56 protein-coding genes, 2 pseudogenes and 1 riboswitch are annotated in these 55,053 nt (G+C 65.9%); of the genes and pseudogenes, 23 read left to right on the forward strand and 35 right to left on the reverse strand.

The genetic code is table 11. From position 1 onward, the window contains the following. The first annotated feature begins 39 nt into the window (after nucleotides 1-39). Complete coding sequence (locus AC5Y42_RS03605; RefSeq protein ID WP_499895871.1) at nucleotides 40-996, forward strand: Rv1157c family protein; 957 nt, start codon at nucleotides 40-42, stop codon at nucleotides 994-996. A gap of 13 nt (nucleotides 997-1,009) precedes the next feature. Here AC5Y42_RS03605 and AC5Y42_RS03610 read toward each other — a convergent pair whose 3' ends face one another. The 4 genes from AC5Y42_RS03610 to AC5Y42_RS03625 all read right to left on the reverse strand — a co-directional run bounded on the left by AC5Y42_RS03610 (nucleotide 1,010) and on the right by AC5Y42_RS03625 (nucleotide 2,524). Next, the gene (locus tag AC5Y42_RS03610; RefSeq protein WP_007169078.1) at nucleotides 1,010-1,156 is read right to left on the reverse strand and encodes a hypothetical protein; all 147 of its coding nucleotides are present in this window, start codon (nucleotides 1,154-1,156) and stop codon (nucleotides 1,010-1,012) included. Beyond that, nucleotides 1,153-1,722 (reverse strand): HhH-GPD-type base excision DNA repair protein, encoded by a 570-nt coding sequence (locus AC5Y42_RS03615; RefSeq protein ID WP_499895873.1) that lies wholly within the window; start codon nucleotides 1,720-1,722, stop codon nucleotides 1,153-1,155. Before AC5Y42_RS03615 ends, AC5Y42_RS03610 begins: the two co-directional genes overlap by 4 nt. A 99-nt stretch (nucleotides 1,723-1,821) precedes the next feature. Beyond that, nucleotides 1,822-2,010, reverse strand: a complete 189-nt coding sequence (locus AC5Y42_RS03620) for a DUF5302 domain-containing protein (RefSeq protein ID WP_499895874.1) — start codon at nucleotides 2,008-2,010, stop codon at nucleotides 1,822-1,824. Between the two features lie 70 nt (nucleotides 2,011-2,080). Continuing rightward, the gene (locus AC5Y42_RS03625; protein WP_499895875.1) at nucleotides 2,081-2,524 is read right to left on the reverse strand and encodes a PPOX class F420-dependent oxidoreductase; all 444 of its coding nucleotides are present in this window, start codon (nucleotides 2,522-2,524) and stop codon (nucleotides 2,081-2,083) included. Between the two features lie 77 nt (nucleotides 2,525-2,601). Here AC5Y42_RS03625 and AC5Y42_RS03630 point away from each other — a divergent pair, with 77 nt between their 5' ends. Next, nucleotides 2,602-3,117, forward strand: coding sequence for a DUF1697 domain-containing protein (locus tag AC5Y42_RS03630; RefSeq protein WP_499895877.1), 516 nt, complete (start codon nucleotides 2,602-2,604; stop codon nucleotides 3,115-3,117). A 24-nt stretch (nucleotides 3,118-3,141) separates the two neighbouring features. Then, nucleotides 3,142-3,966: a class I SAM-dependent methyltransferase gene (locus tag AC5Y42_RS03635; RefSeq protein ID WP_499895879.1), complete on the forward strand. Its 825-nt coding sequence runs from the start codon at nucleotides 3,142-3,144 to the stop codon at nucleotides 3,964-3,966. Here the strand turns inward: AC5Y42_RS03635 and AC5Y42_RS03640 are convergent. Beyond that, nucleotides 3,963-4,328: an Rv1152 family transcriptional regulator gene (locus AC5Y42_RS03640; protein WP_499895881.1), complete on the reverse strand. Its 366-nt coding sequence runs from the start codon at nucleotides 4,326-4,328 to the stop codon at nucleotides 3,963-3,965. The genes AC5Y42_RS03635 and AC5Y42_RS03640 overlap by 4 nt on opposite strands. Nucleotides 4,329-4,364: 36 nt before the next feature. Between AC5Y42_RS03640 and AC5Y42_RS03645 the strand changes: the two genes are divergently transcribed. Next, the gene (locus AC5Y42_RS03645; RefSeq protein WP_499895883.1) at nucleotides 4,365-5,078 is read left to right on the forward strand and encodes an NAD-dependent deacylase; all 714 of its coding nucleotides are present in this window, start codon (nucleotides 4,365-4,367) and stop codon (nucleotides 5,076-5,078) included. A gap of 29 nt (nucleotides 5,079-5,107) precedes the next feature. On the opposite strand, the gene AC5Y42_RS03650 is transcribed toward AC5Y42_RS03645, so the two are convergent. The 3 genes from AC5Y42_RS03650 to AC5Y42_RS03660 are packed head-to-tail and all read right to left on the reverse strand — an operon-like array spanning nucleotide 5,108 to nucleotide 8,782. Beyond that, nucleotides 5,108-5,746 (reverse strand): class I SAM-dependent methyltransferase, encoded by a 639-nt coding sequence (locus tag AC5Y42_RS03650; protein ID WP_499895885.1) that lies wholly within the window; start codon nucleotides 5,744-5,746, stop codon nucleotides 5,108-5,110. Beyond that, a complete protein-coding gene (locus tag AC5Y42_RS03655; protein ID WP_499895886.1) occupies nucleotides 5,743-6,441 on the reverse strand; it encodes a TetR/AcrR family transcriptional regulator in 699 nt (232 codons plus the stop codon). The genes AC5Y42_RS03650 and AC5Y42_RS03655 overlap by 4 nt, the downstream gene beginning before the upstream one ends. Before the next feature lies 1 nt (nucleotide 6,442). Next, nucleotides 6,443-8,782 carry an MMPL family transporter gene (locus AC5Y42_RS03660; RefSeq protein ID WP_499895888.1) on the reverse strand — a complete coding sequence of 780 codons (2,340 nt, stop codon included), beginning with the start codon at nucleotides 8,780-8,782 and terminating at the stop codon, nucleotides 6,443-6,445. A gap of 338 nt (nucleotides 8,783-9,120) precedes the next feature. Here AC5Y42_RS03660 and AC5Y42_RS03665 point away from each other — a divergent pair, with 338 nt between their 5' ends. Next, nucleotides 9,121-9,252: a hypothetical protein gene (locus AC5Y42_RS03665; RefSeq protein WP_499895890.1), complete on the forward strand. Its 132-nt coding sequence runs from the start codon at nucleotides 9,121-9,123 to the stop codon at nucleotides 9,250-9,252. Nucleotides 9,253-9,400: 148 nt separating this feature from the next. Here the strand turns inward: AC5Y42_RS03665 and AC5Y42_RS03670 are convergent, their stop codons facing one another. Genes AC5Y42_RS03670 through AC5Y42_RS03680 form a run of 3 tightly spaced genes read right to left on the reverse strand, consistent with a single transcriptional unit; the run spans nucleotide 9,401 to nucleotide 12,305 of the window. Next, nucleotides 9,401-10,399: an NAD(P)H-dependent flavin oxidoreductase gene (locus tag AC5Y42_RS03670; RefSeq protein ID WP_499895892.1), complete on the reverse strand. Its 999-nt coding sequence runs from the start codon at nucleotides 10,397-10,399 to the stop codon at nucleotides 9,401-9,403. A 16-nt stretch (nucleotides 10,400-10,415) separates the two neighbouring features. After that, nucleotides 10,416-11,168: a 3-hydroxyacyl-CoA dehydrogenase gene (locus AC5Y42_RS03675; protein WP_499895894.1), complete on the reverse strand. Its 753-nt coding sequence runs from the start codon at nucleotides 11,166-11,168 to the stop codon at nucleotides 10,416-10,418. A gap of 54 nt (nucleotides 11,169-11,222) precedes the next feature. Further along, the gene (locus tag AC5Y42_RS03680) at nucleotides 11,223-12,305 is read right to left on the reverse strand and encodes a CaiB/BaiF CoA transferase family protein (protein WP_499895896.1); all 1,083 of its coding nucleotides are present in this window, start codon (nucleotides 12,303-12,305) and stop codon (nucleotides 11,223-11,225) included. 111 nt (nucleotides 12,306-12,416) lie between these two features. Here AC5Y42_RS03680 and AC5Y42_RS03685 point away from each other — a divergent pair, with 111 nt between their 5' ends. Continuing rightward, nucleotides 12,417-13,217 carry an enoyl-CoA hydratase gene (locus tag AC5Y42_RS03685; protein ID WP_499895898.1) on the forward strand — a complete coding sequence of 267 codons (801 nt, stop codon included), beginning with the start codon at nucleotides 12,417-12,419 and terminating at the stop codon, nucleotides 13,215-13,217. 29 nt (nucleotides 13,218-13,246) lie between these two features. Here the strand turns inward: AC5Y42_RS03685 and AC5Y42_RS03690 are convergent, their stop codons facing one another. Further along, nucleotides 13,247-13,969, reverse strand: a complete 723-nt coding sequence (locus AC5Y42_RS03690) for a CPBP family intramembrane glutamic endopeptidase (protein WP_499895900.1) — start codon at nucleotides 13,967-13,969, stop codon at nucleotides 13,247-13,249. Continuing rightward, nucleotides 13,966-15,105, reverse strand: a complete 1,140-nt coding sequence (locus AC5Y42_RS03695; RefSeq protein WP_499895902.1) for an NAD(P)H-binding protein — start codon at nucleotides 15,103-15,105, stop codon at nucleotides 13,966-13,968. Before AC5Y42_RS03695 ends, AC5Y42_RS03690 begins: the two co-directional genes overlap by 4 nt. 224 nt (nucleotides 15,106-15,329) lie before the next feature. Here AC5Y42_RS03695 and AC5Y42_RS03700 point away from each other — a divergent pair, with 224 nt between their 5' ends. Genes AC5Y42_RS03700 through AC5Y42_RS03710 form a run of 3 tightly spaced genes read left to right on the forward strand, consistent with a single transcriptional unit; the run spans nucleotide 15,330 to nucleotide 17,985 of the window. Beyond that, on the forward strand, nucleotides 15,330-16,415 hold the full coding sequence (locus tag AC5Y42_RS03700) for a type III polyketide synthase (RefSeq protein ID WP_499895904.1): 1,086 nt from the start codon (nucleotides 15,330-15,332) through the stop codon (nucleotides 16,413-16,415). A gap of 3 nt (nucleotides 16,416-16,418) precedes the next feature. Beyond that, nucleotides 16,419-16,922, forward strand: coding sequence for an isoprenylcysteine carboxyl methyltransferase family protein (locus AC5Y42_RS03705; RefSeq protein WP_499895906.1), 504 nt, complete (start codon nucleotides 16,419-16,421; stop codon nucleotides 16,920-16,922). Between the two features lie 49 nt (nucleotides 16,923-16,971). Further along, nucleotides 16,972-17,985, forward strand: coding sequence for an NAD(P)/FAD-dependent oxidoreductase (locus AC5Y42_RS03710; protein ID WP_499895908.1), 1,014 nt, complete (start codon nucleotides 16,972-16,974; stop codon nucleotides 17,983-17,985). An 11-nt stretch (nucleotides 17,986-17,996) separates the two neighbouring features. On the opposite strand, the gene AC5Y42_RS03715 is transcribed toward AC5Y42_RS03710, so the two are convergent. Further along, the gene (locus AC5Y42_RS03715; protein WP_499895910.1) at nucleotides 17,997-18,785 is read right to left on the reverse strand and encodes an enoyl-CoA hydratase-related protein; all 789 of its coding nucleotides are present in this window, start codon (nucleotides 18,783-18,785) and stop codon (nucleotides 17,997-17,999) included. Next, nucleotides 18,782-19,930 carry a thiolase family protein gene (locus AC5Y42_RS03720; protein ID WP_499895912.1) on the reverse strand — a complete coding sequence of 383 codons (1,149 nt, stop codon included), beginning with the start codon at nucleotides 19,928-19,930 and terminating at the stop codon, nucleotides 18,782-18,784. Before AC5Y42_RS03720 ends, AC5Y42_RS03715 begins: the two co-directional genes overlap by 4 nt. 86 nt (nucleotides 19,931-20,016) lie before the next feature. On the opposite strand from AC5Y42_RS03720, the gene AC5Y42_RS03725 reads away from it, so the two are divergent. Together AC5Y42_RS03725 and metE are read left to right on the forward strand one after the other, a co-directional pair. Then, nucleotides 20,017-20,721 carry an SDR family oxidoreductase gene (locus tag AC5Y42_RS03725; RefSeq protein WP_499895914.1) on the forward strand — a complete coding sequence of 235 codons (705 nt, stop codon included), beginning with the start codon at nucleotides 20,017-20,019 and terminating at the stop codon, nucleotides 20,719-20,721. Nucleotides 20,722-20,739: 18 nt separating this feature from the next. After that, nucleotides 20,740-20,967, forward strand: a riboswitch (cobalamin riboswitch). A gap of 130 nt (nucleotides 20,968-21,097) precedes the next feature. Then, nucleotides 21,098-23,377 carry a 5-methyltetrahydropteroyltriglutamate--homocysteine S-methyltransferase gene (gene metE, locus AC5Y42_RS03730; protein WP_499895916.1) on the forward strand — a complete coding sequence of 760 codons (2,280 nt, stop codon included), beginning with the start codon at nucleotides 21,098-21,100 and terminating at the stop codon, nucleotides 23,375-23,377. A gap of 53 nt (nucleotides 23,378-23,430) precedes the next feature. On the opposite strand, the gene AC5Y42_RS03735 is transcribed toward metE, so the two are convergent. Further along, nucleotides 23,431-25,173, reverse strand: a complete 1,743-nt coding sequence (locus AC5Y42_RS03735; RefSeq protein ID WP_499895918.1) for a DUF3556 domain-containing protein — start codon at nucleotides 25,171-25,173, stop codon at nucleotides 23,431-23,433. A 103-nt stretch (nucleotides 25,174-25,276) separates the two neighbouring features. Between AC5Y42_RS03735 and AC5Y42_RS03740 the strand changes: the two genes are divergently transcribed. Together AC5Y42_RS03740 and AC5Y42_RS03745 are read left to right on the forward strand one after the other, a co-directional pair. Then, nucleotides 25,277-25,723 carry a hypothetical protein gene (locus AC5Y42_RS03740; protein ID WP_499895920.1) on the forward strand — a complete coding sequence of 149 codons (447 nt, stop codon included), beginning with the start codon at nucleotides 25,277-25,279 and terminating at the stop codon, nucleotides 25,721-25,723. Next, entirely contained in the window at nucleotides 25,695-26,072 is a 378-nt protein-coding gene (locus tag AC5Y42_RS03745) for a thiol-disulfide oxidoreductase DCC family protein (RefSeq protein ID WP_499895921.1), read from the forward strand. Before AC5Y42_RS03740 ends, AC5Y42_RS03745 begins: the two co-directional genes overlap by 29 nt. Before the next feature lie 5 nt (nucleotides 26,073-26,077). Here the strand turns inward: AC5Y42_RS03745 and AC5Y42_RS03750 are convergent, their stop codons facing one another. The 4 genes from AC5Y42_RS03750 to prpD are packed head-to-tail and all read right to left on the reverse strand — an operon-like array spanning nucleotide 26,078 to nucleotide 33,009. Continuing rightward, complete coding sequence (locus tag AC5Y42_RS03750; protein ID WP_499895923.1) at nucleotides 26,078-29,461, reverse strand: pyruvate carboxylase; 3,384 nt, start codon at nucleotides 29,459-29,461, stop codon at nucleotides 26,078-26,080. Between the two features lie 4 nt (nucleotides 29,462-29,465). Beyond that, nucleotides 29,466-30,593 (reverse strand): bifunctional 2-methylcitrate synthase/citrate synthase, encoded by a 1,128-nt coding sequence (locus tag AC5Y42_RS03755; protein ID WP_499895925.1) that lies wholly within the window; start codon nucleotides 30,591-30,593, stop codon nucleotides 29,466-29,468. Continuing rightward, nucleotides 30,590-31,507 (reverse strand): methylisocitrate lyase, encoded by a 918-nt coding sequence (gene prpB, locus AC5Y42_RS03760; protein ID WP_499895927.1) that lies wholly within the window; start codon nucleotides 31,505-31,507, stop codon nucleotides 30,590-30,592. The genes AC5Y42_RS03755 and prpB overlap by 4 nt, the downstream gene beginning before the upstream one ends. Beyond that, the gene (gene prpD / locus AC5Y42_RS03765; protein WP_499895928.1) at nucleotides 31,504-33,009 is read right to left on the reverse strand and encodes a 2-methylcitrate dehydratase PrpD; all 1,506 of its coding nucleotides are present in this window, start codon (nucleotides 33,007-33,009) and stop codon (nucleotides 31,504-31,506) included. Before prpD ends, prpB begins: the two co-directional genes overlap by 4 nt. A gap of 127 nt (nucleotides 33,010-33,136) precedes the next feature. On the opposite strand from prpD, the gene AC5Y42_RS03770 reads away from it, so the two are divergent. Further along, nucleotides 33,137-34,540 (forward strand): short-chain fatty acyl-CoA regulator family protein, encoded by a 1,404-nt coding sequence (locus AC5Y42_RS03770; RefSeq protein WP_499896734.1) that lies wholly within the window; start codon nucleotides 33,137-33,139, stop codon nucleotides 34,538-34,540. Between the two features lies 1 nt (nucleotide 34,541). Further along, nucleotides 34,542-34,817: pseudogene (locus AC5Y42_RS03775) on the forward strand (FAD-dependent oxidoreductase); the annotation flags it as partial. Here AC5Y42_RS03775 and AC5Y42_RS03780 read toward each other — a convergent pair. Then, nucleotides 34,801-35,307 (reverse strand): DoxX family protein, encoded by a 507-nt coding sequence (locus tag AC5Y42_RS03780; protein WP_499895930.1) that lies wholly within the window; start codon nucleotides 35,305-35,307, stop codon nucleotides 34,801-34,803. The pseudogene AC5Y42_RS03775 and the gene AC5Y42_RS03780 sit on opposite strands and share 17 nt — an antisense overlap. 80 nt (nucleotides 35,308-35,387) lie before the next feature. Between AC5Y42_RS03780 and AC5Y42_RS03785 the strand changes: the two genes are divergently transcribed. From AC5Y42_RS03785 to AC5Y42_RS03795, 3 genes are read left to right on the forward strand one after another with little or no spacing between them, the layout of a single operon-like run. Beyond that, nucleotides 35,388-35,990, forward strand: a complete 603-nt coding sequence (locus AC5Y42_RS03785; RefSeq protein ID WP_499896735.1) for an NADPH-dependent F420 reductase — start codon at nucleotides 35,388-35,390, stop codon at nucleotides 35,988-35,990. Nucleotides 35,991-35,992: 2 nt separating this feature from the next. Then, a complete protein-coding gene (locus tag AC5Y42_RS03790; protein ID WP_499895932.1) occupies nucleotides 35,993-37,498 on the forward strand; it encodes a pyruvate, phosphate dikinase in 1,506 nt (501 codons plus the stop codon). Continuing rightward, complete coding sequence (locus AC5Y42_RS03795) at nucleotides 37,495-38,100, forward strand: MarR family transcriptional regulator (RefSeq protein ID WP_499895934.1); 606 nt, start codon at nucleotides 37,495-37,497, stop codon at nucleotides 38,098-38,100. Before AC5Y42_RS03790 ends, AC5Y42_RS03795 begins: the two co-directional genes overlap by 4 nt. Before the next feature lies 1 nt (nucleotide 38,101). Here the strand turns inward: AC5Y42_RS03795 and AC5Y42_RS03800 are convergent, their stop codons facing one another. Continuing rightward, on the reverse strand, nucleotides 38,102-39,340 hold the full coding sequence (locus AC5Y42_RS03800; protein ID WP_499895935.1) for a WS/DGAT/MGAT family O-acyltransferase: 1,239 nt from the start codon (nucleotides 39,338-39,340) through the stop codon (nucleotides 38,102-38,104). Between the two features lie 260 nt (nucleotides 39,341-39,600). Here AC5Y42_RS03800 and AC5Y42_RS03805 point away from each other — a divergent pair. Then, a pseudogene (locus tag AC5Y42_RS03805) lies at nucleotides 39,601-40,848 on the forward strand (HNH endonuclease signature motif containing protein); the annotation flags it as partial. A gap of 192 nt (nucleotides 40,849-41,040) precedes the next feature. On the opposite strand, the gene AC5Y42_RS03810 reads toward AC5Y42_RS03805, so the two are convergent. From AC5Y42_RS03810 to AC5Y42_RS03825, 4 genes are all read right to left on the reverse strand, one after another. Continuing rightward, complete coding sequence (locus tag AC5Y42_RS03810; RefSeq protein WP_499895936.1) at nucleotides 41,041-41,943, reverse strand: alpha/beta fold hydrolase; 903 nt, start codon at nucleotides 41,941-41,943, stop codon at nucleotides 41,041-41,043. A 92-nt stretch (nucleotides 41,944-42,035) separates the two neighbouring features. Beyond that, the gene (locus AC5Y42_RS03815) at nucleotides 42,036-42,566 is read right to left on the reverse strand and encodes a hypothetical protein (RefSeq protein WP_499895937.1); all 531 of its coding nucleotides are present in this window, start codon (nucleotides 42,564-42,566) and stop codon (nucleotides 42,036-42,038) included. Then, entirely contained in the window at nucleotides 42,563-43,129 is a 567-nt protein-coding gene (locus AC5Y42_RS03820; protein ID WP_499895938.1) for an Rv1363c family protein, read from the reverse strand. The genes AC5Y42_RS03815 and AC5Y42_RS03820 overlap by 4 nt, the downstream gene beginning before the upstream one ends. Before the next feature lie 54 nt (nucleotides 43,130-43,183). Continuing rightward, on the reverse strand, nucleotides 43,184-43,657 hold the full coding sequence (locus AC5Y42_RS03825) for a VOC family protein (protein ID WP_499895939.1): 474 nt from the start codon (nucleotides 43,655-43,657) through the stop codon (nucleotides 43,184-43,186). Between the two features lie 71 nt (nucleotides 43,658-43,728). On the opposite strand from AC5Y42_RS03825, the gene AC5Y42_RS03830 reads away from it, so the two are divergent. Next, nucleotides 43,729-44,595, forward strand: a complete 867-nt coding sequence (locus AC5Y42_RS03830; RefSeq protein ID WP_499896736.1) for an alpha/beta fold hydrolase — start codon at nucleotides 43,729-43,731, stop codon at nucleotides 44,593-44,595. Here the strand turns inward: AC5Y42_RS03830 and gnd are convergent. After that, nucleotides 44,592-45,620, reverse strand: a complete 1,029-nt coding sequence (gene gnd / locus AC5Y42_RS03835) for a phosphogluconate dehydrogenase (NAD(+)-dependent, decarboxylating) (RefSeq protein WP_499895941.1) — start codon at nucleotides 45,618-45,620, stop codon at nucleotides 44,592-44,594. The genes AC5Y42_RS03830 and gnd overlap by 4 nt on opposite strands. A gap of 15 nt (nucleotides 45,621-45,635) precedes the next feature. Beyond that, nucleotides 45,636-47,045: a glucose-6-phosphate dehydrogenase gene (locus tag AC5Y42_RS03840; RefSeq protein ID WP_499896737.1), complete on the reverse strand. Its 1,410-nt coding sequence runs from the start codon at nucleotides 47,043-47,045 to the stop codon at nucleotides 45,636-45,638. A gap of 195 nt (nucleotides 47,046-47,240) precedes the next feature. Here AC5Y42_RS03840 and AC5Y42_RS03845 point away from each other — a divergent pair, with 195 nt between their 5' ends. After that, nucleotides 47,241-48,029, forward strand: a complete 789-nt coding sequence (locus tag AC5Y42_RS03845) for an adenylate/guanylate cyclase domain-containing protein (protein WP_499895942.1) — start codon at nucleotides 47,241-47,243, stop codon at nucleotides 48,027-48,029. On the opposite strand, the gene AC5Y42_RS03850 is transcribed toward AC5Y42_RS03845, so the two are convergent. After that, nucleotides 48,026-48,184, reverse strand: a complete 159-nt coding sequence (locus tag AC5Y42_RS03850; RefSeq protein ID WP_156657709.1) for a hypothetical protein — start codon at nucleotides 48,182-48,184, stop codon at nucleotides 48,026-48,028. The two genes, AC5Y42_RS03845 and AC5Y42_RS03850, sit on opposite strands and share 4 nt — an antisense overlap. 26 nt (nucleotides 48,185-48,210) lie before the next feature. Between AC5Y42_RS03850 and AC5Y42_RS03855 the strand changes: the two genes are divergently transcribed. Next, complete coding sequence (locus AC5Y42_RS03855; protein ID WP_499895943.1) at nucleotides 48,211-48,909, forward strand: guanylate cyclase; 699 nt, start codon at nucleotides 48,211-48,213, stop codon at nucleotides 48,907-48,909. Between the two features lie 14 nt (nucleotides 48,910-48,923). Here the strand turns inward: AC5Y42_RS03855 and AC5Y42_RS03860 are convergent, their stop codons facing one another. Beyond that, on the reverse strand, nucleotides 48,924-49,436 hold the full coding sequence (locus AC5Y42_RS03860; protein ID WP_499895944.1) for an OsmC family protein: 513 nt from the start codon (nucleotides 49,434-49,436) through the stop codon (nucleotides 48,924-48,926). Between the two features lie 13 nt (nucleotides 49,437-49,449). Continuing rightward, the gene (locus tag AC5Y42_RS03865) at nucleotides 49,450-50,739 is read right to left on the reverse strand and encodes an MFS transporter (RefSeq protein ID WP_499895946.1); all 1,290 of its coding nucleotides are present in this window, start codon (nucleotides 50,737-50,739) and stop codon (nucleotides 49,450-49,452) included. A 74-nt stretch (nucleotides 50,740-50,813) separates the two neighbouring features. Here AC5Y42_RS03865 and AC5Y42_RS03870 point away from each other — a divergent pair, with 74 nt between their 5' ends. Then, nucleotides 50,814-51,695 carry a LysR family transcriptional regulator gene (locus tag AC5Y42_RS03870; protein WP_499895947.1) on the forward strand — a complete coding sequence of 294 codons (882 nt, stop codon included), beginning with the start codon at nucleotides 50,814-50,816 and terminating at the stop codon, nucleotides 51,693-51,695. Between the two features lie 868 nt (nucleotides 51,696-52,563). Here AC5Y42_RS03870 and AC5Y42_RS03875 read toward each other — a convergent pair. From AC5Y42_RS03875 to AC5Y42_RS03890, 4 genes are all read right to left on the reverse strand, one after another. Further along, nucleotides 52,564-53,115, reverse strand: a complete 552-nt coding sequence (locus tag AC5Y42_RS03875) for a VOC family protein (RefSeq protein ID WP_499895948.1) — start codon at nucleotides 53,113-53,115, stop codon at nucleotides 52,564-52,566. 44 nt (nucleotides 53,116-53,159) lie between these two features. Then, nucleotides 53,160-53,588, reverse strand: a complete 429-nt coding sequence (arr, locus tag AC5Y42_RS03880; protein WP_499895950.1) for an NAD(+)--rifampin ADP-ribosyltransferase — start codon at nucleotides 53,586-53,588, stop codon at nucleotides 53,160-53,162. A gap of 123 nt (nucleotides 53,589-53,711) precedes the next feature. Beyond that, nucleotides 53,712-54,110: a VOC family protein gene (locus AC5Y42_RS03885; protein ID WP_499895951.1), complete on the reverse strand. Its 399-nt coding sequence runs from the start codon at nucleotides 54,108-54,110 to the stop codon at nucleotides 53,712-53,714. 152 nt (nucleotides 54,111-54,262) lie between these two features. Next, complete coding sequence (locus AC5Y42_RS03890) at nucleotides 54,263-54,907, reverse strand: class I SAM-dependent methyltransferase (RefSeq protein WP_499895953.1); 645 nt, start codon at nucleotides 54,905-54,907, stop codon at nucleotides 54,263-54,265. Nucleotides 54,908-55,053: the final 146 nt, after the last annotated feature.

Consider the following 55,053-nt stretch of genomic DNA (forward strand, 5'->3'; position numbering starts at 1 on the left):
TTGGCCGGCTAACCCACAACCGAGGATCGGGAGAACACCGTGGTACGCACTTCGAATCTGACCATTGGTTTGGCCGCCGCGGCCATCGCCTCAACCACGGCATTCGGGCTCTGCCCGAACGCCGCTGCGGACCCGGCGCCGGCGCCACCGGCGCCGTCTCAGCAGTTGCCCGGCCTGCCGGCGCTCGACCAGTTGAGCCCGATCATCCAGCAGGCTGCCAGCGACCCGCAGCAGGCGTCGCAGCTGCTGATGGCTGCCGCGTCGGCGTTTTCGCGCAATCCCACGGTGCCGGCCGAATCGAAAAACGTTGCATCGTCGGTGAATCAGTTCGTGCAGGATCCAGCGGCCCACATTCCGGCGGTCGGTGTGGAACCGGGTTTCCAAGCACATCTGCCCACCGGTATCGACCCTGCCCACGCCGCTGGCCCGGGCCCCGTTGCCGCGACGGCACCGGCCCCGGCTATCGCGCCCGTCGCCGCGCCGGTGCCCGCTCCGGCACCGTCCGCCGGTGCACCAGCGCCATCGGCAGGGGCGCCGGCGCCTGCCGACACAGCGGCACCAGCCGCCGCCCCGGCCTACAACCCCGACGCTCCGCCCACGCAGGACTTCATGTATCCGTCGATCGGCACCAACTGCCTGGCCGACGGAGGCAACGCCATTGCGACCGCCTTATCGGTCGCGGGGCCGGCCAAGATCCCGACACCGGGCCCCAGACCCGGCCAGACCGCCTACGTATTCACCGCGGTTGGCACACCTGGACCCGGCGAGGTGCAGAAGCTGCCGTTGAACGTCACCTGGGTCAACCTGACCACCGGCAAGTCGGGCAGCGCCACGCTCAAGCCGCAAGCAGACATCAACCCCGAGGGGCCCACGACGTTGACCGCGATCGCCGACACCGGGTCGGGCAGCATCATGTCGACGATCTTCGGACAGGTCACCACCAAGGACAAGCAGTGCCAGTTCATGCCCACCATCGGTTCGACGGTGGTGCCGTAACGCGGCTCAGCCGTCAGTAGGCCATGAACAGGATCGCATCGCGGTCATACTCGAGGCCGGGATGAACGCTGGCAAGGTGCGCCTGGGTCAGTTCGACCAATTCGTCTTCGTCCTTGCCGACGATGGCCTCTCCGCACGGACACGTCAGATGTGTCTTCACGTTGCCGCCTTTCCCTTCATCCGCTTCTTGTAGGACCGCACCTGGTCGAGTGACCGGGCGTCGACGATGTCGGCAACCGACATGTGCGTACCTGCCTTGCCGTACTCGCCGGCGGCCGCCCGCCAGCCGGACGGGGTGACGCCGTATTGCTTGCCGAGCAGCGCCAGAAAGATTCGTGCCTTCTGCTCGCCGAAACCTGGTAGGCCCTTGAGCCGGCGCAGCAACTCCGCCCCGTCCGGGTCGCCGGCCGTCCACAGCGCGGTGGCGTCACCCTGGTAGCGATCCACGACGATCTGCGCCAGGGCCTGGATCCGCTTGGCCATCGATCCTGGAAAGCGGTGGATTGCAGGTCTTTCCGAGCACAGGGCAGCGAACTTGTCCGGGTCGTAATCGGCGATCTCGGAGGCGTCGAGTCCACCGATCCGGTCGGCGATCTTCTTGGGGCCCGCGAACGCGGTTTCCATCGGCACCTGTTGGTCGAGCAGCATGCCGACGAGCAGAGCGAACGGGTTGGCCGCCAGCAACGCGTCGGCGGCCGGGTCTTGGGCAAGCTGCAGGTTGGGCACTTGCACAGTTTAAAGCCGGCCGCCAGCACCGCGTCGCGGGCATCGACAGTGCCGGCAAATAGCGACCGCGCAGCAGCGAAAAGCCTTGTAGTGCAGTAATTATCCGCTCTTGCGGCGGAATTCACGGCGGTTCTCCACCGGACCGTGTGTTCGCGACTGTTTGGCGCCGTTGTCCTTGTGCGCCGACCCGCCGGATGACTTAGCCTTCTTGCGGTCCAGGGCTTCGCGGAACTTGCGCTTGGTTTCGTCCTCCGAGGTGGAATCCGGTTCGGAGTTGGATGCTGCCATGACGGCAGCCTAGCGCGGTGACGATGCGGGCGGGTACCGCCCGATAAGCATGCGCGCCAAGCCTGCGCGGCTACCGCCTTCCGGGCGGCATGCCGTACACGTGGGCGATCGGCATCGTCAGCACCACACGCCGGTCGGTGACCATCGCCTGGCGATACTCTTCCCAGTCCGGGTGTTCGCCGGCGATGTTGCGGTACAAGGCGATCAACGCCGCCACGGTGTCGTCGTCGGGGGCGCCGGCCGGCGGGGTCAAATCCGCGGGGCCCTCGGCCACCGCATACGACCAGCCGTCGTCGGAGCTGACGAGAAGCGAAGCCCGCGGGTCACGCCGCAGGTTGCGCGTTTTTGCCCGTGGCTCGGTGATCGACACCTGAATGGCGTTGCGGCGGGCGTCGAAGTAGTACTGCACGTTGGACAGCTGCGGACGCCCGTCGCGCTTGATGGTGGCCAGCACGCCGAGGGAGTTGTCGGCGATCACCGCCAGCAACTTGTCGTCGAACACTTGGCGTCCCATGCGGGAAGCTTACTCGGTTACCATCACGACATGGTGGCCGTTCATCCTTGGGATCGCGGGCTTTTCGAGGCGGCCGGATGACCAGATATGCGGCATTCCTTCGCGGCGTGAACGTCGGTGGCGTCAACCTGAAGATGGCCGAGGTGGCCACTGCGCTGACCGACGCCGGATTGCACAATGTGCGCACCATCCTGGCCAGCGGCAACGTGCTGTTGGACTCAACCGCCGACGCCGACACCGTTCGGGCGACGGCCGAGCGCGTGCTGCGAAAGAGATTCGGCTACGACGCCTGGGTGCTGCTCTACGATGTCGACACCGTGCGCCACATCGTCGAGGCTTATCCGTTCGAGCCCGAATTGGAGGGATACCACTCCTACGTCACCTTCGTCACCGACGCCGCGGTGCTCGACGAACTCAGCGCGCTGGAACCCGGGCCCGACGACAAAGTCGCTCGCGGCGACGGCGTCGTCTATTGGCAGGTGCCCAAGGGCGAGACTCTGGGCAGCACTATCGGCAAGACGATGGGCAAGAAGCGCTACAAACCATCGACCACCACCCGCAACCTCCGCACCCTGGGCAAAGTACTGCGCTGAGCAGCGGCCGGTAGGGTTTCCCCGATGAGTCCCGACCGACAAACGGCCACCCTCACCGGGGTTTCCGAAACGGCCCTGCTAACGTTGCGGGCCCGCGCCCGGGAGGCCAGCCGCCCTGACGCGGTCATCGACGACCCGTTGGCGATCAATCTCGTTGACTCGATCGATTTCGATTTCGCAAAGTTCGGCGCGACTCGCCAGGACATGGCGCTGCGGGCGCTGGCGTTCGACAACCAGACCCGCCACTACCTGGCTCGCCACCCGTCGGCGACGGTGGTGGCGTTGGCCGAGGGTTTGCAGACCAGTTTCTGGCGTCTCGACGCCTCTCTGCCTAACGGTCAATTCCGTTGGCTGACAGTTGATCTCCCGCCCGTCGTCGATCTACGCCAACGATTGCTGCCGGGATCACCGCGGGTGTCGGCATGCGCGCAGTCCGCGCTGGATTACAGCTGGACCGAACGCGTCGAGCCCTCGCACGGAGTGTTCGTCACCGCCGAGGGCCTGTTGATGTATCTGCAACCTGAGGAGGCGCTCGGGCTGATCGCCGAGTGCGCCAAGCGGTTTCCCGGTGGGCAGATGCTCTTTGACCTGCCGCCGGCCTCGCTGGCCCGGTATACCCGGGGCGGGCATCGGATCTCACGGCGCTATAAATTCCCGCCGATGCCGTTCACCATGTCGGTGACCGAAGCTGCGGATCTGGTGCACACCGTGCCGGGTGTCCGCGCCGTGAGCGATGTACGGCTGCCGCCGGGCCGCGGCCTGGTGCTCAACTCCCTGCTGTCGGCCGTTAACCGGTTCCGTGCGCTGGACTCGCTGCGTCCGACGTTGACGCTGCTGGAATTCGGCTAGTCACCGAAGGCGTCGTCGAGGTAGCGCAACGCCTCCGCCTTGCCGATTCCCAACGCGCGCGCCGCGTCGGCGTATGCCAGGGCCGCGTCCGCCATCGCGCGATCCGACGGGTCGGCCCTGGCGACGAATGTGCCGAAGCGACCCCGCGTTTCGACGACACCGGCTGCCTCTAACTCCCGATATGCGCGGGCAACGGTATTGACTGCCATGCCGAGTTCACCCGCCAGTTCCCGGACAGTGGGCAGCCGGGCGCCGGGCGCGAGCGTGCCGGCGCGAATCGCGTCGATGATCTGCGTCCTGAGTTGGTCGAACAGCGGGCGACCCGCTTGGTCCTCGATACAAAGCCACTCCCCCAGTTGCACATGCCCAGTATCGCGCAGTCCAGCTACATTAGTAGGGTGCGTGTAACGGTGCTCAGTGGCGCGGGTATCTCCGCCGAGAGCGGCGTGCCGACGTTTCGCGACGACAAGAACGGGTTGTGGGCAAAGTTCGACCCCTATGAGTTGTCCAGCACGCAAGGGTGGCTGCAAAACCCCGAACGGGTATGGGGTTGGTATTTATGGCGGCACTACCTGGTGAGCCGCGTCGAGCCCAACGACGGCCATCGCGCAGTCGCGGCCTGGCAGCACCACGCCGAGGTCACCGTCGTCACCCAGAACGTCGACGATCTGCATGAGCGTGCCGGCAGTGCCCCGGTGCACCACTTACATGGCAGCCTATTCGAATTCCGTTGCGCCGCTTGTGAGGAACGCTTCGTCGGTGAACTGCCCGAGATGACCGAACCGGCGCTGGAAGTCGAGCCGCCGATCTGCGCCTGCGGCGGATTGATCCGGCCCGACATCGTCTGGTTCGGGGAACCGCTACCGGAGAAGACGTGGCAAAGCGCGGTCGAGGCCACCGCGGCGGCAGATGTGCTGGTCGTCGTCGGCACCTCCGGCATCGTCTACCCGGCCGCCGGCCTGCCCGATGTGGCGTTGGCCCGCGGCGCGGCGGTCATCGAGGTAAACCCCGAGCCGACGCCGCTGTCGGCCAGTGCCACGCTCACCGTCCGGGAAAGCGCCAGCAAGGCTCTCCCGTCACTGCTGCAACAACTGCCCGCCCTGCTCAACTAGGCGCGCTCACCGCAGTGTCGGCGCAAGAATCAAAGCGCGCGACGCGCGCGGCCCAATGCGAACTCCGAGACCGGTAACGGCACCCACACCGGCATCGTCGACTCCCGTCGAGCGTCCTCGACTTCGAAACCGGCGCCGACGATTGTTCGCTCGGTGTCCCGGTGGGTGTGGCAGTTACCCAACAGCCTCGGCCAGATCGTCGCGTCCGCCAGGCGCTGCAGCCGGCCCCGGAATCCGCCGCTGGCCACATGCTCGAGATACCGCAGCTCTCCGCCCGGCCGAAGCCGCGAATGCAGTTGGCGGAGCACGTTATCGGGGTCGCCCACCGAGCACAGCACGAGCGAGCACACCACAGCGTCAAACGGCTCATCGCTGGCGAAGTCTTCGACAGCGTCGTCCGTTACCCGGACCGGAACGGGGGCATCTGCTGCGGCCGCGCGGGCCCGCTCCGACAGCCGCCGCTCCGGCTCCACCGCCACCACCTGGTCGACGGAGTTGGGGTAGAAGGCAAAGTTGGTGCCGACACCGGCGCCGACTTCCAGGACCCGGCCGGATAGCCCGGACAAATTCTCCCGGCGCAGCGCGCGGATCTGCTCGGTTTCGTGTGCTGCGATAGTGGGCCAGATCCGGGCGAAGAACGGGTTGTCGACAGTGGATGCCGGTGTCATACGCGCGAGCCTTTCGACGATTGGTGCAATAGCAACCATTCCATCGTCTGCTCGGGCGTGGCATCCGCCCCGGCTAGTCCCGCCACGATATGTCCAAACGACACCGCGCACAGCACCTGGTCAGCGAATTCTTCTACATCACCAAACGGCAGGTGCGGCTTGGCGATCAGCATCGACGCTACGCCGTGCGCAGCGCTCCAAAGGTGCAGGGCGACCCCGGTCGGGTCACCAAGCGGGTAGATGCCCTCGTCCATGAGTGTCTGCACGGTGTCACACAAGTGCTTGAACGCCGAGCTGGCCAACGCGGCGTCGACATCGCTTCCCGAGCGCCATTCCCCCATGGTGGCGATCCGGTACAGCTCGGGAGACTGCGTCGCGAACCGCACGTAGGCCACGCCCTGAGCCCGTAGCACCTCCGCGGTCGATGACAGACCCACGGCTACCCGCTGCATTTCCTGGTCAAGCTTCTCTAAATAGCGTGCGGATACCGCGTCCAGCAGCGTTTCTTTGTCCTCGAAATGCAGGTAGATCGACGGCGGCGTCACACCGACGCGTTGGGCCACCGACCGGATCGAAACCGCCTTGGCCTGGCCGACTTCCAGTAGCAGCTCAGTGGCGGCGTCCAAGATCTCGTCGCGAAGCAGATCGCCCGACCCGCGGGGTGCCCGCCGACGACGACAATTCTCCGCTGGCACCCTATCGACCGTCCGTGATCGACGCGGCGGCCTGTTCCGCGTGGTGGTCGTGCTCGCCCCGGGTAGGCAGTGCCACGGGTGCGCGTGCGGCCGGCGTCGCGGCGCTGCCCTCGCTGATGCCGAACCGCGCGTGCAGCCACGTCAACGGTGTGGGCGCCCACCAGTTCCACCGACCCAGCACGTGCATGAACGCGGGCACCAGCACCATGCGCACCAGGGTGGCATCCACCAGCACGGCGAGGGTCAAGCCGATGCCCAACATCCGCATGAACGACACGTGCGCGGGGATCAGTGCGGCGAACGTGATCGACATGATCAGCGCCGCCGCGGTGATGACCCTGCCGGTCCGCGCCAGGCCGAGCGCCACACTGTCGTCGTTGGCGGCACGCGCCTGGGCCGCGGTCGGTCGCGCAGGCCGGGCGGCTCCGGACGCCAGCCAGTACTCCCGGATCCGCGACACCAGGAACACTTCGTAATCCATCGACAACCCGAACGCGATGCAGAACAGCAGCACCGGCATGTTGGCCTCCAACGTTCCGCTCGGAGTGGTGCCCAGCGCGCCGAGATGGCCATCCTGGAAGATCCACACCAGCGCGCCGAACGCCGCCGTCAGCGACAACACGTTGAGCACCAGCGCTTTGAGCGGCAACACCACACTGCCGGTGAGCAGGAACAGCAGCACGAACGTGATGACGGCGATCAACCCCAGCACGAGCGGCAGCCGCGTCACGATCGCGTGCACACTGTCGCGGTTGATTTGCGCCAACCCCGCCATTTCCACGTCGCGGCCGGCCGGGCCGGACACGTCATTTAACCGGTCGAGTTGGGTGCCGGAGGCTTGGGAGAACAGCGGCGCGGTACTGGCGACGGTCAGAAACGCGCTGCCGTCGGACCAACCGGTGGCCGCGGCCGGTGGACCCACCCGATTACCCGCCACGAAGGTGCCGCTCGGGGCGGTGACCGCCGACACGTCGGGCACCCGCGACAAGTCGGCGGCGTAGCGCTCGAGGTCTCCCGGGCTCAGGCCGCGGACGTCGGGGACGACGACGGACACCGCCGTCGTCGAATCATCGGTGAAGTCGTTACGCAGCTGGTCACCGACCTGATGCGGCGATGCTGACGGCGGTAGCACCCGATCATCGGGGAACCCCCACCGCACTGAGAGGAACGGAGCCCCGAGCAGCAGCAGCAAGGCGACGACCGCCAATCCGACCGGCACGGCCCGGCGCGTCACGAACTTCGTTGAGCGATACCAGAACAGCTGCTCCACCGGCTTACGCAGCGGATCCGAACGCCGCAGCACCCGACGCGCAAGCCGCCGCACGTCCAGCGAGTCCAGCCGCGACCCCAGCAGCACGATCGCCGCCGGGGTCACGACGACGGCTGCGATCGCCACGAACGCCACGGTGGCCACGCCGGCGTAGGCGAACGACTTCAAGAAATACATCGGGAACAGCACCATGACTGCCATCGACAACGCAACCGTGGTCGCTGAGAACAGCACGGTGCGCCCTGCAGTGGCCATGGTCCGGATCAGCGCCTCGTCGCGCGGTGTGCCGTCAGCCAGCTCGTCGCGGTAGCGGCTGATAATCAGCAGCGTGTAATCGATGGCCAACGCCAGCCCCAACGCAGTGCTCAGATTGAGCGCGAAGATCGACACCTCGGTACTGAAGCTGACGAACCGCAATACCGACATCGTGCCCACGATGGCCAGCCCACCCAGCATCATCGGCAACGCCGCCGCCAGCAGACCGCCGAAAACCCATACCAGCACCACGAAACTCAGCGGAATCGCGATCGACTCCATCAGCAGCAGATCACGCTCATTCTGATCAGTGATCTGGGCATAGACCATCGCCACTCCGCCGGCCTTGACCGTGACCCCGTCGCGGTCGTGGCCCACCTCGTCCGACAGCGTCCGGGCGTACTTCTGCGCGTTGTTCTCGCCGCCCTTGAGGTTGGCCACGATCAACCCGGACTTGCCGTCCGTACTCACCAACTCGCTGGCCTGCGGCGAGGTCCACGCCGAGGAGACGTTGAAGACCATCGGAGACTGCTGCAGGTGCGCGACGATGCCGGTGCCGACTTCGCGGGCCTGCTGGCTAGCGACGCCGGCCGGCGCCGTGACCACGACCAGCATCTTCTGATCGCTCTCGCCGAATTTGTCGGTCAACAACTGGATGGCCCGCGCCGACTCCGACGTCGGATCCTGGAATCCGCCCGCGGACAGGCTTTTGGCCACAGGTATGCCGAAGACGACGGCCGCCACCAGCACCGCGACGGCCGCCGCGATGATCTTCCCGGGCGCGACCAGCGCCAGTCCAGCGATTCGCTGCAGCATGCGCGTCCTTCCGCCGCCATACCAACGATAACTTATCAGCGATAAGTTACGCGCAATTCGAGGCAATGGCCTCGAAGTCCTAGCAGTTAGGACGTTGTGGGTATCCGGGATGGTTCACCGCAACGCCGACCGTCAAAACATGCGTTCCCGAGCGTATGACTTTAGACATCTGACAAATAGTCAGTTTCCGACAACCCGGACCTTTAGTCCCATGCTTCTGTGCGGGCCGAGCGGCCAGGGCGCCGTGGCGGAGCGACCCTACCCGGCGGTAAGAATTGCCATCATTTTCCGAATCGTGACTCAACGATTCCTTAATGGTGACCCATACGCTCATAGACATGTGGATCGACGACTCGAGTGCCGACGTCATCAAGGCCGACTTCGAGGCTCTCTACCACGGCGACATGCTGGTAGAGGGCGTGACCGCGGAGCAGGTCGACGACTGGCACCCGCTACCTACCGCGAGCTGACTGTCGCGAAAGGCGTGGCCCCTGCGGCCGCTGCGCTGATGAGGTGATTGTGCCCTCGATGTTGGTCCTGCTTTTGTTCTGAAGCCCCCCGCTGGGCCCCGCCCCGATTGCCTTCCTTCTCCGCAGCCGCCACGCGGCTGCATCGTTGTCAGGCGGAAATCTTCTCGTCTTCGCCGCTGCTGACCATGTCACCCAGCCGGTCGGTGATCAGTTCTTCGGCCTCCGCGACGATCCGCGACACCAACTCTTCGACTGAGGGAATGTCGTTGATCAGTCCCATCGCGGTGCCCACCGACCAGATGCCGGCCTCCACGTCGCCGTCGTCGAACACCGTGCGGCCGCGCGCTCCGGCCACTAATTCCTGCACATCGGGGAATTGGCCGCCGCTGTCCAGGATTTCGACGACCTCACGTGAGACGGTGTTGGACGCCACCCGCGCGGTGTTGCGCAGCGGACGGAAGATCAACTCGGTGCCCCGCTCGTCGCCGGCGACGATGGCTTCCTTGACGTTCTGGTGGATGCACGACTCGGCCGTGCACATGAATCGCGAACCCATGTTGATACCGTCGGCGCCCAACGCCAGCGCGGCGACCAGCCCGCGGGCGTCGGCGAACCCGCCGGAGGCGATCATCGGGATGTCGATTTTGGCTGCGGCCGCCGGGATCAGCACCAGGCCCGGGATGTCGTCCTCGCCGGGATGGCCGGCGCACTCGAACCCGTCGATGCTGATGCCGTCGACCCCCAGGCTCTGCGCCTTGACCGCGTGGCGCACCGACGTGCACTTGTGCAGCACCTTGATCCCGTTGTCGTGGAACATCGGCAGATGCGGCGCCGGGTTCGAGCCGGCAGTTTCGACGATCTTGATGCCGGCGTCGACGATGACTTGGCGGTATTCATCGTAGGGCGGCGGGTTGATCGTCGGCAGGATTGTCAGGTTGACCCCGAACGGCTTGTCGGTGAGGTCCCGCGTCTTGGCGATTTCATGGGCCAGATCGGCCGGGGTCGGCTGGGTCAGCGCGGTCAAAAAACCCAGCGCGCCCGAGTTGGCGACCGCGGCCACCAACTCGGCACGACCCACCCACTGCATGCCGCCCTGCACAATCGGGTGCTCGACCCCGAACGTCTCGGTGAACTTCGTCGTCAGCATCGGCTTTTCTGTTCTCCTACCTGGGCGCCATCCGGATCGCGCCGTCCAGACGGATGACCTCGCCGTTGAGCATCGGGTTTTCGACAATATGCACGGCCAGCGCGCCGTACTCGTCGGGCTTGCCCAGCCGGCTCGGGTGCGGCACCTGCTGGCCCAGCGACTCCTTGGCCGGCTCGGGCAGACCGGCCAGCAGCGGGGTGTCGAACAGACCGGGGGCAATCGTCATCACCCGGATACCTTTGCCGGCCAGGTCGCGGGCAATCGGCAGGGTCATACCAACCACGCCGCCCTTGGACGCCGAGTACGCGGCCTGACCGATCTGGCCGTCGAAGGCCGCGACCGAGGCGGTGTTGATGATGACGCCGCGTTCTTCGCCGATCAGGTCGGTCTTGGCGATCCGCTCAGCACCCAGCCGCAACACGTTGAACGTCCCGATCAAGTTGATGTCGACCACTTTGCGGAACGCCGCCAGCGGGAAGACGCCGTCCTTGCCCAGCACTCGAATGGCGTTGCCGGTGCCGGCGCAGTTGACCACGATCCGCAGTGGGCCCAGCGTCTCTGCCAGATCGAGCGCGGAGGTGACGGCGTCTTCGTCGGTGACATCGGCCGGGGCGAATCGGGCACGGTCGCCGAGCTCGCGAACCACCTCTTCGCCTTTGAGGTCGAGCACGACTACCTGTGCGCCCGCGTCAAGCAGCCGCTTGGTGGTGGCCAGGCCCAGGCCGGACGCACCGCCGGTGACCAGTGCTGCGGCGTCTTTGATCTCCACGCGAAAATTTCCTTTCCGGCCGACCGCGGGCGCCGACCTACTGGTTGGTCGGGACTATACCCAGTCGTCGAGGATGGCTTCGACGTTGCCTCCGGGCTGTACCGGCGGCCGCGGCACGTCCGGAACACTTCGCGAGAACCGCGGCGCCGGCAACGGCTGCAGCCCGCCGTCGGCCTGGTAGAAGGTGTTGCGCTCGGTGACGTGCCGCTCGATCTCCACCTCGCCGAAGGCCAGTACCGGCGTCACACAGGCATCGGAATCGGCGAACACCCCAGCCCAGTGATCGCGGTCTTTGGCGGCGAACGCCTCGGTGAGCCGGGCCCGCAGCTCCGGCCAGCGCGTGACGTCGTTTTGCCCTGGCAAGTCGGCGCTGTCCAGCCCGAGACCGGCCAGCAGCGCCGCGTAGAACTGCGGCTCGATGGCGCCTACCGCGACATAGCGGCCGTCGGAGCACTCGTAGGTGTCGTAGTAGGGCGCGCCGCCGTCGAGCATGTTGGTGCCGCGCTCGTCGGACCAGACGCCCGACGCCCGCATCCCCCACATCATCTGCACCAACACCGACGACCCGTCGATCATGGCGGCGTCGACGACCTGGCCCTTGCCCGAGGTCTGCCGCTCCCAGAGCGCAGACAGGATGCCGACCAACAGGAACATCGACCCGCCGCCGAAGTCGCCGACCAGATTCAGAGGCGGCACCGGCCGCTCGCCCGCTCGGCCGATAGCGTGCAGGACGCCGTTGAGCGAGATGTAGTTGATGTCATGTCCGGCTTGCTGGCTGCGGGAACCGGTTTGGCCCCAGCCGGTCATCCGGGCATACACCAGCCGGTCGTTGACCTTCGCGCAGTCCTGCGGGCCCAAGCCGAGCCGCTCGGTGACGCCGGGGCGGTAGCCCTCGATCAGCACGTCGGCCTTGGCGGCCAACTTCAGTACCAGGTCGCGTCCCTCGTCGGATTTGAGGTCGGCGGTCACCAGCCGTCGGTTGCGCAGCGTGGACTGCGGAGTCCCCGCGCCGGGCGAGCCCGGCCGTTCGATGCGCACCACGTCGGCGCCGAGGTCTCCGAGGATCATTGCAGCATGCGGGCCCGGCCCGATGCCTGCCAGTTCGACCACCCGCAGCCCTGTCAGCGGTCCCGCCATCTACCGACCTCCTTGTCGAGACACCGTGGCGATCGCCGGCGCGGCGAACCCAGTGGCATCTTCGCAGCCGGGCCCGACTGCCATGCAGCCCGGTCACTTAAGGTAATCCGCATGGTGAATTCAACCGTCCTTACACCCGTTGAGGGCCTGTCCGTCGCGCTGGCCGACGGGGTGCTGTCGGTGACGATCGATCGGCCCGACAGCCTCAATTCGCTGACGACCCCGGTGTTAGCCGGCATCGCTGAGGCGATGGAGCGCGCAGCTGCCGATCCGCGCGTCAAGCTGGTGCGGCTGGGCGGTGCCGGCCGGGGCTTCAGCTCCGGCGCCGGGATGAGCGCCGACGACGTCACCGGCCGAGGCCCGGCGACGGACATCATCGTGGAAGCCAACCGCGCAGTGCAGGCGATCACTGCGGTGCCGCGACCGGTCGTCGCCGTTGTGCAGGGACCGTGCGCCGGTGTCGGTGTATCACTGGCCTTGGCCTGTGACCTCGTATTGGCTTCGGACGCAGCATTTTTCATGCTCGCGTTCACCAAGGTGGGCTTGATGCCCGACGGCGGCGCGTCGGCGTTGGTCGCCGCCGCGATCGGCCGCACCCGGGCTATGCGGATGGCGTTGCTAGCCGAACGCCTACCCGCCGCCGACGCACTGGCCAGTGGGCTGATCAGCGCGGTGTACCCCGCAGCCGACTTCGAAGCGGAGGTCGACAAGGTGGTGTCCGGGCTGCTGTCCGGACCGGCAGTGGCCTTCGCCAAGACCAAGGAGGCCATCAACGCAGCCACGCTCACCGAGTTGGAGCCGGCGCTGCACCGCGAGCTGCAGGGTCAGGCGAGGCTGCTGAAATCCCACGATTTCATCGAGGGCGCAACGGCTTTCCAGCAACGCCGCACCCCAAACTTCACCGACCGCTGAGTGTCGGGGCGGGTCACACTGGCCGACGGCTAGAACCCGAACAACGGCGGCAGCGCGAGTATCACGACCAGGCTCCACACGAAGTGGGTCAGTATCGGCGCCAGTACCCCGCCGGTCGCGCGGCGCTCCAACGCACACACCGCACCGAGAATGATCGCCGCGAATCCCAGCATCAGATTTTGGCTGGCCAGCGTGGCGACGACGTAGATGACCGTCGAGATGACTACCGGATGATGTCGACTCAACGCGGTGTACAGCGCCCCGCGGTAGAACAATTCCTCGGCGATAGCACCGAGCAGCGCGATGGCCAAAGTCAGCCGCCACGAGCCCTGTTCGGCGAATTGAAAGACCCTGGTGATCAGATCCGAAACGGCCGGAATCTGTTTGGCGATAACCCCTCCGAGCACGAACACACCGCCGAGCACCAAGCCGGTGGTGCTGCCGGTGATCACCGGGCGCTGGTTGCGGCCGCGCCAGCAGATGCCGCCCAGATGGAGCGGTCCGGAGGCAAACGCGCCGACCAGCCACACCGCGCTCAACGCCAGCGTCAGCCAGTAGAAACTCGCTTCGCCGGGACGCCGGGTCATGGAGAGTCCCAGCACCACCGCACCGAGTACCAGCACGATCGCGACCACGATGCGCCGCCTGCGCACCACCGACGGCGGTTCATGGTGCGGTACCGCGACATTGGTGATCGCGCCGCGGATCTCCTGCAACGCGCTGGTGTGCGGGCGAGTACTGAGGTCGGTCATGCAAGATGCCCCTTCGGGGTCAGAGTGATCAGTATGTCGAGGCCGGTTCGCAGCGCTCCGGCGATCGGGCCGGGGACCGCGTTCACCAGCCCAAGACCAGACCGTGCTATCGGCGGTGTCACAGCTTTGGCGAGCCGCCGGATGCGCAACGTGTCACCGCCGGCCCACACCGGATCGCTGTCGGCGAGGTGATGCGGGTCGGCCAGCGCGTTGACCGGGCGCGGTCGGCGCTTGGACAACGCTCGGGTGATGGCTTCGTCGACACCGATCAGTCCGCCGGGCGGGTCGGGCACCAGATCCCGCAGGCCGGCGCCAGAGGCCCGCATCGGGTGATCCAGCGATTCGACCAGATCGGCAGCCAACCCGTCGGGCACCGGCAATGCGATCGCCGTGACGCGGGACGCCACTGCGGTGTCCAAACCCCACACCGGCAGACCGGTGTGCCATTTGCCGGAAATGCGCGCATAGGTTTTCAGCAGTTCCCGGTACGACGTGGTGTCGGGGCCGGCGATGTCGTAGGCGCCCGCGGGTACTCGCCCCGGGTCAGCGGCGGCGACGAGGTAGTGCAGCACGTCCCGGATGGAGATCGGGTCCACCGGGTTATCCATCCAGGGCGGTATCGGCATGAGCGGAAACCGGTCGCCGACATAGCGCAGCATCTCGAACGACGTCGAACCGGCGCCCATGATCAGCGCCGCTCCCAGCCACACCACTTCCGGTCCACCGTCGGTGGTGAGCGCTGCGGCCACCTCGGCTCTGCTGGTCAAGTGCTCGGACAAATTGTCGTCATCGGGTACGAAGCCGCCCAGGTAAACGATCCGCTGCACCCCAGCGTCCTTGGCGGCGGCCGCAACATTGGCAGCCGCGCTCTGGTCGACGTCGCGGAAGCCGGGTTGACCGATGGCGTGCACCAGGTAGTAGATGACGTCGATTGGGCCGGCGACAGCCAGCGCCGCGCGCGTCGAGGCGGGATCGGAGGCATCCAGAGCAACCGCTGTGATGTCGTCGACCCAGCCGAACTGGCCCAGGCGCGCCGGGTCACGGGTCGCGGCGAATACATGGTGGCCTTCCGCGAGCAGCGCCGTAACCAGGCGCGATCCGATGTAGCCAGTGGCACCTGTCACAAGAATCCGCACAACCCCCAACCTAGCGATGATGGCGGTGCCGGTGGGGTGGAAACGTGCGCCGAGTAATCGGCTGGTGGCCGCCGCGATATTTTTGCGCAGACTGTTGTGCCGTCGGATACAGCTGAGTTCCGCTGCGAGACAACGACTTGACCGTCGTCGCATTACACACATGTGCAATTGTTTGGCTGAACTAACAATGCGCCAGTAACGTACTGCCCTACATGGATAATGACATGATGCGCCCCGAGACCTCTGGGCTGCGCGTACCGACGGCCAATACGCCGGCAGCCCCATCTCTCACGGCAGTGGCAATCCAATTTCCGCCGCACTTCAGCAGTCAGGACGACATAGCCTCCGCGGTGACCGGCTTCGGCGGTGCTGAGTTCGCCCGGTTCACCGCCAGCAGCGGAGTCGCGTCGCGCCACCACGCGCTGCCACTGTCGCGCTACGCCGAACTGAGCGGCTTCACCGAGGCCAACGACGCCTTTCTCGAGGTCGCCCTGGATCTCGGCGAGCAGGCGCTGCTGTCGGCGTTCGATGCCGCCAAAGTCAGACCTTCCGAGGTCGATATCGTCTTGTCGACGACGGTGACCGGGCTTGCGGTGCCCACCCTGGAGGCGCGATTGGCCACCCGGGTCGGCCTTCGCCCTGACGTCAAACGGCTGCCACTGTTCGGGCTGGGTTGTGTGGCCGGCGCCGCCGGGATCGCCCGGATCTCCGACTATCTGCGCGCCTACCCCGATCAGGTGGCGGCGCTGCTGGCCGTCGAACTCTGCTCGCTGACCATCCAGCGAGATGACCATTCGATGGCCAATCTGGTCGCCTCCAGCCTCTTTGGCGACGCCGCAGGCGTCGTCATCGCCAAAGGGTCCGATCGGCCGGCTGCTGGGCCACGGGTACTGGCCACCCGCAGCCGCATCTACCCCGACACCGAGGACGTGATGGGCTGGAACATCGGCGCCGAGGGGTTCAAGATCGTTTTGTCCGTCGAGGTCGCCACCGTCGCGGAGAAGTACCTGGGCGAAGACGTCCGCCAGTTCCTCAGCGACAACGGACTGACCACCTCCGACATCTCGACCTGGGTTTGTCACCCGGGCGGTCCACGGGTGATCGATGCCGTCGAAAATGTCCTGGACCTGCCCGCCGATGCCCTGGATCACACCCGGAATTCGTTGCGCACCAACGGCAACCTCTCCTCGGTATCCGTGCTCGACGTGCTTCGGGCCAACATGGCCGATCCGCCGCCGCAGGGATCGCTGGGGCTGATGATCGCCATGGGCCCGGCCTTCTGCTCTGAACTCGTGCTGCTCGGCTGGTAGATCGTGTACTACCTGCTGATCCTGGCGATCGGCATCGAGCGACTGGTCGAGCTGGTCATCTCCAAGCGCAACGCGCGCTGGGCTTTCGCACACGGCGGTAAAGAGTTCGGCCGCAAGCACTACCCGGTGATGGTCACCGTCCACGCCGCCCTGCTGCTCGGCTGTGTCCTCGAGGTGTGGGCACTGCATCGGCCGTTCGTCGGCTGGCTCGGCTGGCCGATGCTGGCGGTGGTGGCAACCAGCCAGGTCTTGCGCTGGTGGTGCGTGGCAACGCTGGGCCGTCGCTGGAATACCTTGGTCATCGTCGTGCCGCACGCGCCATTGGTGCGACGAGGGCCCTACCGATGGCTGCACCATCCGAACTATCTGGCTGTGGTCGCCGAGGGCGTGGCCCTGCCGTTGGTGCATTCGGCGTGGCTGACCGCAGCCGCATTCACACTCGCCAACGCAGCGCTGCTGAGTGTGCGAATCCGGGTGGAAAACCAGGCGCTGGGTTACGCATCGTGACGCGCGCCGGCGACGATGCAGAGCGCAGCGATGAGGAGGAGCGGCGCACATGACGTACGACGCTGATGTGCTGATTGTCGGCGGCGGCCCGGCGGGTCTCGCTACGGCGTTACATGCTCGCAGACAAGGACTTTCGGTGGTGGTGGCTGAGCCGCGAGCGGACCCGATAGATAAGGCCTGCGGTGAGGGTTTGATGCCCGGCGGTCTGGCCGAACTCAAATCACTTGGCGTAGATCCCGCGGGTCTGCCGTTCCGCGGCATCGCGTATGTGAGCGAACACCGGCGGGCCGAGGCACGCTTTCGCGACGGTCCCGGCCGCGGCGTGCGACGCACCACCCTCCATTCGGCGTTAACGGCCCGCGCCAAAGAGCAAGATACCGAATGGATTTCGACCCGGGTCGACAGCGTCGAGCAGGACGCCACCGGCGTGATCGCAGCCGGAGTGCGCGCAAAGTGGTTGGTGGCAGCCGACGGCCTGCATTCAGCGGTGCGTCGCGCCGTCGGGATCACGGCGGTTGCCGGTCGGCCGCGACGGTACGGCGTGCGCCGGCACTACGCGGTGCCGGCATGGTCGGAATTCGTCGAGGTGTACTGGTCGCGGTGGGGCGAGGCGTACGTGACGCCGGTCGAGCCGGATCTGGTCGGTGTCGCGATCCTGTGCAATCGCCAACCGGAGCTGGAGTGGTTCCCCCGACTGGCAGGCCGACTACGCGGCGCCCAGCCCGGACGAGCCCGCGGCTGTGGTCCGCTGCGTCAGGTGGTCTCCCGACGGGTTGCCGGACGAGTGTTATTGGTAGGCGACGCAGCCGGTTACGAGGACGCCCTGACCGGTGAAGGCATCAGCCTGGCGGTCAAGCAGGCCGCCGCAGCGATCAGCGCCATCGTCGACGAGACTCCGTCGTCGTATGAGCAGGCGTGGCGGCGGATCACCCGCGACTACCGCCTGCTCACCCGCGCACTGATATTGAGCACCGTCGTGCGTCCGGCCCGGCGTGCCATCGTCCCGGCTGCCAAAGCCCTGCCCGGCGTTTTCCGGCAGGCGGTGAACACGCTGGCGCAGTAGTTCGCGGTCCGCTAGCGAGCCTTCCAGACCGGTGGGCGCTTCTGGGCGAACGCCAGCGGCCCTTCTTTGGCGTCTTCTGATTTCAGCAGCGTGCCGAATTCACGCGTGGTTCGGGCCCAGGCCGGTTCCTCCCCGGGTATGACACCGTCGTCGGCACCATAAGCGATCCGCTTGCTGGCCTGCACCGACAGCGGCGCGTTCACGGTGACCCGCTCAGCCAACGCCAGCGCGGCCTCCAGCACGGTGCCGTCCGGCACAACTTGGTTGATCAGGCCCCACTTGGCGGCCTGGGCCGCAGTGATCGGCTCACCGGTCAGCAGCATCTCGAGGCCGACTTTGCGGGGCAGCTGGTCGACGATCCGAAACACTCCGCCGGCGCCGGCGATCAGACCCACCTTCACCTCGGGCAGCCCGAACTGCGCGCGCTCCTCGGCGACCACCAAGTCGCTGGCCAGCGCCAGCTCGGTGCCACCGCCAAGGGCGGTGCCGTTGACCGCGGCGATCGTGGGCTTGTCGATGAAGTGGTGCACGTAGCCGGCGAATCCCCACTCACCGTGGTCGGGGTGATAGAGGTTCTCCCGACGCGCGATCGCCTTGAGATCGGCTCCGGCGCAAAACGATTTGTCGCCGGCGCCGGTAATGACGACCGCACGCACCTCGGCGTCGTTTTGCGCCTGTTCCAGCGCGTCGCCGACTGCGGTACTCACTGCGCCGTTGACGCAGTTGCGGGCCTCAGGCCGGTTGATCGTGATGACCAAGACGTTGCCGCGGCGCTCGGAGAGCGCCGCCGCATCCGTCACAGCAATTCCAGAATGGTGGCGTTGGCCTGTCCGCCGCCCTCGCACATCGTCTGGAGTCCGTAGCGAATTCCGTTGTCCCGCATGTGGTACAGCAGCGTCGTCATCAGCCGCGCCCCGGATCCGCCGAGTGGATGGCCGAGTGCGATCGCCCCGCCCTTGGGATTGAGCTTCTTCTCGTCGGCGCCGATGTCTTTCAGCCAAGCCAACGGCACCGGCGCGAACGCCTCGTTGACCTCGTAAGCACCGATTTCGTCCAGGTTCAGCCCGGAGCGCTTCAGCGCTTTCTGGGTCGCCGGGATCGGACCGGTCAGCATGATCACCGGGTTGGAGCCGGCCAGCGTCGCGGTGTGCACCTTGGCGATCGGCTTGAGCCCCAACGACTTCGCCTTCTCCGCCGACATGAACAGCAGCGCAGCCGAACCGTCGGAGATCTGGCTGGAATTACCGGCGTGGATCACGCCGTCCTCTTTGAAGGCCGGCTTGAGCTGGGCCATCTTCTCCATCGGTGTGCCGCGGCGGATACCTTCGTCTTTAAGAACCGTGTTGCCATCCTGGTCCTTGATGGCAACGATCTCATCGTCGAATGCCCCGGAATCTTGTGCAGCAGCGGCCTTTTCGTGGGAGTCGAGGGAGAACTGGTCGAGCGTGGCGCGGTCGAATCCCCACTGCTCGGCGATCATCTCGGCGCCGATGCCCTGGTTCGGGACCGCGCCATCGTAGCGGTCCAGGAAGCTCTGCGGGAACGGCCTGCCGCCGCCGGCGAGCGACGAACCCATCGGCACCCGCGACATCGACTCCACACCGCCGGCCACGACGACGTCGTAGTGACCGGCGACCACGCCCGCGGCGGCGAAGTGCACCGACTGCTGGCTGGACCCACATTGGCGATCGACGGTGACACCCGGCACACTCTCGGGCCAGCCGGCCGTCAGCAACGCGGTGCGACCGATGTCGAGGGCTTGCTCACCGGCCTGCATGACACATCCCCAGATCACGTCGTCGACGAGCTCGGGGTCGACGCCGGCCTTCCCGACGAGCCCGTTGAGCACCTGGGCGGACAGGTCGGCGGGATGCACCCCGGACAGACCACCGTTGCGTTTGCCGATCGGTGAGCGCACCGCTTCGACGATGACGGCTTCAGCCATGACGTTCTCCTTTGACTCGTGTGCCTCGATTGTTGACCACGGCGCCGGGCGGGGCGGGAGCGGGGTTGCCGGGTAGCGTCGGCGGCATGGCACGCATCGTCGTCATCGGCGGCCACGGCAAGGTCGCCTCGCATCTGGCCCGAATCCTGACCGAGCGCGGCGACGCGCTGACGTCGGTTTTCCGCAATCCCGACCACGCCGAGGAAGTGGCCCGTACCGGCGCCACACCCGTCGTCGCCGACATCGAGCAGCTCGACACCGACGCCCTGGCCGACCTGGTGGCCGGGCATGACGCGGTGGTCTTCTCCGCCGGTGCCGGCGGCGGCAATCCGGCCCGCACCTACGCCGTCGACCGCGACGCCGCCGTCCGGGTCATCGACGCCGCCGCCAAGGCCGGAGTTCGGCGCTTTGTGATGGTGTCGTACTTCGGGGCCGGCCCCGACCACGGTGTGCCGCAAGACGATCCGTTCTTTCCCTATGCCGAGGCCAAGGCAGCCGCCGACGCCCATCTGCGCAGCAGTGATCTCGACTGGACCATACTGGGACCCGGTCGGCTCACCCTCGATCCCGCGACGGGGCGCATCGCCGTCGGTGCCGCGCCGCATGGCCGGAAAGTCACCCGGGAAGACGTCGCGCTGGTGGCGGCGGCTGTGCTGCACGACGACGCGACGATCGGGCGAACCATCGAGTTCAACAACGGCGACGTGCCCATCGTCGAAGCGCTGGCCGCCGACGCGGCGATCGCAAGCGCGGCGAAGCCGGGCGCGGCGGGTCGCCGCCATCAGACCTAGTAGGCTCGATTGCGCAGCTGGTCTGCCGTCGCCGCAAGGTGCCGGCATCGAGCGAGGCATGTTGGCTATGCGTCGCGAGAGGGAACCCGGTGAGAATCCGGGACTGTCCCGCAGCGGTATGCAGGAACGACCGCCGTCTAGAAGCACTGGTCTTGACAATCTGAGACCGGGAAGCGACGGCCATTAGGAGCACCACGCGGGTGCGTGCCTGCGAGTCCGAAGACCTGCCGGCTGTGCCGGACGCGCCGCGTCCGGCGGCTCACCGCCTCGTGGGATGGGCGTTGGCCGTACCGGTTGCCGTGTCCACGGGCGCAGTGCACCCGATCGGCTGTGCGTCCGCTGGCGGTGACCACCACGTCGAGTGAAGGACGAACACGTGACCGCTCAACCGTTTACCGCCACCATCACCGGGTCCCCGCGCATCGGTCCGCGCCGCGAACTCAAACGCGCGACCGAAGGCTACTGGGCCGGCCGGACCAGCCGATCCGACCTGGAGTCCGTCGCCGCCACCCTGCGCCGCGACACGTGGGCGGAACTGGCGGCGGCCGGGCTGGACTCCGTCCCGGTGAACACGTTCTCCTACTACGACCAGATGCTCGACACCTCGGTACTGCTCGGCGCGCTGCCGGCCAGGGTCGCGAACGTGGCCGACGAGATGGACCGTTACTTTGCGGCGGCCCGTGGCAACGACAACGTCGCGCCACTGGAGATGACCAAGTGGTTCGACACCAACTACCACTACCTGGTTCCCGAGATCGCGCCCGGCTCCCGATTCGAGCTGCATCCCGACAAGGTGCTCGCCGAGCTGAAAGAGGCCCGCGACCAAGGGATTCCAGCCCGGCCGGTAGTCATCGGCCCGATCACGTTCCTGCTGCTGAGCAAGCCGGTGGATGGTGCCGGCGCACCGATCGAACGCCTCGACGAACTGATCCCGGTGTACACCGAGTTGCTGTCGCTGCTGGCCGACAACGGCGCGCAGTGGGTGCAGTTGGACGAGCCGGCGCTGGTGACCGATGCCGCGGCCGACGCGGCCGCGCTGGCCGAACGGGTCTACACCGCGTTGGGCTCGGTGGGCAGGCGGCCGGCGATCCATGTCGCCACCTACTTCGGCGATCCCGGCGCTGCGCTGCCTGCACTGGCGCGCACGCCGGTCGAGGCCATCGGCGTGGACCTGGTCCGCGGCGCCGATGCGGAGCTGGCATCGATTCCCGAGCTGGCCGGTAAGACGCTGGTCGCCGGAATCGTCAACGGCCGCAACATCTGGCGCACCGACCTGGAGTCCGCGCTGAGCCGGCTGGCGACGCTGCTGGGGTCGGCGCAGTCAGTTGCGGTGTCGACGTCGTGCTCGACCCTGCATGTCCCCTACTCGCTGGCCTTGGAAGAGGGTGCCACCGATCTGGACGACAACCTGCGCAGCTGGCTGGCGTTTGGCACCGAGAAGGTGCACGAGGTCGTCACGCTGGCACGTGCGCTGCGCGACGGCCGCGAGGCGGTGGCCGACGAGATCGCGGCGTCGGCCGCCGCGGTGGCCTCGCGCCGTTCGGATCCGCGGCTGCACAACGGCCAGATCCGTGCCCGCATCGACTCGATCGTCGCATCGGGCAATCAACGTGGACCCGCTGCCGAGCGTCGCAGCAGCCAACAGGAACGGCTGCAGCTGCCGCTGTTGCCCACGACGACGATCGGCTCCTACCCGCAGACCTCGGCGATTCGCAAGGCCCGGGCGGCCTTGCGGGCCGGCGAGATCGACCAGAGCGAGTACGTCACGCGGATGAAGTCCGAGATCGCCGACGTCATCGCCCTGCAGGAGCAACTCGGCCTCGACGTGCTGGTGCACGGCGAGCCGGAACGCAACGACATGGTGCAGTACTTTGCCGAACAGCTCGACGGATTCTTCGCCACCCAGAACGGCTGGGTGCAGTCCTACGGCAGCCGCTGCGTGCGCCCGCCGATCCTCTACGGCGACGTGGCCCGTCCGCAGCCGATGACGGTCGACTGGATCACGTACGCGCAGTCGCTGACCGAGAAACCGATCAAGGGCATGCTGACCGGCCCGGTGACCATCCTGGCGTGGTCGTTCGTCCGCGACGACCAGCCGCTGGCCGACACCGCCAAACAGGTTGCGCTGGCGATCCGTGACGAGACGGTGGATCTGCAGTCGGCGGGCATCGGGGTCATCCAGGTCGACGAACCCGCGCTGCGGGAGTTGTTGCCGCTGCGGCGCGCCGATCAGGACGCCTACCTGCAGTGGGCGGTCGGCGCGTTCCGGTTGGCGACGTCCGGCGTCGCCGACTCGACGCAGATCCACACTCATCTGTGCTATTCGGAGTTCGGTGAAGTGATCGGGGCGATCGCCGATCTGGACGCCGATGTGACGTCCATCGAGGCGGCCCGCTCGCACATGGAGGTGCTCGACGACCTCAACGCGGTCGGCTTCGCCAACAGCGTGGGCCCGGGCGTCTACGACATCCACTCGCCGCGAGTGCCGGCCGAGTCGGAGATCGCGACATCACTGCAAGCAGCGCTGAAAGCCGTTCCCGCGGAGCGGCTGTGGGTCAATCCCGACTGTGGCCTGAAGACGCGCAGTATCGACGAGGTGAAGGCATCGCTGCAACACATGGTGAGCGCAGCGGAAGAAGTCCGAGCGGGCACCTAGCCCGCGCGAGCGTAACGCCACGGCGAGATTTCGGTGCGCATTTCGCCGTGGCGTTACGCTCGGTGCAGTTCGCCGGAGATTACCTGCACCGGGATGTCGTCATCCCACGGCTGGCGGGTCACCATATCGGCGACGCACACGTAGCCGCGCTCGAACTCGCCGGTGGCGGCGTCGACCAGTCGATACTGCTGGGTCTGGCGGTGGATCGGCTGGGCGTCGAGCATCACGATGCGCACCTCGCCGGCTTTGAAGTGGCAACGCTTGTGCAGCGCCGCGACCAGCTGCTCGTTGCTGAAGTGCCCGTCGCCGAAGTTCCAGCCGATGGCGGTGCTGGTGATCCGCTCACCGTCGGTGAGGACGTAGTCGTCCTCGTTCTGGCCGGCCATGGCGCGGTGCGCCAAGGTGAACAGGGCCCGGCCGTGAGTGTTGAACGCGCGGAACGCATATCCCATGTACATCGGGATCTGGGCGGCTTCTTTGCTGCCGTAGAACTTCTCCAGTTGGGCGGCGGGCATGCTGGCGATCGCCACGATGCCCTTGCCGATTTTCTCGTCGGCGGAGGGCTTGACGCACCACAGCGTGGTGTCCCAGTTGCCGGCGTAATAGCGCATGCCCGGCAGGAAGGACACCTTGCGGGGGAACAGGTTTCCGAGCGCCACGGTCCCTGCGACGACGGCGAACAGCAGTATCGGCAGCGGGGTGCTCAGGTCGCTCAGCCCGACTGAGGGGTGGCCGACGAACAGCGCCAGCACGCAATACATCATGAAGACGTTCCACTCCAACGGCACGCCCATCGGAATCGCCGACAGGATGCCCCAGTGGAAGCACAGCATGACGAACGCGGCGATTGCCGTGGGCCAGCCGCCGTGGCTGAAGAACAGCACCAACGGCACCAGTCCCTCGATCACCGTGGAAAAATGCGCGAGCCAGCGCGACCGCCGGCCCGGGCGCAAATCGTCCGGAAAGTGTTCGAAGAACTTCCGTTTCATCGACCGCGAGCGAAACAAGGGGTTGTTGCTCATCATCGTCGAGATGACGAACGGGAAGTGCTTGTTGAGTTTCGACGTCGCGGCGCCCAGCCAGATGACCAGGCACACCAGTTTGGCGCCCAGGATCATGTCCACGCCGTAGCCGGTGAACAGGAAGGCGACGGTGAACGAGGCATACACCTCGCCGCGGGCGGCCAGGAAGATGACTTTGTCGCGCAGGCCGAGCACTGCCAGCACGCCCAGCACCGCCCAGATCTGCCAGGCAGGCAGCACGCCGACCGTCGTCCCCAGCGCCGGGGCCGGGCCGGTGCCGTCAGAGAAGAGTGCGATGAGAAGGAGCACCAGTAGCGCGCCGTAGAGCAGTGCGTCGAATGGGGTGCGCCCGTCGCCTTTGGTCAGCGGTATTCGATCCGGCCACGGCGGCAGCCGGATCGTGCCGGGCCGCAGCCAGTACAGGATCGAGCCCATCGGCGGAAAGAATCGGTTGTTCAGCGGCCCGAACCCGCAGCCCAGGCCGACCACCTCGAACAGCATCGTGTACAGCACGACCTTCTCGAACACGATCGGCTCGGCGTACCAGTGCGCGACGTTGGTGAACCCGTCGATGCCGCTGGTGGTCAACGCGATTAGCCAGGCCGCCAGGATGTAGAGCCCGATCTTGACGACGTAGAACAGGTGCAGCAGCACCGGCGTGCCGAAGCCGACCTCGGCCCAATGCCGGGCCATCGGGATGATCTTCTCAGCGCGGGTGCCCTTGCTCCACTCCGCGAGGTCGATTTGCGGGGTGTCCTGTTTGAGAAATCCCATGACGCCTAAGACTAGAACGTGTTCTAGGCCGATGGGTAAAGTTCTTGACTACTACCGTCCGTAGTAGTAGAACGGAGGGAAGGTTGGCCGACGGGCGGTGATCGTGACGATCGAACAGATCCAGCAGCAACGGGACGACGCGGTTCGGTACCTGCCTTGCGCCGCACTCGCATTCGCGCTCGGCTTTTCGATACACGGCGTCGACCATGTGCTCCGCGGCATGTCCGCTTCACCGCCGTTCATCATGGCCGCCGGCATGGTCCAGGGGTTATTCGTCGTGCTGGCGATCGCGATGGTGGCAATGAATCGCCCTCGTGCACCGCTGGCGGCAATCGCGGTCGGGTTCGGAAGCGCAGTGGGATTTACCTATGCGCACTTGTTGCCGACCTTTCTGCCGGGTTACCAGGACAGCTTCGTCTCGGCGCCGCACCTCAACGTAACGTGGTTTTCGTGGTTCAGTGCTTTGGCCGAGATCGGCACGGGCATCGTCGTCGGGATCGTCGGCGTGCGGGAGGTGAACAATGCCAGGGACCCTCTTCTTCGACGGTAAATGCGGAATGTGCACCAGGGCGGTGGATTGGATCCTGAAGCTCAATCGGACGGGAGGCCTGCGGACCGAACCACTGCAGGGCCCGGGGGTCGCTGAGCGACTGGGCATTCCGCCGTCACAGCTGCTGGATTCGGCCCGGTGGCAAGGCGAGTCGGGAACGATTTACTCCGGCGCGGAGGCGATGAATGCGGCGGTGTCGACTGGGCTTGGCAACAGGCTGCCGCTACTGCTCTATCGCTTGCCTGGTATTCGCCACCTCGAAGACGCTATCTATCGATGGGTCGTTGCGCACCGCTACCGATTTCCCGGCACAACGCCGTATTGCGAATCACACCCCGCCGGTTGCTGACTCGCTCAACGCAGGACCACCAGCAGATCCCCGCCTTCGACTTGGGTGGTGGCCGATACGACGACGCGTTCGACGGTTCCGGCCTCGGGTGCCGTGATAGCGGCCTCCATTTTCATGGCTTCGATGGTGGCGATGGTCTGCCCGGAATCGACCTTTGCGCCGGCAGTCACGATTACCGTGACGACCCCGGCGAAGGGCGCGGCAATGTGCTTCGGGTTGCCGCGATCGGCTTTCTCGGCCACCGCCACATCAACGGCAACACTGCGGTCACGCACCAGTACGGGCCGCAGTTGTCCGTTGAGGATGCACATCACTGTGCGCATGCCACGCTCGTCGGCGTCCGAGATCGCTTCCAAGCCGATGAGCAACTCGACGCCCTTTTCCAGTCGCACCCGGTGTTCCTCGCCGTAGCGCAGACCGTAGAAGAACTGGTTGGCGCTCAATTGTGACGTGTCGCCGAATTCCTCGCGGTGAGTGAGAAATTCGCGGGTGGGTCCGGGAAACAGCAGCCTGTTCAGGGTTGCCTGACGCGCGGCGCCCGGCAGCGACAGTCCGGCTGCGTCGTCGGCCGTCAGCTCTTCTTCGTCCTTTTTCTCGCGGCGCCCTTCAAGAGCCTTGCTGCGCAACGGTTCCGGCCAGCCGGCGGCGGGCTCACCGAGATCGCCGCGTAGGAACCCGATCACCGAATCGGGGACATCATGGCGTGCCGGAGTTGCCGCAAAATCGTCGGCCGACACACCGGCACCCACCAATGCCAACGCCAGATCGCCGACCACCTTGCTCGACGGCGTGACCTTGACCAGTCGCCCCAACAACCGATCCGCCGCGGCATAGTTGGCCTCGATCTCCTCGAACCGGTCGCCCAGCCCAAGTGCGATCGCCTGCTGGCGCAGGTTCGACAATTGCCCGCCGGGGATCTCATGGGTGTAGACACGTCCGGTTGGGGCGGCCAGACCCGATTCAAACGGGCGGTACACCCTGCGCAGGGCCTCCCAGTACGGCTCCAGATCGCAGACGGCCGGCAAGGACAAGCCGGTGTCGTAGTCGGTGTGCGCCGCCGCGGCCACGATCGAACTCAATGCGGGCTGGCTGGTGGTCCCGGCCAAAGGTGCAGCAGCACCATCGACGGCATCGGCGCCGGCATGCCAGGCCGCTACGTAGGTGGCCAGCTGACCGCCTGGGGTGTCGTGCGTGTGCACGTGCACGGGCAGGTCAAAGCGCGACTTCAGTGCGGACACCAGGGTGGCCGCGGCGGGCGCCCGCAGCAGACCGGCCATGTCCTTGACCGCCAGCACATGCGCACCCGCCTCGACAATCTGCTCGGCCAGCTTCAGGTAATAGTCCAGCGTGTACAGGTTCTCCGCCGGATCGCTTAGGTCAGCGGTGTAGGACAACGCGACCTCGGCGACGGCCGACCCGGTCTCGCGGACAGCGTCGATGGCCGGACGCATCGAGTCGACATTGTTCAGCGCGTCGAAGATCCGGAAGATGTCGACACCGGTAGCCGCCGCCTCATCCACAAACGCGGCCGTCACGCTCGCTGGGTAGGGCGTATACCCGACCGTGTTGCGTCCCCGCAACAGCATCTGCAAACAGATATTGGGGAGGGCTTCACGCAGCGCTGCCAGCCGCTCCCACGGGTCTTCCTTCAAGAACCGCAGTGCGACATCGTAAGTCGCCCCGCCCCAGCACTCGACCGACAGCAGCTGCGGCATCGAGCGCGCGATATAAGGCGCTACCTTCAACAGGCCGGTCGTACGTACCCGGGTGGCCAGCAACGACTGGTGCGCGTCACGGAAGGTGGTGTCGGTGACCGCGACAGCGCGAGAGTCGCGCAGCCACGCCGCGAATCGTTCCGGTCCGAGGTCGTCCAGACGCTGCTTGGATCCCGACGGCGGGGGAACCGAGATATCGGTATCGGGCAGCTTGTCGTGCGGGTATACCGCCGACGGCCGCTCGCCGTGCGGCCGGTTGACCGTCACATCGGCCAGGTAGTTGAGGATCCTGGTGCCGCGGTCAGCCGACGTGCGCGAAGTCAGCAGCTGTGATCGTTCGTCGATGAATGAGGTGGTGATGTCACCGGCCTGGAAGTCCGGATCGTCCAGAACGGCTTGCAGGAACGGGATGTTCGTCGAGACCCCGCGGATGCGGAACTCGGCCACGGCCCGGCGCGCGCGGTCCACGGCGGTGTCGAAATCGCGGCCGCGACAGGTGAGCTTGATCAGCATAGAGTCGAAGTGAGCGCCGATCTCCGCGCCCAGCGACGTGCCGCCATCCAGCCGGATCCCGGCGCCGCCCGGGGTGCGATAGGTCGTGATGCGGCCGGTGTCCGGCCGGAAATGGTTCGCCGGGTCTTCGGTGGTGATCCGGCATTGTAAGGCGGCGCCGTGCGGGGTGATCGAATGCTGTTCTAGCCCAAGCTCTGCCAGAGTCCGACCGGTGGCGATCTGCAGCTGGGCGGACACCAGGTCGACGTCGGTGATCTCTTCGGTGACGGTGTGCTCCACCTGGATGCGTGGGTTCATCTCGATGAACACGTGCCGCCCATTGCGGTCGAGCAGGAACTCCACGGTGCCGGCGCAGCTGTAGCCGATCTGCTCGGCGAAAGTGACTGCGTCAGCGCAGATCCGATCGCGCACCGTGGGATCCAGGTTCGGTGCGGGCGCAAGCTCGATGACTTTCTGATGGCGCCGCTGCAGACTGCAGTCCCGCTCATGCAGGTGAATGACGTTGCCGTGGTTGTCGGCCAGGATCTGCACTTCGATGTGGCGCGGATGCACCACCGCCTGCTCGAGGAACACCGCGGCATCGCCGAACGCCGACTGGGCCTCCCGGCTGGCGGCTTGGATCGCCTCCGGCAGCGCGCCGGCTTCGAGGACGCGGCGCATGCCGCGGCCGCCGCCGCCGGCCACGGCCTTGACGAACAATGGAAACTGCATTGACTCGGCGGCAGCCACCAGTTCGTCCACCGATACCGAGGGTTTCGAGGACGCCAGGACCGGTAGCCCGGCGGTGCGCGCCGACGCGATCGCCCGGGACTTGTTTCCGGTGAGTTCCAGGACCTTGGCGGTCGGCCCGATGAAGGTGATGTCCGCGGACGCGCAGGCGACCGCCAGTTCCGGATTCTCCGACAGGAAGCCGTAACCGGGATAGATCGCGTCTGCGCCGCACTCCACGGCGGTCGCCACGATCTCGTCGACCGACAGGTACGCCCGAACGGGATGGCCGCGCTGCCCGATTTGGTAGGACTCGTCAGCCTTCAACCGGTGCACCGAGTTACGGTCTTCGTACGGGTAGATCGCGACGGTCGCCACGCCCAACTCGTAGGCCGCGCGGAACGCGCGGATCGCGATCTCCCCGCGATTGGCGACGAGAACCTTGGCGAACACAGCCTTAGGACAGACTGCGCTGCGGCAAGCCCGAATATTGCGACAGCGGCCGGATGAGCGCGTTAGCACCGGCCTGCTCGATGATATGGGCGGTCCAACCGGTGATGCGGCTCATCACGAACAACGGGGTGAAGCTGGGGATGTCGAATCCCATCAGGTAGTAGGCGGGGCCGGTCGGAAAGTCGAGATTGGGCTTGATCCCAGTCGCCTGGAACATCTCGGTTTCCAAAATGGAGTAGATATCCAACCAGCGCTGGCCGTCGCGCACGGCCGCGACACGTGCCAATGCCTCTTTCATCGTCGGCACCCGCGAGTCCCCGTTTTTGTAGACGCGGTGCCCGAACCCCATGACTTTGTCTTTGCGTGACAGCTTGCCCTTAATCCACTCCGAAGCCTTTGCAGGATCACTGATCTCAATCATATCGTGCATCACCGCCTCGTTGGCGCCGCCGTGCAGCGGACCCTTGAGGGCACCGATCGCCGCGGTGACCGCGCTGTAGATGTCCGACTGAGTCGAGGTCACCACCCGCGCGGCGAACGTTGATGCGTTGAAGCTGTGCTCGGCGTAGAGAATCATCGATTGCTCGAACGCGGACACGACGACCGGTTCGGGAACCTGGCCGAAGCACATGTTCAAGAAATTCTCGGCGTAACCGAGGTGACTGTGTGGTGCGATCGGGTCCAGGCCGCGGCGGCGGCGCATGTCGGCGGCGACGATGGTGGGCAGCACGGCGAACATCCGCAGCGACTTGGCGAAGTTCGCCGATTCGGCGCTGTCATCCTCTTGCGGATCCTCTGCACCGAGGTAGCTGATCGCAGTGCGCACCACGTCCATCGGGTGGCAGGTGTCGGGCAGCTTGGTCAGCAGCGAGAGCATGGAGCGGTCCAGCCGCCGACTGGCACGCTCACGCTGGCTGAACAACGTCAGCTGGGCATCCGTCGGCAGTTCTCCGTGCCATAGCAGGTAGGCCACTTGCTCGAAACTGCAGTGGCTGGCCAGATCCTGGACCGGGTAGCCACGGTAGGTCAGCGAGTTGGTCTCCGGCACCACCTTGGAGATGGCGGTGGTGTCCACGACGACACCGGCCAGGCCCTTGTGAATCTTCGGCTCGGCGGGGGCAACTGAGGTCATTGATCCGCTCCTTTCACGGCGAAGTTGAAGATGTCGTCGTCGTACTGGTTGTAGTCGGCGTAGCGCAGTAAGTCGTAAAGCCTGCTGCGGTGCTGCATGTGGGCCAGCAGGTCGGATTGGGTTCCGGCGGAATCGATTTCGCGGAGGCCGGCTTCAACGGCGAACATGGCCAGCCGCAGCGTCGTGACCGGGTAGATCACGACGTTGTAGCCGATGTCAGAAAGCTGCCGCACGCTCAGCAGCTCCGACTTTCCGAACTCCGTCATGTTGGCCAGCAGCGGCGTGTCCACCGCGGCGCGAAAGCGCTCGAAGTCCGCGGCGTCGGCCAGCGCCTCGGTGAAGATCAGATCGGCGCCGGCGTCGGCGTAGGCGCGGGCACGGTCGATCGCGGCGGACACCCCCTCGATACCCGCGGCGTCGGTGCGGGCGCAGATGACGAAGTTCGGGTCACGTCGTGCCGTCACCGCCGCGCGGATCCGCTTGACCATCTCACTCGTCGGCACAACAGCTTTGCCGTCGAGGTGCCCGCAGCGCTTGGGGTTGACTTGGTCCTCGAGATGGCACCCGGCCAAACCGGCGTCCTCCAGGACGGTGACGGTGCGCGCTGCGTTCATCGGCTCACCGAAACCGGTGTCGGCGTCGATCAGGGTCGGCAGATCCGTGACCGCCGCGATCTGCGCGCCGCGTGCGGTGACTTCGGTCAACGTGGTCAACCCGATGTCGGGCAACCCGAGGTCAGCCGACAGCACCGCGCCGGAAACATAGACGCCCTCGAAGCCGACCTCGGCGACGAGCTTGGCAACCAGTGGTGAAAATGCGCCTGGGAAGCGTTGCAGCTGACCAGATTTGAGTCCGGCGCGCAGCGCCGCGCGTTTGTCGGCGGCACTCGAGGCCGCTCCCAGCAGGCCCGTCATCGAAAGATCCCGGACGGGATAGTCGGCGCCTTATCCAGCACTTCGGGCAGCACCCGCACGTTCAGCGCGCCCAGCTCACCACGCTTCAGGTCAGCGACACTCTCCACGGCGTTCAGGAACCGTTGCCGCTCAGAGGCTTCCACCGCCCCATCGGCAAGCTTGGTGAATTTGCCCACGTACTGTTCGCGCCCGAACGGCCGCGCGCCCAACGGATGCGCATCGGCGACCGCCAGCTCGTCGCTGATCACCTCGCCACTTTTCAGCGTGACTTCCGCTCGTGCCCCGAAGGCCTTCTCGGCAGGGTCGGTCGAGTGATAGCGGCGCGTCCACTCGGGATCTTCGACGGTGGAGATTTTGCGCCACAACTCGATGGTGTCCGGCCGGTGGGCACGCTCGGGCGCATAGGACTGTTCGTGGTCCCAGCTGCCGTCCTGCAACGCGACCGCGAAGATGTACGGCAGCGAGTGGTCAAGGGTTTCCCGCGAGGCGTCCGGGTCGAACTTCTGCGGGTCGCCGGAGCCGGTGCCGATCACGACGTGGGTGTGGTGGCTGGTGTGCAGCACGACCGATGCCACCTGGCTGAGATCACCGATGCGGTCGCGCAGCCGCCTGGCCAGGTCGATCGGCGCCTGGCTCTGATACTCGGCGGAGTGCTCCTTGGTGTAGCTGTCCAGAATCGCCCGTTTGGGTTCGCCGGGGGCCGGCAGCGGCACCTCGTAGACGTGCTCCGGCCCGGACAGCAACCAAGCGATGACGCCGTCCTCGCCCTCCCAGATCGGTGCCGGCGAACCCTCACCGCGCATCGCCCGGTCGACCGCCTCGATCGCCACCTTGGCGGCGTGCGCAGGCGCGAACGCCTTCCAGCTGGAGATCGATCCCTTGCGGGATTGACGGGTCGCCGTTGTCAGGTGCAGCGCCTGCCCGATCGCCTGGTAGATGGTGTCGACGTCGAGCCGCAGCATGGTGCCCAGCCCGGCGGCCACCGACGGGCCCAGGTGCGCGACGTGGTCGATCTTGTGCTCGTGCAAGCAGATTCCGCGGACCAAATCGATCTGGATCTCGTAGGCGGTGGCCAGGCCGCGAATCAGGTCTGCACCGCGCACGCCGAGTTGTTGCGCCACCGCCACCATCGGCGGGATGTTGTCGCCGGGATGCGAGTATTCGACGGCCAGAAATGTGTCGTGGAAATCGAGTTCGCGCACCGCGACACCGTTGGCCCAGGCCGCCCACTCCGCCGAATAGTTGCCGTCGACCCCGAACACGGTGGCACCCGGCCGGGCCCGGTGCACGATGGCCTGCTGGCGAGCTGTGGTGACCGGTCGCCGCAGCACCGACGCGGCGCTGACCGCCGCGTTGTCGATCATGCGGTTGATGACCATCGCCGCGGTCTCGGCAGGCACCGGCACCGGATCGGCGGCGATCTGCGCGATTGTGTAGGCAAGGTGCTCGGTACGCGGAAAATCGTCAGCGCTGCGGCGGGTCCGAACGGGGTAGTTCAACATATTTGCAGCCTACGCACAGATTGCGGCGGGATAAAGATCCTGTAAATGCGTAATTCTGCGTCCTTATTCTGACTATTTTGCGAAGGTTGCGAATAATGATGGGAGTAGAGTGTCGGCGGTGGCAAAGATGTTCTCCGGCGCCCGGTTGCGGCGGTTGCGCGAAGAACGAGGGCTCACGCAAGCGGCGTTGGCCCGCGCCCTGGATTTGTCCACCAGCTATGTCAACCAGCTGGAAAATGACCAGCGGCCGATCACCGTGCCGGTGCTGCTCGCGCTCACCGAGCGCTTCGATCTGCCGGCGAACTATTTCTCCTCTGAGACGGACGCGCGGCTGGTTGCCGACCTGTCGGAGGTCTTCACCGCGACGGCCGCGGAGAACGTCAGCCGCGCCCAGGTCGAGGAACTGGTCTCGCGAATGCCCGAGGTCGGCCGCAGTCTGGTGGCCGTACACCGCCGGTTGCGCGACGCCACCAACGAAGTGGAGGCCTATCGCTCGCGGGCAACCACCGAGACATCGCTGCCACCCGAGCAGCCGATGCCGTTCGAGGAAGTGCGTGATTTCTTCTACGACCGCAACAACTACATCGGTGATCTCGACGTCGCGGCCGAGCAGATGTTTGTCGACAACCAGATGCGTGTCGGTGGGCTGGACATTGCGCTGTCGAAGCTGATGACCGAAAAATTCGGCATCACCGTTGTCGTCGATGGTGACCTGTCCGAAACCACCAAGCGCTCCTTCGATCCGGTGACCCGGGTGCTTCGGGTCGCCCACGGTCTACTGCCGGGCCAGCGTGCGTTCCAGATCGCCACTCAGCTGGCGCTGGTCAGCCAGTCAGAGCTGATTTCGAGCGTCGTGGCCACCGACGACCAGCTCAGCGTCGAGGCGCGCGGTGTCGCCCGGATAGGGCTGGCCAATTACTTCGCCGGCGCATTTCTCCTGCCGTACCGCGAATTCCAAAGCGCTGCCGAAGAACTGGGTTACGACATCGACTTGCTGGGCCGGCGCTTCGAGGTGGGCTTTGAGACCGTCTGCCATCGGCTCTCGACGTTGCAGCGCCCGGCGTGTCGCGGGGTGCCGTTCATCTTCGTCCGTACCGACAAGGCCGGCAACATCTCGAAGCGCCAGTCGGCCACCGCTTTTCACTTCAGCCGCGTCGGCGGCAGCTGTCCGCTGTGGGTGGTGCACGACGCGTTTGCTCAGCCGGGCCGGATCGTCACCCAGGTGGCGCAGATGCCCGATGGCCGCTCGTACTTCTGGATCGCCAAGACCACCGCCCCGGAAGGCCGCGGTTATCTCGCCCAGCACACCAGTTTCGCGATCGGTTTGGGCTGCGATCTCGCCCATGCCGACAAGCTGGTCTACTCCACCGGCGTCGCTCTCGACGACCCGGGCACCGCGATACCCATCGGGGGAGGTTGCAAGATCTGCAATCGCGCCGCATGCGCGCAGCGCGCGTTCCCCTACCTCGGTGGCCAGGTTGCGGTCGACGAGAACACCGGCAGCAGCCTGCCGTATTCGCCGAGTGTTTGACCGGTTCGGCTCCAAGGCGGGCTCACCCGTCGGCTACCACGAGCAGAACTGGACCATCCAGCGCTGTTCCGGCGGCGGCATGATCAGCCACGCACCTACCGGCGTGTTGACCGAATTCGGTCCGGCGCTGCGCGAGCCCTGCGGCCGCATCCATTGGGCCGGAACGGAGAGCTCCGCCGTCATGTGCGGCTGCGTTGACGGAGCGGTTCGTTCCGGTGAGCGCGCCGCGAGCGAGGTGCTGGCACTCGAGGCGACGGCTGCTACTGCTCCTGCTTGACCGGCGGCCGATAGAAGATCAACAGCTGGCCGATGGCCCCGCCCAGTCCCAGCAGCACCGAGATCAGCAGGCCGGTCCAGCCGTAGAACGGTTTGTCGAGGAGCAGCGAGTCCAGGCTGTAATGGCCGGGACCCACGGTGGCCACCGTGACGGCGCCGACCGCCAGCACCATGACGTACTCCCAGCCTTCGTTGATGATGAAGAAGCCGTGCGGCCGGTGTACGGTCCAGGCGGCGACGAACATCAGCGCCACGAAGCCGGCAGCCGGGATGGGAGTGAGCAACCCGGCGGCCAGTCCCAGGCCGGCGGCCATCTCGGTGCTGGCCGCGACCAGGGCCTGGAATCTGCCGGCCTTCATGCCGATGCTCGAGAACCAGCGCGCGGTTCCCGGGATGCGGCCGCCGCCGAAGAACTTGTTGTAACCATGGGCGGCCAGCGTCAGCCCCAGCACCAGCCGCAGAATCAGTAAACCGACATCGTAGGCAGTCATAGACGCCAACCTAGATCATCGGGTAGGCAGAAGTATCCTGCCACCCGCCAACAACGCAAGGAGCTGACATCAAGATCGCGATCATTGGCGCCGGCAACGTCGGACGCGCCCTGGGTACGGCGTGGCGGAACCGCGGCCACGACGTCACATTCGGAGTGCGCGACCCCGACGATCCCAAGTACGAGTCGCTCGGCGCGGTCATGGGCAACGAATCCGCTGCAGCCGCAGCCGATGTCGTGGTGCTGTGCACGCCATGGCAGGGCACTCAGCTGGCCGTACAGAGCTGCGGCGACCTGGGCGGCAAGGTCCTCATTGATTGCACGAATCCGCTCAGCCCCGACTTCACCGCGCTCGAGGTCGGCCTGACCAGCTCCGGTGCCGAACAGGTCGCATTCTGGGCGCCCGGCGCGCGGGTCTGCAAAGCGATGAATCAGATCGGCGCGGCGCTGATGGACGGGCCGCAACTATCCGGTCAACCGGTGATGTTCATTTGCGGCGACGAGGACCAGGCCAAGTCGATGGCCGCCGGGCTGGTCGTCGAGCTGGGCTTTGAGGCCGTCGACGCCGGAGACTTGCGGGTGGCGCGGCTGCTGGAACCCTACGCGCTGCTGTGGATCCACTTGGCGCTGCGCCGGGGATTCGGCGCGAACTTCGGCTTCGGTCTGTTGCGCGGCCAGTCCTGACGATGTCGCGCGACGCGGTACTGCCCCTCGACGGCAACGGGACCCGTCCGCCCGAACTCTTGGGCCACAAGGGTTTTGGCATCGACACCATGCGCCGGCACGGCTTGCCGGTACCGCAGGCGTTCTGCATCACCACCGAGGTGGGCGCCCGGTACCTGGCGGCGCCTGAGACGACGATGGCCGCAATTTGGGACGACGTGCTCGCGGCGCTGCGCGAGCTGGAGACCGCAACCTCGCGCACATTCGGACGGGGTCCGCGTCCGCTGCTGGTCAGCGTGCGTTCCGGTGCGGCCATGTCGATGCCGGGAATGATGGACACGGTGCTGGATGTGGGCATGTGCGTCACCACCGAAGAGGCGCTGGCCAAGCAGGGCGGTGCCGCGTTCGCTCGCGATACGAGGCTCCGGTTCACCCGCTGGTATCAGCGCATCGTCGCCGATGCGGTGCCCGAAGACCCGTATTCGCAGTTGCGTGCGGCGATCGAGGCGGTGTTTGCGTCATGGAACTCACCGCGCGCCGTGGCCTACCGTGCTCACCACGGCTTGGACAACCAGGGCGGCACCGCGGCGGTTGTGCAGGCGATGGTGTTCGGCAACCTGGACACTGATTCCGGTGCCGGCGTGATGTTTTCGCGCAACCCGATGACTGGCGCCAACGAAGAGTTCGGCGAGTGGCTGGTCGGCGGCCAAGGCGACGATGTGGTGTCGGGCACCGTCGACGTCCAACCGATCACCGAATTGCGCGAGCAGCAACCGGTCATCTATGCCGAGCTGACCGCCGCTGCCGGCACGCTGGAGCGGTTCACGGCCGACGTGCAGGAGATCGAATTCACCGTCGAGAGCGGGAAGTTATGGCTGCTGCAGACCCGGGCCGCGAAGCGATCCGCACAGGCCGCGGTGCGCCTGGCACTGCACCTGCGGGCCGACGGCCTCATCGACGACGCCGAGACCCTGCGCCGCGTCACCCCGACCCATGTCGAGGCACTGCTCCGGCCGTCACTGCAGCCCGAAACCCGCTTGGCTGCATCGCTTCTAGCCAACGGTCTGCCTGCCTGCCCGGGTGTGGCAACCGGCCGGGCCTACACAGACGTCGACGAGGCAGTAGATGCCGCCGAGCGAGGCGAAGACGTCATTCTGGTTCGCAGCCACACCAGCCCCGATGATGTGCACGGCATCCTGGTCGCTCGCGGGGTCGTCACCGAAACCGGCGGGGCCACCAGCCACGCAGCAGTGGTCAGCCGTGAACTCGGTCGGGTCGCGGTAGTCGGATGTGGCGACGGAACCTCCGAATCGTTGGCGGGCAAACTGATCACCGTCGACGGCACTGAAGGCGAGGTGCGCGACGGCACCCTCGAACTCGCGGCCTGGTCGGAGAACGACACGCCGGAGCTGCGCGAGTTGGCCGAGATCGCACGGCGTTTCACTTCCCTGCGCGGACATGCCAGCGGCGAGAGCCCACTGATCGCGATGCTGACCGAACTGCGACGGAGCGACGGTAATCAGACATGAGCGAATTGGCTGTGCTGCAAGCGGTTCGCCTGAAAGGCCGGGTCAGCCTCGCGGACCTGGCCGCGACATTGAGTGCAGATCCAGCCGATCTCGCCGATACCGTCGAGCAGCTGACCCAATCCGGCCTGTTGATCGCCGGGACGACCGTGCGGGTCAGTCCCGACGGACGCGCCCGGCTTGGCGAACTGTTGGCCGAGGAGCGTGCGGGTATCGATGCTGCCGCGCTGGCGGCCACCTACGACGAATTCCGGACGGTCAACGCCGAATTCAAGGCGCTGGTCACCGATTGGCAAGTCAGAGACGGAGAGCCCAATACTCACGACGATGCCGCCTATGACACGGCGATCGTGGAACGGCTGGATCGTGTGCATCAACAGGTGCTGCCGGTCATTGCGGCGGCCGCGGCCCAGCTGCCGCGGCTGAGCCGCTATTCGACCAAGTTGCAGGCGGCGCTGGACAAAGTCCAAGCCGGGGAGAACATCTGGCTTTCTCGACCGCTCATCGACTCCTACCACACCGTGTGGTTCGAGCTGCACGAGGAGTTGATCGTCGCGGTCGGTCGGACCCGCGATGCGGAAGCTAAATCCGGTGATGCTCAGTGAGTTACAACGCGGCATCCAATCGCGCCAGATAGGCATCGATGTCGCCGATCGCCGATTCTGCCGCGTGGACGCTGATCGCGATGGTGTCGCCGATACCGTGCACACCGTGGGTGAGACCCATCGCCGGTGACAGCGCCGGATACCCGGCAGTCAACAACACGGGTGCAGCTCCCAAGCGCAGGTCAGCACGTCCACGGTAGACGCTGGACACCACGGTATTGCCGGATACCTCGGTCGGCCGCGCATCGGCGTCGAACTGGGCCACGCCCCAGCGCAACAGCGGTGCGGGAACCGCCGCGAATGCCCGATCGGCGGCGAGTGCCGCCGGATGCTCGGCGCGACGGCGCGCATCGGCCAACTCGGCAACGATCCGCTCGGCTCGAACCTCCCGCGGCAGTCCTGGGTACAGCCCGATCGAGACGTTACGAAAATGGTTGTGCGCGTGCCGCGCACCAGGTTTGGCCATCGGCACCTCGGCGCCCAGCACGTCGGCCGCCGCACCCAGATGGTCGGAAAGCGCAGTGGCCACCGCGGACAACACCGCGACCGTGACCGTGGGACCGGGCAAGTGGGAACGGTCGCGCACCAGTGTTCGTACCGTGCGGGATCCCGCCGGGCGGGCGTTGGTGCTCAGCGCCGGCCGTGATCCGACAGGCGGGTCAAGAAGTCCGGCCTGCCTGTCCTGGTTCAGCTTGCGGTGGGCACGCGCCGCCACCAAGGCACGCCACGGCAGGAAACCCGGCGAAGCTGCGGCGACGTCAGGCACAGCGGCGTCACGGCCGAACAGCCAGCCGGCCAGCGCCGCGGTGCGGGCACCGTCGGCCAGCGCATGCGCCACCTGCAGCACCGCCACGGCGCCCGGGCCGGTGCTGCCCGGAATATCGCGTACTGGCGTGAAAAGGTGAAGCCGCCAGGGTGTTCGGCGAGGAGCCAGCTGCTCGTCGGCGAGCCGCACCACCGCGTCCAGACAACCGTGCCAGCTGTTGTCGTGCGGTTTGTGGCAGAGCGTGTGGGTAGGCTCGACGGTCATCGGCACCCACTGCGGGTAGGTGAGCACAGATCCGTCCTCGACGCGCATCGCCAAGGCCGGACAGGCTTGGGCGCGATGGCGCAGCTCGTCGGCGAGGCACTCGACATCAGCCGGTTGGCCGTCGAACGCGTAGAGCAGAAACTGGTCGTTGGGGATCTTGGCCGACATCCAGTAGAACTGCGCGTCGACTGCCGCCATCCGGGTCGACATGGAAATAAGCCTAGGGCGGCGTGGTTTCTCCACAGTTGGCGCCTTGTCCACAGGCCGACAACCTGACTTGGCTCCCGATTCGGGTTCGCCGTGTCGCAGCGACTTGACCTGTGTCTTTTCGGTTTTGGGGGCCGCGGGTGTTGGCGCACTAAATTCGGGACGAGCCGCCGGCAAGCAGATCCGGGGCAGACGTTGAGGGCACAGTCTCGGCGCGGATCGCGCAGCCGAGACTTGTCGTACCCGGCTGCGATGATGAACCCATGTCCTCGATCGCGACCGCAGTCAGCGCCGATGCGCATCCTGGCAGGCGTCTCGAGGGGCTCTTCGAGGAACTGTCGGAGTTGACCGGTCAGCGCAACGCGATCGATGGACGCATCGTGGAGATCGTCGCCGAGATCGAACGCGACGAACTGTGGGGTAATACCGGCGTACGCTCGATCGCGGCGCTGGTGGCCTGGAAGACCGGTGTGTCACCGGGAAACGCCCACACCATCAGCGCCGTCGCACACCGGCTCGAGGAGTTCCCCCGCTGCGCCCAGGGGATGCGCGAGGGCCGCTTCTCACTAGACCAAGTCGGCGTGATCGCCCAGCGAGCCGGCCAGGGATCTGACGAGCACTATGCGCAGCTGGTCGGCGTTGCCACGGTCAGCCAACTGCGCACCGCGGTCAAGCTCGAACCGCGGCCCAAACCCGGTCCACGGCCCGAACCGCAGCCAACGATCACCAAGACCACCGATGCCGAGTTCGACTTCTGGCGCATCGCCCTTCCGCACACCGACTCGGCCACGTTCGAGGCGGCGCTGCAGTCGCATCGTGATGCGCTGATGGCCGAGTGGACACGCGACCGCGACAGCAGCGGCACAAACCCTGATCAGCACCCCCCGATGCCGACACATATCGACGCGTTCATGCGCCTGGTCGAAACCGGATGGGATGCTGAGGTGCAACGCCGCCCGCACGGACAGCGCACCACGGTGGTGGTGCACGTAGATGTCACACAGCAGATCGGCGCCCTGCATCTGGGCCCATTGCTGTCGCAATCCGAGCGGCAGTACCTGACATGCGACACCACCGCTGAAGTGTGGTTCGAACGCCACGGCGAAGTGATCGGTTGTGGTCGATCGACCCGCACGATCAGCCGCCGGCTGCGCCGCGCACTCGAGCACCGCCACCCCACGTGCGCCGTTCCCGGCTGCGCAGCCACCCGCGGCCTGCACGCCCATCACATCCGACACTGGGAAGACGGCGGCCCCACCGAGCTGAACAACCTGGTGCTGCTGTGCCCCTACCACCACCGGCTGCACCACCGAGGCATCATCACCATCACCGGACCGGCCAGCCACCTCGGCGTGACCGACAGCGACGGCAAGCAACTCCACCCAGGATCGCTGGCCCGTCCCCCCAGCAGCCCACCGCCCGCGGTCGCACCCTGCCCCGGACCGACCGGGGAGCGAGCCGACTGGTGGTGGTACGAACCATTCCAACCACAACCACCACCGACAACGAACTGGGTTGGCCGCGGCGCGCGGTCTTTGTCAGCACAATATCGAAGCTCAAACAGGCTGGGGCATCAAGATCCGCGCTGACGTGCGCATTAAGTTGTGACGACTCGGGTCATAGTGCCCCATGCGTCCGTCAGGATGCATGGTTACGCGATGTCACCAGTGAACAGTCTCGCCGTCGCTACGGCAACGCTGTCGCTACGCCGACCCGATGAAGGCCAGCACCAAGTCGGCAACGTTCTCCGGTTGTTCGAGCTGTAGGAAATGGCCGGCGTGTTCGACAATCGCCACATCGCTTCCGGCAGGAAGCACCTTCTCCGTCCAGTGTGCGAAAGCCGGTGTGGCGCAGCCGTCATCGCGACCGTGCAGGTACAAGCTCGGCAATACCGGTGCCGACGTCCAGTGCCGGTGCAATTCGGCATACCGCGCCGGTGGCCGAGTGTTGCGGATCGTCGCCCGGTACGGGCCCAATGCGGCGCGCCAACCCTCCGGCGTCCCGATCGCGGCGTCGACGTGCCGCAGATCCTCCTCGGCGTCATAACCGGGCGACCACCGCCGCCACAGCCGCGGCACCACCGAGGCAGCGGAACGTTCTGGTAACCAAGGTAACTGGAAGTACATGATGTACCAGCTGCGCAACAGCTGATGCGGGAGTTCGCCGAGCAGCCGGCCCCGGTCGGGCACCCGTCCCAGCGGACGGAACGCCGCCGCTGGCGGCACCGACATGATCACCGCCTTGGCAAACGGGCTGTCCGGCATTGCGGCCAATCCAGTCGCGGCGATAGCGCCCCAGTCGTGGCCGATCACCACATCGCGGTCGGAGCCGCCGATCGCCTCCCGCACCTGCAGTGCATCATGCATCAGCGCGCCGATGTGATAACTGCCGTCGGCCGGTATCGACGACGGCGCGTAGCCACGCATGAAGGGGGCCACCACCCGCCACCCCGAGTCGGCCAACCGCGGAGCGAACTTCCGCCAGCCGTAGGCAGTGTCGGGAAAACCATGAAGGCACAGCGCAATCGGGCCGTCGGGCGGGCCCCAGGTCAGTGACTTCAGCCCGACCTCAGGGGCGTGCGTGTCGATCCAGCGCGGTCCAGTCATCACCGATCCTTCTCGTGTCGACTGCGGCTCGTGCGGCAGTTCCCGCCTGACGAGTATCGCTCACACCCCGACAGAATGCCGATCAGGTCGCGTCAGATGGTGTCCCATCCGGAGATCAGCCAGCGCTCGCCGACTTTGTCCAGGGTGGCCCGGATACCCGTCGCGGCGTCGGACGGCGGCGAGCTGCCGACAGTGACGGTCTGGTCGACGAACACCAAAACCACCGCATGGTCCTCGGTCGCCGATACCGATGCCGCAGCGGGCACACTGGCAGTCGCCGACACTCGTTGTTCTTTCGCGTTGGGGACGAGCACCTCCCGCGTCACCTGCAGGTAGGTCTCAAGAAAGGGGCCGGTCAGGCGACTCCGCGCGGCCTCCACGTCGTTCTCGACCGTGTCGGGCCGAAACGACAGCAGGGCGACCGCAGATTCCTTTGCGGTCCGAACTGATTGGATGCGGGCGAGATCAATATCGCGGGTCGACGAGTCCTGCCATTTCAGCAGCGCCGCCGCTACTGCGAGCAGCAATGCCAAACCCGGAAGCACGCCGTAAACCAGTACATGCGCTGTGGTGCTGATAGCGGTCTGCCGGCCGTCGGTCCGACCGGATTTCGGTCGGGTCATGACACGAATGCGACGTTGGACAGCTTGGCCTCGTCGCCCATCTTCTGCACGATGATCCGCAGTCGCCAGAGCTGCGCCTCGTGCTGGCTAACTCCAGGCGTCGTCGACTTCACTTCCACCGCCACCAGCACCTGACCTGCGTCGCCGGTCTGCGACTCCAGGCCGGCTTCGGTCACGGTGCCCGCCAACGTCGCCCGGTTTTGCTTGACGAAGTCGAGGAATGGCCGCCACCGCTGCGGGAAATTGGCGTAGAAGCTGCCGGTCGCCGATCCCAGGATCCGCTGCGTCTCGGCGTCGGCGTGCTCGTAGTCGAGCGTGGTGAGGTTGACCGCGCCCTGCCGTGCCACTTGTACGAACAGGTCGCGGTGTACGTCGGCTTCGTGCGACTCGTAAGCGCGGAACCCCAGCCAGCCCACCAGCGCCGCCAACACCGCCACTCCGATCAACCCGGCGACCAGCGCTGTCCGCTGCACCGCGATCGGACTCGCCGTCGGCGGTGCTTGCTGGGCACCTAATTCTTCGTCGGGCTTCTCGTCAGAGGTGGCAGCATCGGGCCAGGCCATACTGTCCAACCTACGTGCCGGCGTCGAGGCGATCACGTCGAGCAGTGCCGCCGCTCAGGCCTGTGCGACAGCCTTTTCCACGTCGGCAACGATGATTTTGCGCATGCCGAGCATCGCCTTGGTCGCCGCGGCAGCACGCACGGGGTCGGGATCACAGATCAACTCCGGGAGCCGCCGGGGGACGATCTGCCAACTCAGCCCGTAGCGGTCCTTGAGCCAGCCGCACTGCGACTCTTCGCCGCCATCGGTCAGCCGACCCCAGTAGTAGTCGACCTCCTCCTGGTCGCTGCACTCGACGGTGAACGACACCGCTTCGGTGAACCGAAAATGCGGGCCACCGTTGATGGCAATGAAGCGGGTGCCGTCCAGCACGAAGATGCCCGTCATCACCGCGCCAGACTCGCCTGGGCCTGCTTCGGTGTACCGGGTGAACTCCTCGATGTGCGAGTTCGGAAAGATCGAGGTGTAGAACTCGGCGGCCTCCTCGAGGTCGTCGTCGAACCACAGCGACGGCGTGATCGCCGGCATGGTGCCTCCCTTATCGTCGATTCCCTCCTGTCTGACCCGGGCGGCGCCCGAAACTCATCGGACAATCCGGCCTGCGTAACGTCAGCACGGTGAGCAGCACACCGCGCACTGTCAAATACTCCGGCGTCGGCGGCATCACTCTGGTGGCCGACGAATGGAATCGGGACGCGCCAACCGACCGGCCGACGATTCTGATGCTGCACGGCGGCGGCCAGAATCGGTTTTCCTGGAAGAGCACCGGTCAAGTCCTTGCCGACGAGGGATTTCACGTCGTCGCGATCGATAGCCGCGGGCACGGCGACAGCGATCGGTCTCCCGACGCCGACTACGACGTCGACACCCTGGCAGCGGACGTCATGCAGGTTCTCGATGCCATCGGCCGTCCGGTGGCGCTGATCGGCGCGAGTATGGGCGGGCTGACCGGCATCCTGGTCGCGGATCAAGCCGGAGCGCACCGGGTCACGGGGCTGGTGCTGGTCGACGTCGTGCCGCGGTTCGAGAAGAACGGCAGCGCACGCATCCGGGACTTCATGTTCAGCGGCCTCGACGGGTTCGGCTCCCTCGAAGAGGCCGCAGACGCCGTCGCCGCGTATCTGCCGCATCGGACCAAGCCGCGCAGTCCGGAGGGCTTGAAGAAGAACCTGCGGCTGCGTGATGGCCGTTGGTACTGGCACTGGGATCCGGCGTTCATGACCAAACCCGGCGACGATCCGCAATTGCGCACCGAGAAGTTCGAGCATGCCGCCGCATCCTTGACGATCCCGGTGTTGCTGATCCGCGGAAAGCTGTCCGATGTGGTCAGTCCGGAAGGGGTGCAGCACTTCCTGGCGACAGTGCCCAGCGCGGAGTTTGTCGAACTGACCGGGGCCGGCCATACCGCAGCCGGCGACGACAACGACGCGTTCAGCGACGTCGTGGTGCGGTTCGCCAAACGCTAGGCGCCGGGCTTCTCGTCGTGCCCGCCGAACTGCTTGCGCATCGCCGACAGCGCCTTATCGGCGAACTCGTCAAGGCGTCGAGAGGCGAAGCGGGAATACAGCGCCGAGGTCAGCACCGGCGCGGGAACCCCTTCGTCGATCGCCGCGATAGAGGTCCAACGGCCCTCCCCGGAGTCGGAGACGTGACCAGCGAACTCTTTGAGGTCGGGAGCCTCGTGCAGCGCAATCGCGGTCAAATCCAGCAGCCATGATTCGATCACGCTGCCGCGCCGCCAAAGTTCGGTGACCTCGGGGATGTCGATGTCGTATTGGTAGAACTCGGGATTGGTCAGCGGTGCGGTCTCCGCGTCGCCCTCGCCCTTCTTCATGCGGGTACCGATGTCGGCGTTGCGCAGGATGTTCAGCCCTTCGGCAAGCGAAGCCATCATTCCGTACTCGATGCCGTTGTGCACCATCTTGACGAAGTGCCCCGCACCCGACGGCCCGCAGTGCAAGTACCCCTTCTCGGCTTGCGCGACTTCACCGTCGCGGCCCGACGTGCGCGGGGCCGCCTCCACCCCGGGCGCCACGCTGGCGAAGATCGGCTCGGCGTGCGCGACCGCATCGGCGTCGCCGCCGATCATCAGACAGTAGCCGCGATCGCGGCCCCACACACCGCCGCTGGTGCCGCAGTCCAACAGGCGTATGCCTTTCTCCGACAAGGCTTTTGCGTGCCGCATGTCGTCGCGGTAATAGGAGTTGCCGCCGTCGATGACGATGTCGCCATCGGCGAGGGTATTGGCCAGGTCGATGATCACCCCGGTGGTGATATCGCCGGCCGGCACCATCACCCAGACCACGCGCGGTGCAGCGAGCTTCTCGGCCAACTCGGACAACGACGACACCCCGGTGACGTTGTCTGCGCCGGCCATCGCTTTGACCGCATCGGGATTGTGGTCGTAGACCACGCATTCGTGTCCGTCTTTGACCAGGCGGCGGACGATATTGGCGCCCATTCGGCCCAGGCCGATCATTCCTAGCTGCATTTTCGTCCGTTCTCCTTACTTCGACGCCTGGTTGGCGGCCGGCATCCACGGCTCTTCCCAACCGTGGTGACCGCGCAGCAGCGACCGCGCGGCTTCTGGGCCCCACGAGCCCGGCTCGTAGGGATGAACTTCGCCTGCAGTGTCGAGCAGCGGCTGCACAATCCGCCACGTTTCCTCGATGCTGTCTTCGCGGGCGAACAGCTGGCGGTCGCCGGTCAGCCCGGCATGCAACAGGCGCTCATAGGGCCGTATCGGTTCACCCAGATCCGCCGCGAAGGAGGAGTCCAAGTGGACGTCGCGCCACGAGTCTCCGTCCAGCGCCACCAACTGCAGGCGCAATCCCGGATCGGGGTCGACCCGCAAGACGATCTGGTTGCGTTCGGCGCGTTCGCGTTTGGGCAGAAACGCCAATGCGGGAACGCGGCGGGTGAACAACCGCACCTCGGTTACCTTCTCCGGCAGCGCCTTACCTGCCCGCAGGAAAATCGGCACGCCGGACCAGCGCCAGTTGTCGATCTCGGTGCGCAGCGCGACAAAGGTCTCGGTCTGCGAGCCGTCGGCCACCCCGTCGATGTCGGTGTAGCCCGCGTACTGACCGCGCACGTAATGCGCAGGATCCAGGGCGGGCATCGCGCGGAACACCTCGTACCGTTTGTCGTTCAGGTCGTCGGCGCTCGGGCCGACCGGCGGCTCCATCGCCACCAGCGCAAGCACCTGCAGCAGATGGTTTTGCACGACGTCGCGCAGCGTCCCGACCGCGTCGTAGAACTTGCCCCGGTCCTCGACGCCGAAATTCTCGGCCATGGTGATGTGGATCTCGGAGATACTGCGACGGTCCCACAGCTCGGCCAGCGTCGTGTTGGCGAACCGCAGGTATTCCAGTTCGACGACCGGCTGTTTGCCCAAGAAGTGGTCCACCCGCAGGATCTGCTCTTCGTCGAGCACCGCGCGTAACTGCGCGTTGAGTTCCTGTGCTGACTTCAGGTCGTGGCCGAACGGCTTTTCCACCGCGACGCGCGATCGCTCCAGCAGCCCGACCTTTCCGAGATTTTCGACGATCGGCGCGAACAGCGACGGCGGCATCTCCAGGTAGTAGAGGCAAGTGCGGTCGGTGCCGATGTGCTCGGCCAGCTCTTTGTACAGCCCCGCGTCGGTGACGTCGCCGTGCAGGTAGGACAACCGGTCGGCCAGCCGGTCGAACACCGCGTCGTCGATCTTCTCGCCAGTGTCGCCGATCGCCTTGCGGGCCCGCTTGACCAACTCGTCTTTCGCGATGTCGTCGCTGGCAACGCCCAAGATCGGACACTGCAGCAGCTTGCGGCGTTCCAGACGGTACAGGGCTCGGAAGGTCATCTTGCGGGCCAGATCGCCGGTGATGCCGAAGATCACCAGCAGATCAGAGGGACTACCACCGCATTCGGCCAATCCGGGACCTCCACCCACAATCGACTAGTCAGCTCTGCGTTTTGATACTTGTATCTTGCCCCCGGCGGCCAACTTCAACCCTAGACATTGCGGATGCGCCCCGACAACCCACGGGCCTAGTCGGGAAGCACGTCGGCAGTTGCACTTTCGTGGCCTCCTGTCCACAGCCGAGCTCGATAGGTAAAGATGCGTGTCATGATCGCGGTCTACGTCCTGGCTGGAGTCGCGGTGCTGGAAGCCGCGGCGCTGGCCGTCTTGGGAGTGCTATATACCCGCAGCCGACGCGAAGTCGACGAACTCCGGCAGCGACTCGACAGCCGCAATTGGCTGCTATCGGGCGGCCGTGAGGCGGTCAAGACGGTGTGGCAAACAGCCAACCTCGTTCGCAAAGAGGGGTTCGGCGCCGCGGTACGCAGCTCGATCGAAGACCTCGCCGATTGGGCGGAGGTGGAACGCCCCGACCTCGCTCGGATCACCCCGGACGGCCGGGTGGTCATTTTGTTTTCCGATATCGAGGAGTCCACCGCGCTCAACGAGCGGATCGGCGACCGCGCCTGGGTCAAGTTGATCGGTTCGCACGACAAGCTGGTCCGGCGCCTGGTCCAGAGCCACTCAGGACACGTGGTGAAGAGTCAGGGCGACGGGTTCATGATTGCGTTCGCACATGCCGAAGACGCAGTGCGATGCGGTCTGGATGTCCAACACGAATTGCACAGAGACGCTAAGCGCAACCGGCGCAACGGTATTCGAGTCCGGATCGGCATCCACATGGGTCGCTCGGTGCGCCGCGGCGACGACCTGTTCGGCCGCAACGTCGCGATGGCGGCTCGAGTCGCCGGGCAGGCTGCCGGGGGTGAAATCCTGGTCAGCGACGCGGTATACGACGCACTGCACGAGTGCGACGACATCGCATTCGACGACGGCCGTGACGTTGAATTGAAGGGTTTCAGCGGATCCCAGCGCCTCTACGCGGTCACCCGCTAGCGCTGGTCCGACTCGGCCAGGCGTTGATGCAGGCGGGCCCGGACCTCGTCGGGTGTGTAGGCCTTTCGCCGTCGCTGGTCGCGGGCGACCAGCACTCCCCCCGCCGCGACGCCGACGAGACCGGCCAGCCCAAGCCACTTCCATACGTTGCGCATGGGACAAGTCTGCATAAGCTGCGGGGGTGGATGCGAACACGGTGACGTTACATCGGGCGCTGAACGAGACCCGCACCGGCGACATCTGGCTCTTTCGCGGCCGGTCGGGGCCGGACCGGGCCATCCAAACGCTGTCGAACAGCCCGGTGAACCACGTCGGCATGACGGTGGCGATTGACGACCTCCCGCCGCTGATCTGGCACGCCGAACTCAGCGACAAGCTGACCGACGTCTGGACCGGCACCAACCACCGCGGCGTGCAACTCCACGACGCTCGGCAAGTCGTCGAGCGGTGGGTGCAGCACTACCACCAGCGCTGCTGGCTGCGACAGCTGACGCCCTACGCCAACCGCGAACAGGAGGACCGCATGTTGCGGGTCATCGCCCGCCTGGACGGCACTCCGTTCCCCACGGCCGCACGACTAACCGGGCGCTGGTTTCGGGGCCGGATCCCGACCGCGTATGACTGGGTACGTGGAATACCATTGGTGGACAAGAAAGTTCGCGAATCCACCCGGCGGCGCAAGACGCAGCGGCGCAACGAGGTCGGTTTGGAGACGGCCTATTGCGCCGAGACGGTGGCCATCACGTACGAAGAGATGGGGCTGCTGGTTACCGACAAGGATGCCAACTGGTTTGACCCCGGCTCGTTTTGGAGCGGTGACTCCTTACCGCTGGCTCCGGGATATCGATTGAGCGACGAAATAGCCGTCGTGACGGGCTAATCCGAGCTGATTGCCTAGGCAAGTTCCAGGCTGGTCTGCACCGGAGTTGCGTTGCGGGTCAGGTCGAGCACTGGGCAGTGCGCATCGACGGCGTCTTGCAGTTGCCGGTAGCGCTCCGGGGTTTCCGGCCCCGTCACTGTGACCACTACTCGCACGGCGCCGAAGCCCGCGCGCACGTCATCGTCGAACCCGAAAAAGCCGCGCACGTCCAAGTCACCCTCAGCCCGGGCGGAGATGTCGTCGACGGCAATGCCGAGCTTCTCGGCCCAGAACCGCCACGTCACGATCTGGCATGACAGCAGCGACCCGAGGTAGTACTCGACGGGATTCGGCGCCGTGCCCTCCCCGCCCAGCGCCGGTGGCTCGTCGACCTCGACCCGGTACTTGCCCAGGGTGACGGTGCTGGCGACCGCATCATGGGACTGCGCCGCGGCTTCGAACACCACGTGGGCAGCGGCCTCGTCGGCCGCTATCGCGTCATCGGTGGCGGCGATCAGGCCGCCAAGATGGTTGGTTGAGGTCGTCACGGCACACGCTCCTTCAGTCTGGGTCGAGACTAATCAGCGTCCGGCCGAAGGCAAGGTGGCGTCGCGGCACGGTTGCCGCTGAACTGGGCGTTTCAGCACGTTCACGATGAGCCGAATCGGCCGCGCGAGACCGCGCCATCTCCGCCAGCCAGATGATCGTGCCGACGGCAGGGAAGACGGCGCCGAGGATGCACACCGCGCCCCAGCCGTAGCTGCCGTAGACAATGGCAGAGAGCATGCTGCCCAGCGAGCCGGCGGCGAAGTAGCTGGTCATGTAGGCGGTGTTGAGCCGACTGCGGGCCTCCGGGCGCAGCGGATAGAACACGCTTTGGTTGGTGATGTGCGTGCCCTGGATGCCCAGATCCAGCAGCGCCACTCCGAGCGCCAACGCCGCCACCCGGGTCTGCCCGACCCACAGCAGCACGAAGCTCAGCGCGGTCAACACGATGAAGGCGCCGGTCTGCGCGCGGGCGTAGCCGCGGTCGGCCAACCCGCCCGCGAACTTCGCCGCCAGCGCACCCGCGACGCCGAACAGCGTGAACAGCCCGATCTGGCCGTCGGACCAGTGATAGATGCCGCCGGCGAGCAGGAAACCGACGCTGGTCCAGAACACGCCGAAGCAGGCGTAGGTCAACATGCCGTACCACATGCGCAGCCGCAGGACCGGCTCCTCACGCACGATCTGCACGACCGAGGCCAGCAATCGCCGGTAGCTCATCCGGACGTCGGGCGCCCGCACCGGTAAGGAGCGCACCAGGACGCAACTGACCAGCATCAGCGCCGCAGCGACGACGAACACCGCGCGCCAGCCTGCGACGGCTGCGATCAGTCCGGCCACGACCCGGGACAGCAGAATGCCCAGCAGCAGGCCGGTCATCACGCTGCCGATGACGCGCCCGCGCTCGTCCTCGTAGGCCAGCGATGCGGCAAACGGCACCAGCACCTGTCCGACCACTGAGCCGATACCCACCAAAATCGCCGCCGCAGCCAGGACTGGCCAACTCGGCGCGACAGCCATGCCCAGCAGGCAGACACAGGTCGCAATCAGCATGCCGGTGAGCAGCTTTCGTCGCTCGGTCAGGTCGCCCAGCGGCACCAGCAGCGCGAGGCCGATCGCGTAGCCGACCTGGCTGGCCGTGACGATGAGGCCGACGCTGGTGGTCGACGCGTGAAAGTAGTCGGCGATGGTGCCGACCAGCGGCTGAGCGTAATAGCTGTTGGCCACCACCAGGCCAGAAGTGAGCGCCATGACGAACACCAGCCGACGGTCCATCCGCGGCTGGGCTGACTCGGCGTGGCTCATGGCCCCATGGTGCCTGCCCGGTTTCCAGTTGTAAAATAACTAGCTTTTCTTAGATTAAGAACTAGTATCGATATGTGGAGTTGAGGCAGCTGCGGCACTTCGTGGCGGTGGCCGAAATTGGGCAGTTCACCCAGGCGGCAGCCGAACTGGGCATCTCCCAGTCGGGGCTGAGCGCGTCGATACGCACGCTCGAGAACGACCTGCGCACGCCGTTGTTCGAACGCAGCACCCGCTCGGTGGTGCTCACGACCGCGGGTCGCGCGTTGTCGGAGCACGCTCAGCGCATCCTGCGTGAGGTGCAGGCTGCCGAGAAGGCGATCACTGCGGTCCGCGACGCCGGCGCGGGGCAGCTGGCACTCGGTGTGGTGCAGACGTTCACCGCCGTCGACCTGCCCGCATGCATCGCCGCTCTACACGCGCGGCACCCCGGCGTGGAGATCGTGCTGCGCGAGGCACCGACCGTCGACCTGTTGGCGGCCGTCGAGGACGGCGAGTTGGACTTGGCTTTTGTCGCGCTGGACGCCACACCGCTGCCGGAGCGGCTTGTCGCGCTACGGGACTATCCCGAGATGCTGGTGCTGGTGGTCGGGCAAAAGCATCAGTTGGCCGAGCGCGAGGCGGTGCGACTGGCCGACGTGGCGGAGCAGCCGTTCGTCGACTTCCAGGCTGGCCTGGGACTGCAAACGGTCGTCGAAGCGCTCTTTCGCGCCGCCGGCGTTGAGCGACGGATTGCCTTCCGCACCAGCCAAATGGAGCAGGCGCTGAGTTTGGTCCACCACGGGCTCGGGATTGCCGTGGTGCCCGAACCGGTCGCGCGCCGCAGCGGGCTGCCCATCATTCGGCTGCGCCGGGTCGGCGGCGATACCCACCCGCCAGCTCGAAGACTTGCGCTCGTTGGTCGAACACGGGTACCGACCAATCCGGCCGCCCGCGTCTTCCTCGAACTGCTGTCGTAATCGATTGGCGCTGAAGCTCGTCGAGATCGGATTGGCGACGAACTGCTCCGGCCGATGACAGGCAGCCATGCGGCGGATAACGCAAAACGGCAATTTCACTACTGGCCCGGCGGCAGCGTTTTTGAATGGCTGCCTCGCGATCGCCGTTGAGATTGTGCCCAGGGCTGTTGATTCGCGAATATCACGACCCTGTGTGCAATTTCAACGGAGAGCCGCTTGGCGGCGGCTTTCGAGCATTTCCGGCTTGCGAACACGATGGCGGGACCATCAGCCTCACTCCATCGGGCGAGGGGTGCACACGTCCAGTGGATTAGCGCTCACACGATTCCAACGCGTGGAGGCGGCACGCTGATAGAGGGCATCGCTGCCCCTGTGTTCCGATCATCCGACCGATTCTTGCGGGCTGTCCAAAGGCGCTGGACCGCTAATGTCACCGGGTGGTTGAACGACACCTTGGAGTCGGCAGCGATTAGGCCGCGAACCTCAGCCGGCTTCGCGGATCGTCCCTCAGCGCCGAGGCAAGGAATCGAACATACATTGGAAATCCTTTGGCGGACAGCCATACTGGGTAGGATCCGGGACGCCCGCGCATCCTGTTCCGTCTGTTGTTGGGAATTGTCCCTGCGGACATTGTTGGGGTTCTTCTCCGCTCGCGATCGGGGTGGTAAGCAGCCCGACCGCTACTATTCCTGCCGCCGCGGCGAGGATCGCCGGGATCTTGGTACCCATGTCAATTGTTCTCCGGGTCATCGCTGACCCCCCCTTTTTTCGGTGCCGGAACCCGTTGTCCCGGATCCACGGACCATAACCACATACCCGCCGTCAAGATTATGCTTTTGACAATGATTTAGGGAGCCGGCTTTGCCGACTACCGGCGCGGCAGAGTTCGCCTGGCCTGCAAAGTGACGCCGGGCACCGTGTTTGCCAAGTCTGGCCGACTCTTGGCGAAACCACGAAGCGCGCGGTAAAACGACCAAACTTGGCGGGGGGTAGGAACTTTTGGTATCCACGCCAGTTCCCAATGAATGCCGTTTCTCGGGTCATCGAAGAACACCGCGTAATAGCCGGGCCAGTACTGCGGGTACTCCTGCGGCTCGTCAGTGACGGGAATGCCACGCTTGACCAAGAACTCGCGATGAAAGCGGTCAACCTCTCCTCTGTTGCGGGCCCACACGGCAATGTGGTTGATCCCGACCGTCTGGTCGCTGTGCGTCAACTTCTCTCCAGTATGGGCCGGCTGAATACCAATGTAGCTGTGTGGGTTGACATATCGCGTCATGTAATACGTCGACTGGTACTCCATGTTCAGCGACGAGAAGCTGCTGTATCCGAGCCAGCCGAACATTGTGTCGTAGAACGCGATGGACTCGTCATAGTCCAACACCGCGAATTCAACGTGACTAACGCCGCGCCACCGCATTGCGCCTCCTCAGAAATTACTCGTACTCCGCACCGGACCCGGATCTAGTCATAGATGATTGCCAGCCCACGCCGCCGAAGGTCCGCTAGGCGATCGCACATGGATTGAAGCTGATCGGGTGAATGGCCCTCCCAGTCGGTGAGCTCGCCAATTATTCGCACGGGGTCGCGGGTGCGGAAGGAGCGAGTCGGATTTCCAGGATGCCGTTTGTCCGTCACGTTCGGGTCGTCTTCCAGTGTCCCGGTCGGTTCCACGACGTATATGCGACAACGACCGTCGCCGACAGCCAGCTCCGCTCCCCACACTGCCGCGTCTAGCGTCTGGGTCACATAGACGTGGTTTGAGAGGCGCCCTGTCTCGTAGTTCGACTGACGTCCGGGCACCAGAAGATCACCCACCGAGAGGCCGGCTTTGGTCCCGTGCAGCAGTGCACCCGACTCGTGCACTTCAAAGGGTTTCGGCGTGCTCGGCACCGCAATCCTCCATCCGTTGCATTTCGTGGTCGGAAGATTCTGCAGCGCCTCAGGGGCCTTGCCGCAAGCCCCCCTCCCTGTCATATCGTGAGAGGGGGAGGACGCGGACCGTTTCGCCGGCAGTCAAAATCCGAACTTGGCGCGTGCCTCTTCGGTAACCGGGGTGAACCGGTTGACGAGGTTTCCATCTGGATCCCGAAACAGCAGCGCACGATTGCCCCAAGGCATGGTTGTTGGTTCTGTCACGACCTCGCCTATGCGTCCACGCAGCCGCTCGTACTCGGCGTCCACGTCCTCGACAATGAACTCCATGATCGCGCTGCGGTTGGCCGCCGGCTCGGCGGATCCTTCGCCAAACAGCGGGACGGTCTTGTCACTGCCGATGGCCAGCGTGCCGATCGGCGTCGGAATCTCGGCGAATAACTCGTTTCCCCATACCGCCGAGACGCCGGTGACCATCTCATAGAAATCGACCAGACGATTCACGTCTGCTGTGATGATGCGGGTCGAAATGAACTTCATGCAGCCCTCCCTGCGGGTTGTTGTGGCGTGCAGTGCCTGACCGCCGGCGTGCTAAGCATCGCCTCCGACAACCAGGCCGCAGCGCTGGTCAGGGGAGCCGACGGTGCTCAGCCTCCGGCTTCACATGTTGAAGCGGAACTCTAGTCACCACGTCAGCTCGGCAACTCGCACACCAGAAGATGGAAGGCGCCTTGGCCACTACCGACGCGCCTGTCCTCAATCTGACCGAAACCCGCCTCGCGGATAACCGGCACAAGTTCGTCGATGGGGCGCAACCGGAATCCATGGCGGGTGAAGGGCATTTTGGACATCTGATTCGGATCACCAACCCCGAGTACCAGTCGCCCGCCCGGCCGCAGCACTCTCACTAGCTCACTCAGAGCCGCGGCGAGGTCCGGTACAAAATAAATCGTGTTCGTCGAGATGATCGCGTCTAGTGCGGAATCTTCGAGAGGCAGGCTCTCCATCCGACCGGAATAGAGACGTAACCGCCCGCGAGCAATGTAGTCAGAGAACCGGCGCTTTGCTTCAGTGAGCATTGTCTCCGACATCTCGACGCCGTGAACAACCGTGCCCTCGCAATCGAGCAAGAGGTCGAGTCCAACTCCTCCTCCAAATCCGATGTCGGCGACTTCGGCCGCTGGTCCGCAACCCGTGGCGGCGACCGCAGCGACGACAATTGACCGATTGCCACGGTTGAGTAGCCGTCCGACGACCCGGCCTGCGAACCCGGTTGGTTCACCGAGCTGGCGAGCCAGCGCGGTAAGCGCACGTTCAACAAGCGGCATGGCGATCATTAGACCAGCTGCCGAAACCCGTGTCGCCGAATCTCAATTCCGCGCGATGCCTACTTGCTCACGTTGAACTGGAACTCGACTACACGTTGAAGCGGAATTCCACCCAATTCCGCCGCCGATAAATGTCATGGCGGCGGGGCCGCCGG

It is taken from the genome of Mycobacterium sp. NGS48 (genome assembly GCF_059812585.1).

Excerpts from the sequence above, each read along its gene's own strand:
- AC5Y42_RS03825 (WP_499895939.1), bottom strand. The coding sequence starts at position 43,657 with ATGCCGGCGATCACGCCGTCGCTGTGGTTCGACGACGACCTCGAGGAG.
- AC5Y42_RS03735 (WP_499895918.1), bottom strand. The coding sequence starts at position 25,173 with ATGGGATTTCTCAAACAGGACACCCCGCAAATCGACCTCGCGGAGTGG.
- AC5Y42_RS03690 (WP_499895900.1), bottom strand. The coding sequence starts at position 13,969 with ATGACCGACCTCAGTACTCGCCCGCACACCAGCGCGTTGCAGGAGATC.
- AC5Y42_RS03755 (WP_499895925.1), bottom strand. The coding sequence starts at position 30,593 with ATGACCTCAGTTGCCCCCGCCGAGCCGAAGATTCACAAGGGCCTGGCC.
- AC5Y42_RS03745 (WP_499895921.1), top strand. The coding sequence starts at position 25,695 with ATGCCAGGGACCCTCTTCTTCGACGGTAAATGCGGAATGTGCACCAGG.
- AC5Y42_RS03725 (WP_499895914.1), top strand. The coding sequence starts at position 20,017 with ATGGCACGCATCGTCGTCATCGGCGGCCACGGCAAGGTCGCCTCGCAT.
- AC5Y42_RS03700 (WP_499895904.1), top strand. The coding sequence starts at position 15,330 with ATGATGCGCCCCGAGACCTCTGGGCTGCGCGTACCGACGGCCAATACG.
- gnd (WP_499895941.1), bottom strand. The coding sequence starts at position 45,620 with ATGCAGCTAGGAATGATCGGCCTGGGCCGAATGGGCGCCAATATCGTC.
- AC5Y42_RS03665 (WP_499895890.1), top strand. The coding sequence starts at position 9,121 with ATGTGGATCGACGACTCGAGTGCCGACGTCATCAAGGCCGACTTCGAG.
- AC5Y42_RS03680 (WP_499895896.1), bottom strand. The coding sequence starts at position 12,305 with ATGGCGGGACCGCTGACAGGGCTGCGGGTGGTCGAACTGGCAGGCATC.
- prpB (WP_499895927.1), bottom strand. The coding sequence starts at position 31,507 with ATGACGGGCCTGCTGGGAGCGGCCTCGAGTGCCGCCGACAAACGCGCG.
- AC5Y42_RS03685 (WP_499895898.1), top strand. The coding sequence starts at position 12,417 with ATGGTGAATTCAACCGTCCTTACACCCGTTGAGGGCCTGTCCGTCGCG.
- AC5Y42_RS03780 (WP_499895930.1), bottom strand. The coding sequence starts at position 35,307 with ATGACTGCCTACGATGTCGGTTTACTGATTCTGCGGCTGGTGCTGGGG.
- AC5Y42_RS03650 (WP_499895885.1), bottom strand. The coding sequence starts at position 5,746 with ATGACACCGGCATCCACTGTCGACAACCCGTTCTTCGCCCGGATCTGG.
- AC5Y42_RS03850 (WP_156657709.1), bottom strand. The coding sequence starts at position 48,184 with ATGCGCAACGTATGGAAGTGGCTTGGGCTGGCCGGTCTCGTCGGCGTC.
- AC5Y42_RS03815 (WP_499895937.1), bottom strand. The coding sequence starts at position 42,566 with ATGACCCGACCGAAATCCGGTCGGACCGACGGCCGGCAGACCGCTATC.
- AC5Y42_RS03770 (WP_499896734.1), top strand. The coding sequence starts at position 33,137 with ATGTTCTCCGGCGCCCGGTTGCGGCGGTTGCGCGAAGAACGAGGGCTC.
- AC5Y42_RS03620 (WP_499895874.1), bottom strand. The coding sequence starts at position 2,010 with ATGGCAGCATCCAACTCCGAACCGGATTCCACCTCGGAGGACGAAACC.
- AC5Y42_RS03790 (WP_499895932.1), top strand. The coding sequence starts at position 35,993 with ATGTCGCGCGACGCGGTACTGCCCCTCGACGGCAACGGGACCCGTCCG.
- AC5Y42_RS03845 (WP_499895942.1), top strand. The coding sequence starts at position 47,241 with ATGATCGCGGTCTACGTCCTGGCTGGAGTCGCGGTGCTGGAAGCCGCG.
- AC5Y42_RS03885 (WP_499895951.1), bottom strand. The coding sequence starts at position 54,110 with ATGAAGTTCATTTCGACCCGCATCATCACAGCAGACGTGAATCGTCTG.
- AC5Y42_RS03625 (WP_499895875.1), bottom strand. The coding sequence starts at position 2,524 with ATGGGACGCCAAGTGTTCGACGACAAGTTGCTGGCGGTGATCGCCGAC.
- AC5Y42_RS03720 (WP_499895912.1), bottom strand. The coding sequence starts at position 19,930 with ATGGCTGAAGCCGTCATCGTCGAAGCGGTGCGCTCACCGATCGGCAAA.
- AC5Y42_RS03865 (WP_499895946.1), bottom strand. The coding sequence starts at position 50,739 with ATGAGCCACGCCGAGTCAGCCCAGCCGCGGATGGACCGTCGGCTGGTG.
- AC5Y42_RS03820 (WP_499895938.1), bottom strand. The coding sequence starts at position 43,129 with ATGGCCTGGCCCGATGCTGCCACCTCTGACGAGAAGCCCGACGAAGAA.
- AC5Y42_RS03810 (WP_499895936.1), bottom strand. The coding sequence starts at position 41,943 with ATGACTGGACCGCGCTGGATCGACACGCACGCCCCTGAGGTCGGGCTG.
- AC5Y42_RS03795 (WP_499895934.1), top strand. The coding sequence starts at position 37,495 with ATGAGCGAATTGGCTGTGCTGCAAGCGGTTCGCCTGAAAGGCCGGGTC.
- AC5Y42_RS03670 (WP_499895892.1), bottom strand. The coding sequence starts at position 10,399 with ATGCTGACGACGAAGTTCACCGAGACGTTCGGGGTCGAGCACCCGATT.
- prpD (WP_499895928.1), bottom strand. The coding sequence starts at position 33,009 with ATGTTGAACTACCCCGTTCGGACCCGCCGCAGCGCTGACGATTTTCCG.
- AC5Y42_RS03710 (WP_499895908.1), top strand. The coding sequence starts at position 16,972 with ATGACGTACGACGCTGATGTGCTGATTGTCGGCGGCGGCCCGGCGGGT.
- AC5Y42_RS03800 (WP_499895935.1), bottom strand. The coding sequence starts at position 39,340 with ATGTCGACCCGGATGGCGGCAGTCGACGCGCAGTTCTACTGGATGTCG.
- AC5Y42_RS03890 (WP_499895953.1), bottom strand. The coding sequence starts at position 54,907 with ATGATCGCCATGCCGCTTGTTGAACGTGCGCTTACCGCGCTGGCTCGC.
- AC5Y42_RS03660 (WP_499895888.1), bottom strand. The coding sequence starts at position 8,782 with ATGCTGCAGCGAATCGCTGGACTGGCGCTGGTCGCGCCCGGGAAGATC.
- AC5Y42_RS03635 (WP_499895879.1), top strand. The coding sequence starts at position 3,142 with ATGAGTCCCGACCGACAAACGGCCACCCTCACCGGGGTTTCCGAAACG.
- AC5Y42_RS03875 (WP_499895948.1), bottom strand. The coding sequence starts at position 53,115 with ATGCGGTGGCGCGGCGTTAGTCACGTTGAATTCGCGGTGTTGGACTAT.
- AC5Y42_RS03630 (WP_499895877.1), top strand. The coding sequence starts at position 2,602 with ATGACCAGATATGCGGCATTCCTTCGCGGCGTGAACGTCGGTGGCGTC.